We start from the raw sequence: 53,883 nt of genomic DNA, 5'->3' as shown, positions 1-53,883 counted from the left end.
AGCGCCGCCCGGAAACCGGTGGCCCACAGGATGACGTCGGCGTCCAGCGTCCGGCCGTCGGCCCATGCCACGCCGTGCGGGGTGATCCGGTCGAAGACCGGCTCCCGGCGCAGCACCCCGCGGGCCCGGGCCTCGCGTACGGCCTCGGTCGCGGCCAGGCCCGTCACGCTCACCACGCTCTGCGGCGGCAGGCCCTGGCGCACCCGGTCGTCCACCCGGGCCACCACCGAGCGCCCCCACTCCTCGTCGAACGGGGTGTCGCGGAAGACCGGGGGCCGCCGGGTCACCCAGGTGGTGCGGGCCGCGCCGCCCGGTTCGTTCAGCTCCATCAGCAACTGCACCGCCGAGGTGCCGCCGCCCACCACCACGACGTGCAGCCCGGCGAACTCCGCCGCGCCCCGGTAGCCGGCGGTGTGCAGCTGCCGCCCGAGGAAGCTCTCCTGGCCCGGGTAGTACGGCAGGAACGGCCGGTCCCAGGTGCCCGTCGCGTTCAGCAGCGCCCGCACCGACCAGGTGCCGCGGTCGGTCTCCACCCGCAGCCGCCCGCCGGTCCCCTCCCGTACCGCCGCCACGTCCACCGGGCGCAGCACCCGCAGGTCGAACTCCTCCTCGTACCGCCGGAAGTAGGCGCCGACGACCTGCGAGGACGGCAGGTCCGGGTCGCCGCCGGCCAGCTCCATCCCGGGCAGCGAGTGCACCCCGTGCGCCTTCGCGTACGTCAGCGACGGCCACCTGAACTGCCAGGCGCCGCCGGGCCGCGGGGCGTGGTCGAACACCACGAAGTCCGTGCCGGCCCGCAGGCCCGCCCGGTGCAGGAAGTACGCCGCCGACAGGCCCGCCTGGCCCGCGCCCACCACCGCGACGTCCGCGTCCGCGACCGCCGCCCCGTCCGCCCCCGGCATCCGGCCCGCCTGTACCTCGTCCATGCCGGTGCCAACCACGCCCGCCCCGCATTGCTTCCCCCCGGCCGCGCCAGGCGAGCCCTGGGCCGGCCCTGGCTTTGAGATGCCCGTCCTGTTCCCCGCCCCACACCGTGACGGCCCCGGTGCGGGGCGGGGGATCTTGCCGACGATCAGGGGTGGCCGCTCACCACAGCGTGGCGATCTTGTCGGCCAGGGCATCGGCCTGGGCCCGCCCGGCTTGTGCTGCGGCCTTCCGGCGCTGGGGATCGTACGGGTTGGGGCCGATGGCCTCGACGCTCTGTTCGTCCGGCACGATGAGACATACCTCGGCCTGTTCGGCCAAGGCTTCCGCATCCGCGGCCGCGCCGGGAATCTGCCCGTAGCCGTCAGGCATCGGCGCCAGGATGACGATCCTGTCGTGCCCGGCGGCCAGGCGTGCGTTGGCGGTGGAGACCATGCCGCCGTCCACCCAGGAACGGCCCTGGAAGTGTTCGAGAGGCCAGACGCCGGGGACCGCACCGCTCGCGGAGACAGCGTCGGTCAGCGAGACGCCCGCGTGCTCGTCGAACAGATGCAGCTCGCCCGTGTCGGCGTCGATCGCGGTGACTTTCAAGCCGGCGGGCCAGTCCGCGGTGACCAGACGAGAGGTGACGACGTGCCGTCGGGTGGCTGAGGGCACGGGCTCGGGGTCTGCTTTGGAGATGCGTCCCATCGCCGCGCCGACCTTGCGCGGGTCGTCGCCGCCCTCGGCGAGGGCCGCCCACCAGGCGGCCATGGTGGCCTCGGACGCCTTGCCCGCCACCTCGTTGTCGTCCGGGCCGAGCTGGGAGGCGAAGAGCCGCTCCAGGTCGTAGCCGCTGGCGACGGCGGTTCCGACGAACGATCCCGCCGAGGTTCCGATCACGGAGGTGGCCTTGCTCCAGTCGACTCCCTGGGAGCTGAGCCCTGCCAGGACGCCGACTTCCCAAGCGATGCCTGTCACACCGCCTCCGCCGAGGACGAGAGCGCGCGAGAGGGGCTGGGTCGGATGTGCCATGGGACGACTCCTCGCTGTACGAACCACCCGGAACCCGACCATGATCCTCTCTTCAGGAGTTCACCGCACGATGAGGGCGGCGGCGCATTGCGCATGCGACGAGCTCCATCCGGGACACCGCCTAGACCAGGGGGCCGGAGGCCCAGCGGCGCAGGCGGGCGACGCGGTCGGCGGCCTCTTCGAGGCGGGCGATCGGGAGGTCGCCGTCGGAGACGGCGCGGGCGGCGGCCGCGTGGATCGCCTCGCGGACGCCCGGGCCGCTGCCGGGCCCGAGCCGGACCAGGTCCACCCCGGCGATCCAGGCGAGGACGGCGGCACCGGGCACGCCCCAGCCGTCGACCACGGACGGCGCGTCCAGCGCTTCGCTCACCACCACCCCGGTGTAGCCCAGTTCGCCGCGCAGCACTCCGGTGACCACGTGGGCGCTCAGGGCCGCGGGGGCGGCCGCCGAGATGGCCCGTACGCCCGCGGCGGCGCCCTCCGCGAACGGCCGGAGGCTGCCGATGCCGGTGAAGGGCCCCAACGCCGCGGCCACGCCGTGCGCCTGAAGGTCCGTCACGAACGTGCGGGTGGCGTCGGGGCGGTCGCTCGGCGGTACCGCCAGGTGCAGGTTGGCGCCCGCGGCGAGCAGTTCGGCGGCGGTCGCGGCGCCGGGCGGTCCGGCGGGGCCGGGCGGTCCCGCGGGGCCCAGGTGGCCGGTGAGGGCGTCCGGCAGGGCGGCCCGTACGGCGTCCGACGCGGCCCGGGCGGCGGGGCCGTACGCGTGTACGGCGGCGCCCGGCGTGCCCCGCTCCAGGCCGCGCAGTATCCACTCCGGCAGGTGGGGGCCGGTGCCGCGCACGGAGGGCAGCACGCAGGAGTCGACCAGCACGGCGAGCCGGTGCAGCGTCTTCACGGCGGGGTCCCCCTTCGGGGCGCGGCAGGCGGCGAACTCCCGAATGGTACAGACCAATCCTCGGCCGGGGCAACGCCCCCGCGACCTGGCGCCGAGGCGGCCGCCGGGCCGGTGCGCGACCATGGAGGGCATGGCCGATAGCTTCGGAACCCGCGTCCTCGACATCCGTACCGGCGACCGTGAGACGGTCCACGACCTGACCGGCGCGTGCGCCGGCTTCCTGCGGGAGGTGGCGCAGGAGCGGGACGGGCTGCTCAACGTCTTCGTGCCGCACGCCACCGCGGGGATCGCCGTCATCGAGACCGGCGCGGGCAGCGACGACGACCTGCTCGCCCTGCTCGGCGACCTGCTGCCGGCCGACGACCGCTGGCAGCACCGGCACGGCCCGCGCGGCCACGGCCGCGACCACGTGCTGCCCGCGCTGGTGCCGCCGCACGCCACGCTCCCGGTGATCGGCGGCCGGCTGGACCTGGGCACCTGGCAGTCCGTCGTCCTGGTGGACACCAACGTCTCCAACACCGACCGCCAGGTACGCCTGAGCTTCCTCGGCTGAGCCGCCCGGCCCCCGCACCGAGCCCGCTCCCCGCAGCGTGCGGCTGCCTGTCGGCGACCCGCAAGGAGACCGCACCGGGTGACGTACGCACCGGTTTCCGCCGCGCGCGCCGGCCTCAGCCCGCGCCGCCGCCCAGCACCTGCGCCAGCTCGTACGACACCGGCTCCTCCAGCTGCGCGTACGTGCAGCTGTCCGGGCTGCGGTCCGGGCGCCAGCGGCGGAACTGCGCGGTGTGCCGGAAGCGGCCGCCCTGCATGTGGTCGTAGGCGACCTCCAGCACGCGCTCGGGGCGCAGCGGCACCCACGACAGGTCCTTGCCGCCGGTCCAGCGGCTCGGGCCGCCCGGCAGCCGGCCGGCGGCCTGCGCCTCCTGACTGGCCCACTCCTGCCACGGGTGGCCCGCGACGGACTCCATCCGCAGCGGCGCCAGCTCCTCCATCAGGGCCCGGCGCCGCGCCATCGGGAAGGACGCGCAGACCCCGACGTGCTGGAGCTGCCCGCCGGCGTCGTACAGGCCCAGCAGCAGCGAGCCGACCACCGGGCCGCTCTTGTGCGGCCGCAGCCCGGCGACCACGCAGTCCGCGGTCCGCTCGTGCTTGACCTTGACCATCGCCCGCACCCCGGGCCGGTACGGCAGGTCGTACGGTTTGGCGACCACGCCGTCCAGGCCGGCGCCCTCGAACTGCTCGAACCACTCCTGCGCGCGGACCAGCTCACCGGTGGCGGGCGTGACGTGCACGGGCGCGTCCGCCTTTCGCAGGGCGTCGAGCAGCGCCTCCCGCCGCTCCCGCTGGGGCGTGTCCATCAGCGACGTGCCGCCCAGCGCCAGCAGGTCGAAGGCGACGAAGCTCGCCGGTGTGGCCTCCGCCAGGTGGCGCACCCGGGAGTCGGCCGGGTGGATGCGCTCCAGCAGCGCGTCGAAGTCCAGCCGGCCGCCCGCGGCGACGACGATCTCCCCGTCCAGCACGCAGCGCGCGGGCAGGTGGGTGCGCAGCGCCCGGACCAGCTCGGGGAAGTAGCGGGTCAGCGGCTTGCCGGAGCGGCTGCCGAGCTCCACCTCGTCGCCGTCGCGGAAGACGATCGCCCGGAAGCCGTCCCACTTCGGCTCGTACAGCATCCCGGGGGGCACGGCCGCGGCCGTCTTCGCCAGCATCGGCCGCACCGGCGGCAGCACGGGAAGGTCCATGCCCGGATTGTCCGCCGCCCGGCAGCCGGGCGCCCGCCGAGCGGGCGGCCGGCATGCGGCCTAGCGTGAAGGGCATGGCACAAGCGCTGGAGCTCACGGTCGGCGAGCGCACGGTCCGCGTGACCAACCCGGACAAGGTGTACTTCCCCGCGCGCGGGTTCACCAAAGCCGACGTCGTCCGCTACTACCTGAGCGTGGGCGACGGCATCCTGCGCGTGCTGCGGGACCGGCCCACCACGCTGGAGCGGTACCCCGACGGCGTCGACGGCGAGTCCTTCTTCCAGAAGCGCGCCCCGAAGAACCTCCCCGAGTGGATCCCGACCGGCCGCATCTCCTTCCCCAGCGGCCGCCACGCCGACGAGATCTGCCCCACCGAGCCCGCCGCCGTGGCCTGGGCGGCGAACCTCGGCTGCCTCACCTTCCACCCCTGGCCGGTGCGCCGCACGGACACCGAGCACCCCGACGAGCTGCGCATCGACCTCGACCCGCAGCCCGGCACCGACTACGCCGACGCGGTGCGCGCCGCCCACCTGCTGCGCGAGGTGCTCGACGGCCTGGGCCTGACCGGCTGGCCGAAGACCTCCGGCGGCCGGGGCCTGCACGTGTTCGTGCCGATCGCCCCCGAGTGGACCTTCGTCCAGGTCCGCCGCTCGGCGATCGCGGTCGCCCGTGAGCTGGAGCGGCGCGACCCGCGGCACATCACCACCGCCTGGTGGAAGGAGGAGCGCGGCGCGAAGATCTTCGTCGACTACAACCAGACCGCCCGCGACCGCACCATCGCCAGCGCCTACTCGGTCCGCCCGCGCCCGCAGGCGCCCGTCTCCGCGCCGCTGCGCTGGGACGAGCTGGACAGCGCGGTGCCCGACGACTTCGACCTCGCCACGATGCCCGGCCGGTACGCCGAGGTCGGCGACCTGCACGCGGACATGGACGAGCACGCCTTCCGGCTCGACGAGGCCCTGGAGCTGGCCGCGCGCGACGAGGCCGAACACGGCCTGGGCGACCTGCCCTACCCGCCGGACCACCCGAAGATGGCCGGGGAGCCGAAGCGGGTCCAGCCCAGCCGGGCGAAGAAGCAGGCCGGGTAGCGCGCCCGCCGCCCGTGCGCCGGGCCGCGGTGGCGCCTCAGTCGAAGGTCTCGACGTACTCCTCCGGCGGGCCCAGCTCCGGGCGGTCGCGCAGCTCGATCCGCGGCCCGAAGCGCTCCAGTTCCAGCACGGTGACGGTGTTGCCGCCCGCGGCCAGCAGCGGCGCGGGGACGTACAGCGTCTGCTGCGGGCCGATCTCCCAGTAGCGGCCCAGCAGGGTGCCGTTGACCCAGGCGAAGCCCTTGCCGAACCCGGGGAGGGCCAGGAAGGTGTCGGCGGGCTCCGGCAGGTCGAACGACGCGTCGGCGAAGCCCGCGCCACCCCCGGGCGGCGCGGCGTCCGGCGCGCTGCGCACGTCCGACGCCGGCCACTCGTCCAGCGGGAGCGGGTACATCTCCCAGCCGTGCACGTACCGCCGCTCGATCCGCACCCCGCCGAGGATGCCCTTGCCCTGGCCCAGCAGCGGGCCGTAGTTGATCCGGCCCTGGTTCTCCACCAGCAGGTCCAGCCGCACCCGCCGGCCGGCGCCCTCGACCGCCAGCGAACCGGTCTCCTGGCCCAGCACGCCGCAGGGCGCGCCGTCGACGAAGACCTGCGCCCGGTCGTGCAGCCCGCTGACCGTCAACTCCTGGGTGCCGTGCGGCAGTCGCGGCCACGCCCGGTACAGCACCAGGCCGGAGGGCTGCTCCAGTTCCTCGAAGCTCATCGGGTACGGCGACCGGACGGCCGCCGACAGCGCGGTGAGCCCGTCGAGCAGGCCCGCGCCGCGCCGGACGGGCACGGTGCGCGGGGCGAGCAGCCGGGGCTCCGGCGGCAGCGGGCGCTCCTCCGCTCCGGCTCCGTCCGCCGCGGCATCGGTCCCGGATGCGCCTGCCACCCGGGCGAGTTGCTCGCGCAGGGCGAAGAACTTCGGGCCGAGCGCGCCGTGTTCGGCGATCGGCGCGTCGGAGTCGTAGCTGGTGGCGGTGGGCAGGAAGCGGGTGCCGTCGTGGTTGGCACCCGCCCACAGGCCGAAGTTGGTGCCGCCGTGCGCCATGTAGAGGCTCACCGAGCCGCCCTCGTCGAGGATCTCGCCGAGCGTGGCGGCGGCGCCGGCGGCCGAGCGCACATGGTGCGGGTCTCCCCAGTGGTCGAACCAGCCGTTCCAGAACTCGGCGCACACGAACGGCTCGTCCGTACGGCGCTCGCGCAGCAGCCGCGCCGCCTGGCCGGGCCGCGAGCCGAGCGTCGCGGCGGCGAGCACGCCCGGCACACAACCGCCGTCCTGCATCAGCTCGGTGGGCCCGTCCGCGGTGTACAGCAGTTCGCTGATGCCGCGCGCCACCAGCGCGTCGCGCATCCACTCCAGGTAGTCGGTGTCGTCGCCGTAGCTGCCGTACTCGTTCTCCACCTGCACCGCGACGACCGGCCCGTCGTACGCCGCCTGGGCCGCCGCGATCCTGGGCACCAGCACGTCGAACCAGCGCGCCACCTCCTCCAGGAACAGCCGCTGCGAGGTGCGCGGCCGTATCCCGGGCAGCCCGGTCAGCCAGGACGGCAGCCCGCCGTTGTCCCACTCGGCGCAGATGTACGGGCCCGGGCGGACGACCACGTCCAGGCCGGCGTCCTGGGCGAGGGCGAGGAAGCGCTCCAGGTCGCGCGGGCCGTCGAAGCGGGGGGCGGTGCGGCGCGGCTGGTGGAAGTTCCACGGCACGTAGGTGTCCACGGTGTTGAGGCCCAGCGCCGCCAACCGGGCCAGCCGGTCCGCCCATTGCGCCGGGTGCACCCGGAAGTAGTGCAGCGAGCCGGAGAGCATCCGGTGCGGCTCGCCGTCCCGCAGGAGCGTGCCCCGCCGGTGGGTGAGGATCGGCGCGGGCGGCCCGGCCGATCCGTCCGCGGCGGGTACGGCGCTTTCGTCCGCGGGCCGCCGCGGGTCCACTGCCAGGCCGGCTGCCACGCCCACCGCCATGCCACGAAATGATACCGATACCGTCCGGTCCGCCGCCGGGTCCGTCATGCCTGCTCCCTGGTGACGTGCTCACGGGTGGAGCAGTCTCGGGTGGAACTGTCGCACAGGATGTTATCGATGCCAAGACGGGTCCCGGGGCCGTACGGGCGCGGTGGCGCGGCCCGCGCACCCGGGAGCGGGCCGTTATCATCGGGCCAGGAGCGGAAGGGGCCCATGGACAAGCAGAGCGGGCGCGGGACCGCACGGCCGCCGGGGATGACGGATGTCGCGCGGGTCGCCGGGGTGTCCGCGCAGACGGTCTCCCGCGCCCTGGCCGGGCATCCGAACGTGCAGGCGGCGACCCGCGCGAAGGTGCTCGCGGCGGTGGAGCAGCTGGGCTACCGGCGCAACAACGCCGCCCGGATGCTCTCCTCCGGCCGCAGCCGCACCATCGGCGTGGTCACCCTCCAGACGAGCTTCTACTCGCGCACCGCGCTCACCTCGGGCATCGAGCACGCCGCCCAGAGCGCCGGCTACGCGGTGAGCACCGCCACCACCGCCTCGCTGGACACCTCCGCGATCGAGGGTGCGCTCCAGCGGCTGGCCGACCAGCACGTGGAGGGCGTGATCCTCGCGGTGCCGCTGATCCATGTCTCGCGGCAGATCGAGCAGTTGACCGGCGCGGTGCCCACCATCACCATCGACGGCTCGCGCACCTCGGCCACCGAGGTGGTCGCCGTCGACCAGTCGCTGGCCGCCCGGCTGGCCACCCGCCATCTGCTCGACCTCGGCCACGAGACCGTCTGGCACGTCGCCGGGCCGCAGCAGTGGCTCGACGCGGCGAGCCGCGCGGCCGGCTGGCGGGCCGAACTGGAGGCCGCCGGGCGTACGGTGCCGCCGGAGCTGGCCGGCGACTGGTCGCCCGCCTCCGGCTACCGCAACGGCCTGGTCCTGGGGCGGATTCCGGACGTCACCGCGGTGTTCGTGGCGAGCGACGAGATGGCGTTCGGCGTGATCAGGGCGCTGCACGAACTCGGGCGCAGGGTGCCGGAGGACATCTCGGTGGTCGGGGTCGACGACATCGCGCTGGCCGAGTACTGCTCGCCGTCGCTGACCACGGTCGCGCAACCCTTCGCGCGGATGGGGGAGTTGGCGGTGGCGCACCTGGTGCGGGCGATCGCCGAGCCCGGCGCGGCGCCCGAACCCGCGTCCGTGGAACCGGCGCTGGTGGTGCGCGCGAGCACCGCTGCGGCCCGGCCGCGCTGACCTGCCGGGGAGCCCCGGGGCTCCCCGGGGTGATCGCTCCCCGCCGGAAGCGGCCACCCCGGGGGCCTTGGGTGCCTCGGGTGTCCCGGGGCGCCCCCGGGCCGGGTCAGACCATCCGCAGCGGCCTGTGCAGCCCGGACAGCGCCAGCAGGTCGACCGGTACGACCTCCTGGGTGCGGTCGTCGACCACCGAGACCCGCACCGCCGGGCTCGGGTTGGCGTCCGTGGTCGCCCGGTCGTCCAGCGCGAACAGCACGTTGACCGGGCGGGCGCCCCCGGCGGCGGCGTGCACCCCGGCGTACCGCAGCACCCGCCAGCCGCCCTCGTCCCAGGAGTCCAGCAGCCCGGACCGTACGATCGGCGAGGACGCCTGCCAGGCGAGCGAGCGCTCCAGCAACTCCACCGACGCCTCGAGGGGCACCCGCCCGCCCGGGCCGGACGGCAGCGGGGTGCCGAACACCCGAACCCGCAGCCGCCGCAGCGGCATCCACACCCGGTCCAGGTCCCGGGACAGCGCCAGCAGCGCCGCCGCGGCCGCCGCGAGCACCAGCACCGACCAGCCCGGGTCCCGGGCCAGCCGCGACCACCAGGCGGTGCCCGCGAAGGCCGCGGCCACCCCGGCGGCCAGCACCGCGCCCGCCCGCAGGAACGCGCGCGCCCCGATCGGGCCCTCGTCGCGGGCGCTGCACCCGCATGAGGACTGCGGCGCGGTCGCCTTCGCGTAGCCGAGATAGCCGGTGAAGCCCGCCCCGAGCAGCGCGGTCGCCGCGCCGGGCAGCACCGTGCCCGGGACGGCCAGCAGGCCCGCGGCGGCGGCGAGTTCGGCGGCGCCGACCGCGCGCAGCGCGAACGCCGCCCGGTGGCCGTTGCCGAGCACCCGCACCAGCACGGTGTTCGCCGCGACCTGCGCGGTGCGCCGGCCGAACAGCTTGGCCGCCCCGGTCGCCGCGAGCAGTACACCGCACACCAGGGGAGCGAGGTCGAGGATCATCGCGCCGCCCCTCAATGCCCGACCGTGACGCGGGCGATGTCCACCGAGTCGTCCGCGGGCCGCCACGCGCCGAGCACCTGCGCGGTCTGCCCGATCCGCACCCGGGTCAGGTCCGGCGTGAGCGACCCGCCGAGGTAGGACGCGGTGGTCGTCTCGGGCACGATCCGGCCCACCACGGCGTGGTTGCCGTCGCCGTGGGTGAGGTGCAGGCGGTCCTTGGCGATGCCGCGCACCGTGCAGAACAGGTTGACGATGTTCACCCACACCGCGTCAGCGGCGATGGTGCCGTCGGGCATGTCCACACCCCGCGCGTACAGCCCGTCGCCGACCTCGATCGCCTCGGCGGTGGTGGTGCGCAGCTTCCAGACGCTGGTGGCGTTGGTGAGCTGGATCAGGTGCCGCTCGCCGGTCGAGCCGGCCACTTCCAGCACGGAGCCGTTGATGGCGGTGATCCGGCCCTCGGCGAAGGTCGATCTGGTGATCGCCGGGTCGAGTGACGGGCCGGGTGCGGCGAACGCGGCGTCGGCGTCGAGCCCGCCGAGCGCCGAGGCGCCCACGATGGTGGCCCCGCCGAGTGCGGCGGTGGTCAGGAAGCGCCTGCGGTCGAAGCCGGAACGGCCCCTGGGGTCCTGGTGGTTGCTCATGTCGGTGCTCCTCCTTCCGGGCCGGGTCACTCGTAGATGTAGACCGGCAGCATGCCGGAGCTGAGGCTGCCGATCGCGGAGAAGGCCGCGGGGGTCAGGTCGATCACGCGGTTGGTGCGGCAGCTGCCGTTGCAGCAGGTGGCCTCGCCGCAGAAGCTCTGGGTGCGCGGGCCGCAGTCGGCGACGGTGACGCACACCTGCGCGCCGGAGCACTGGTGCTTGACGTTCATCACCGAGCCGCAGCCGCGCCGCGGGATGCCCTCGCCGCACACGTCGGGCCGGGTGATCGCGTAGCAGGCGGCGGTGGTGTTGGGCCAGGCGGCCATGTGGGAGCTGGACTGGCAGGTGCCGCAGGCGCCGGTGCCGGCGCTGCCGCAGGGGCCCCAGGAGCTGCCGCAGCAGAACCAGGTGCTCTCGCCTGCCCAGAGGCTGGTCGATCCGCAAGCCATGTCGGGTTCCTTTCGACTTCGGGTGGGGTGGGGGAGGGGAAGAAATGTCGCGTGCATGACAACTACCTGTACGGCGGTGTCCCGGCGTACGGCCGGAACCGGGTGCGGCGTGCTGGGTGCGGTGTGCCCTGTGCGACGTGCGGTCTGCGACGTGCCCGTGGTGCCTCGTGGAGCCGCGCGCGGCGCCGCGAACAGGCGGCGGCCCGGGAACGGGCGGGCGCCTGCGGCCGTGCCGGGTGGGGACGGTGGGGCGGCAGTGCGGTGGGGCACGGCCATGATGCGCGTTTCTACGCGCGTCCGCCAGAGGGCGGACGCGCGTAGATGACTCCACCGCCCGGCGCGGTGGCCGGAATCGTCATAGCCGTGTCCTTGCCGCCATTCCCCGCCCGCGCCCACGATGGCCGGGTGACCAGCAGCCGGACCGTCTTCGCCGTCTACCCGGACTTCCAGATCCTCGACCTGACCGGGCCGCACGAGGCGTTCACGAACGCCGGCCGGCTGGCGGCCGCCCGCGCCGACGGGCCGCGGGGCCGCGCGCCCGGGCGGAGCGTGATCGAGGTGGTCGCGCCCGGGCCCGATCCGGTCACGTCCAGCAGCGGGCTCGTGGTGACGCCGACCCGGGCCGCCGCCCAGGACGACCGCCCGGTGGACACGCTGGTCGCCGTCGGCGGCCCGGGCGTCCACCGGGTCTGCGGGGACCGGGAGTTCGTCGGATGGTTCGCGGCGACCGCGCGCCGCGCCCGCCGGGTCGCGTCGGTGTGCACCGGCGCGTTCCTGCTCGCCGAGACCGGGCTGCTCGACGGGCGGCGCGCCGTCACGCACTGGACGAAGTGCGCCGCCCTCGCCGAGCGCTACCCGGCCGTCACCGTGGACCCCGACCCGATCTTCGTCCGCGACGGCGAGGTGTGGACCTCCGCCGGGGTCACCGCGGGCATCGACCTCGCGCTGGCCATGGTCGAGGCGGACCACGGCCCCGAGGCGGCCCGCACCATCGCGCGCCACCTGGTGATGTTCGTGCAGCGCCCCGGCGGCCAGGCCCAGTTCAGCACCCAGCTCGCCGCGCAGCGCCCGGAGCGCTCCACGCTGCGGGAGGTCCTCGACTGGATCGCCGACCACCTCGGCGAGGACCTCGCGGTGCCGGTGCTCGCCGCCCGCGCCGGGATGAGCGAGCGCCACTTCACCCGCGTCTTCCGCGCCGAGACCGGCCGTACCCCGGCGGCGTACGTCGAGCAGGCCCGGATCGAGGCCGCGCGGCGGCTGCTGGAGTCGACCGGCACCACGATCGACGCGGTCGCCCGCAGCTGCGGGTTCGGCACGGTCGAGACGCTGCACCGCAGCTTCAAGCGCCGGGTCCAGGTCACCCCGGGCGAGTACCGGCGGCACTTCGCGGCACCCGCGCCCGTATCCGCGGACCGGCCGGCCGACGGGCCCGCGCCCGTATCCCGGGCCCTGCCGGCGGACGCGGTCGTACCGCCGTTCTGACAGCGGGCGGCCCGGGCGGAGGACCGCACCGGACGCGCCCGAAAATGATCATTACCGAAAGGTATCGCCCGTGCGTATCGTCGTCCCCGTCTTCGACGGCTTCACCTCGCTCGACGCCGTCGGCCCCTACGAGGTGCTGCGGATGCTGCCCGGCGCCGAGCTGGTCTTCGCCGCGCGGTCCGCCGCGCCGGTCACCGACGACGCCGGCTGGCTGACCGTCGTCCCCACCGCGACCTTCGACGACATCGTGTCCGCCGATGTGCTGCTGGTGCCGGGAGGGCCCGGCGCGCGGCGGAACCTGGACAACGCGGCGCTGCTGGACTGGATGCGCCGCGTGCACGCCACCACCACCTGGACCACGTCCGTGTGCACCGGCTCGCTGCTGCTGGGCGCCGCCGGGCTGCTGGACGGACTCGCCGCCACCACCCACTGGAGCGAGGTCGCGCGGCTGGAGTCCTTCGGCGCCGCCTACACCGAGCAGCGCGTGGTGGAGCAGCCCGGCGGCATCATCACCGCCGCGGGCGTCTCCGCCGGCATCGACATGGCGCTGCGGCTGGCCGAGCTCATCGAGGGCCCGGTGGCCGCCCAGGCGTTCCAACTCGCCATCGAGTACGACCCGCAGCCGCCGTTCGACGCCGGGTCCCCGGCCAAGGCGCCCCAGGAGGCGAAGGACTACCTGGCGGCGCGCTGAGCCGACGGCCCGTGGGAGGGCGCCTGGTGCCGCTGCGCCTGGGACGGCACCGCGGGGATGTCCGGGGCGGGTGAGGGCACCGGTGCGGCGGTGTCCTCACCCGCCCCGCCATTCCCTCCGCCGCTCTCCCCTCCGCCGCTCTCCCCTCCGCCGCCCTCGGCGGCGGTGTCCGGCTCCCCGGTGCGCGGCGGCTGCTCCGCCGCCTGCTCCACCGACTCCACCAGCGGCAGCACCCGTTCGGCGACGCGCTCCCGCAGCGCGATCTCGGTGCGCGTCCTGACCACGCCCGGCAGCCGTATGAGCTGTTGGATGACGTCCTCCAGGTGCGCGTTGTCGCGGGCCACGACCCGGGCGAGCAGGTCGCCGCCGCCGGTGATCGAGAACGCCTCGATGACCTCGGGCACCGCCGCCAACTCCGCGCCGGCCCCGTCGAGCTGGCCCTGCGTCACCTCGATCCGCACGAACGCCAGCACCGGGTGGCCGAGCGCGGCGGGGGAGACGCGCGGGCCCGCGGTGGTGATCACACCGTCGCGCTCCATGCGGTCCAGCCGCGCCTGGAGGGTGCCGCGGGCGACGCCGAGGATGCGGGCGTACTCGCGGACGCTGGTGCGCGGCTGCTTCAGGAGCAGCCGCAGGATACGGGCGTCCAGGGCGTCGACGGGCATGGGCCGGTGGTCCCCTCACGGCTGTGTTCTTGGCATATTCACCGTACCGACGGGCGTGCGGCCGACGATCATTTCGAGCCACCGCCTGGCCGGACGGAAAAGTCCGTCCCGGCGGGAACCGGCGGTCTGTTGACGGAATCTTTATATTTACGGGCAGGAAGCGGCCGGTACGCATAGGCTCCGCCCACGTGCGGGCGTGATCACGCGTGCCCGCGGACGGCGACGACGGTGACCGAGGGTGGGGGGAGTTCGCGGTGTCTTGGGACAGGCAGAACGAGGCCGGGGGCGGCGGGACGCAGGACGCGCGGCCGCCCGGTGACGCGGGCGGTTCAGGGGGCGCGGCGACCCCGGGCTCCCCGCAGACAGGCGGCTACGGCGCCCCGGGCGGGGCCGGCTACGGCACACCCCCGCCGGTCCCGCCCGTGCCGCCGGCGCCCCCCACAGCGCCCCCCGCGGCGCCCCCGGGACCGCCCACCGCGGGCGGCTACGGCGGCTACGGCGCGTACGGCGCCCCCGCCGGCGGCTTCGGCCCGCCCGGCAGCGGCGCCGGCTTCCCCCTGCCGCCACCCGCCCCGCCCGCAGCGCCCCGCCCGCCCGCCGACGCGCTGCGGGCCGTCGCGGTCGGCCTGCTCAACCTCAGCGGCCTCGGCCTCGGTTACGCCGCCATGCGCCGCTGGCTGGGCCTCGCGGTCTGCCTGATCGCCACCGCCGTCCTGCTGGTGGTCGCGCTCCCCGCCAAGCCGGACGGCGTCGCCGGCGGCGTCCGCTACGGATACCTGGCCTTCCTCCTGCTGGCCGCCGCGCACGGCGCGTGGCGCGGCCTGCGCACCCGCCTGTCCTGGCCGCCGCTGGCCCCGGTCGCCGTCGTCATCGGCCTGGTGCTGCTGGCCGTACCGGCCGGCGGCGTCGTCCTCTACGACCACGCGCGCGACGACGCCACGCAGAAGATGCTGCTGGACCGCCTCGCCGCCGCCGACGGCAAGGTGACCGCCGCCAAGGGCAAGGACTTCGCCACCGCCCAGCCCAACTACACCTCGGCCCTGGACTCCTACCGCGACCTGAAGAAGCACCACTCCGGCTCCAAGGCCGCGAAGCTCGTGCCGGACCGGATGCGGACCTTCTACCGGACCGTCGCAGCCCCCTACGACCAGCAGCAGTACTGCGACGCCATACCGCCGCTGAAGTACCTGCGCAGCGTGCCCGGCACGTTCGGCAAGGACGGCCTCGGCTCGCTCGCCACCTGGCCCGACGACCGCCTGGCGACGTCGCTGTACGAATGCGGCGTGCTCGACCTGGAGAACACCTCGAAGACCACCGCGTCCGGCGGCGACGAGGACGACCTCGCCGACCTGCTCACCACCTTCCCGCAGTCGGCGCAGGCCGCGAAGGTCGAGCCGGCCGTCAGCGGCACGATCGACAAGGCCGTCAAGGCGATCGGCGGCAGCGACCCCTGCGGCGCGACCAGCCGCGTCACCGGCCTCGGCTCCTTCGCCACCACCCTCGCCGACAAGGCGCAGGGCAGCTCCAAGGACGCCCTGACCAAGGACTCCTCGCGCGCCGACAGCCATGTGGAGTCCGGCACCTACGCCTGCGGCGTGCACCAGTACAAGTCCGGCGACTTCGACTCCGCGCTCACCACGATGAACGACTTCACCGACAAGTACCCGCACGACACGCACCACGCGCTGGCCAAGAAGTTCGCCATCGCCGCCGAGATCGCCAAGGAGGAGTCCGCCGCGGGCAAGCACGTGCCCACGATGGCCTCCGGCGGCAGCATCAAACTGATCGTCAGCAACGACAGCCCCGACCCGGTCGAGATCCTCTACACCGGCAAGGTCACCGGCAGCTTCACCCTGCCGGCGTGCAGCAGCTGCTCGGACTACTCCAGCGAGATCAGCGCGCAGGGCAGCGCCTGCCAGGCCAGCGGCAAGCACTACCCGCAGAAGACCATCTACCTGCCGACCGGCACCATCTACTTCCTGCACAAACCGTCGGGTGACTCCTCCGCGACCTCCCACGCGGACTCCGAGACGCTGCGTTCGGGCAGTTACTACACCGACTGCGCCTACACCGTGTCGTCCTACGGCGGTTTCTGACCGTCCGGCCGCGCGAACCGGACCCCCGGCCGCGACCGCGCGCGTCGCGCCGGGGGTCCGCCATGCCCCCACCGGGTGACCCGGGGGCGACGTGGACCGCCACAGGTACTACTCTCAGCCGCCGTAAAGACGTCAGTCGGAAGAGGTACGGCAAGTGGCCGGACATGCGTACATCGGGTCGTTCACGTCGGCGGGCGGGCGCGGGCTCACCGCCGCCGAGGTCGACCCGGGCACGGGCGCGCTGACCGCGCTCGGCCACACCGCGGAAGTGGCGAACCCGTCCTTCCTGGCCCTGTCCGCCGACGGCGGCACCCTCTACACGGTCGGCGAGAGCGAACCGGAGGGCACCGCGGCCGCCTTCTCGCTCGCCGACCCGGCCGCCCCCAAGCTGCTCGGCGCGCCCGTCCCGGTGCGCGGCGGCTCCCCGACGCACCTGGCGCTGCACCGCGGCCACCTGGCCACCGCCAACTACGCGGCGCCCGGCAGCGTCAGCGTGCTCGCCGTCGAGGAGGGCGGCGCGCTCGGCGCGGTGCGCTGCGTCCTGGAGCACGAGGGCGACGGCCCGAACCGGCAGCGCCAGGAGGCCCCGCACGCCCACGCGGTGGTGCCCGACCCCAGCGGCCGCTGGCTGCTCACCGTCGACCTGGGCACCGACTCGGTCCGGGTGTGCGAACTGGAGCCGTCCGCCGGCGAGCTGGAGGTGGAACGCGAACTCGGCCTGCGCTCCGGCATCGGCCCGCGCCACCTGACCTTCCACCCCCGCGGCGGCCACGCCTACGTGCTGAACGAACTGGACTCCGTCGTCACCGTCTGCCGTTTCGACGCGGACAAGGGCAGCCTGCGGCCGCTCGCCGAGACGCGGGTGCTGCCCGAGGGCGCCACGGGCGACAACTACCCCTCGGAGCTGGTGGTCTCGCCCGACGGCCGCTTCGCCTGGGCCGCCAACCGCGGCCACGACAGCATCGCGGTGCTCCGCCTGGACGACAGCGGCGAGCAGCTCGAACTCCTCGACACCGTGGACTGCGGCGGCTCCTGGCCGCGCCACCTCACCCTCGACCCGTCCGGCACCCGCCTGTACGCCGCCAACGAGCGCTCCGGCGACGTGACCTGGTTCGACGTCGACGAGGCCACTGGGATGCCCGCGCGGTCCGGTGCGCTCCAGCTGCCCGCGGTGTCCTGCGTGCTGTTCGCCTGAGTCGCGCGCCCGTCCGCCCGTCGGCCGCCCGTCAGGCCGCCGGCTCGCCCCTCGGGCCGCGGCACCGTACGTCCTGCGCACGGCGCGGGCGCCCCCTCGGCAACCCGGGGAGGCGCCCGCGCCGTTCGCGTCCTGGCGGCCCTGTGACGGGCCGCTACTGCTGCTGCGCGCCGCCCGGCTGGGCGGGCTGGAGCGCGATGCCCAGCGCCGTGGCGTACTGCGTCACCACGAGCTTGCCGACGGCCGGGTACGGCCCCAGCGCGTCGGCGCCCGAGCAGCCCGCCTCCTCCGCCGCGGTGTGCAGCAGCTGCGGGGCGATCTCCGGGCCGATCAGGCACGGCGCCAGCGCCAGCGTGGAGGAGCCCGACGCCCGCAGCTGCTCGGCGGTGGTCGCGATCGCGCCGTCCACGTCCAGCGCCGCGGCCAGCACCGGCACCGCGAGCCGCGCGGCCAGCAGCAGCCCGGTCACGCCGGCCGCCTGCGCCGCCTCCTCGCCGCCCACCGTGGCCAGGATGATGCCGTCGGCCGCCGTGGCGACCGTGAACAGCCGGGCGCGGTCGGCGCGCGCGAGCCCCGCCTCCGACAGCCGCACGTGCAGCGCCTCGGCGAGCAGCGGGTGCGGGCCGAGCACGTCGGTCAGCTCCACCTGGGCCTTGCTGTCGACCACGGCCTGCCTGATCCGGCGCAGCGCCGCCGCCTCGGGGCCGGCCAGCAGGGGCACCACGACCGCCGAGGTGTCCTCTCCGGGCCGTTCGACCGCCAGCTGGTCGAGAACGCCGCGCAGCGACGGGAAGTCGCCCAGTTCGCCGTCCTCGCCGTCCACGAAGGCGATCCGGGGGTCGAGCCCGGACAGCTCCGAGCGGGCGATGCTCACGACCTCCTCGGCCAGGCTGAGCGCCGCTGCGGTCGGGGTGCCCGGCACGGCGAGGACCAGCGCCGGGGAACCCTCGGGCGCGCTGAGCGCCTCCGGGCGGCGGTGTCGTCCCGGCTGGCGCGGACGCGGCATTCGAACGGGGAGGCCGGAGGCGGGCCCTGTGGCATTGCTCATGGCGACGCATGCTAACGCGTTGCGCCGCCTCCTTGTTCGCCCGGGTGCGAAGGAGGTCGGACCTGTCCGGAAGTGTCCGTTTCGACGGCGGGGTGTGACGGGCGGTACGCCTGGGGTGCCCCGAACGGCGGCTGCCCCGCGGTCGGGGGCCCTACGGTTCCGGTCGTGCCCGCGGCGGCGTCCGCGGGCGGTCCGCCACCGTGACCGAGAGCAGGCCCGGGTCGGCGGGCAGCGGCAGCGGGCCCTGCCGCAGGGCGTCCGCGATCAGCAGCGCGCCGTCCAGCGGGTCGCCCGCGGCCGGCACCAGGGCGGCACCGGGCAGCAGTCCGGCCGCCTGCTGCCGCAGCGGGCCGAGCAGCGGCTCGCCCATCCGGAACAGCCCGCCGGCCAGCGCCACGTCGACCGGGCCGGGGCCGGGCCGTACGGCGGCGGCCGCCTCGAGGATGTGCGCCGCGGCCTGCCGCAGGATGCCCTCGGCCACCGGGTCGCTGCCGCAGTGCCGGGCCACGTCGGGCGCGAAGGAGGCGAGCACGGCGGCGCGGTCGGGCCGCGGGTAGAGCTGCCCCGGCAGCGTGTCCAGCGGCCCGAAGCGCTCCCGGGCCGCGGCCAGCAGCGCCGTGGAGCCGCCGGCGCGCCCGTCGTGGGCGCGCATGGCCGCGTCCAGGCCCGCGCGGCCGATCCAGGCGCCGCCGCCGGCGTCGCCCAGCAGATGGCCCCAGCCGTCCGCGCGCCGCCAGCCGCCGCCGTCCGCGCCGGTGCCCAGCGCGATCATCCCGGTGCCCGCGGCCACCACCACGCCGGGGCGCAGCCCGAGCGCGCCCGCGTACGCCGTCACCGCGTCGCCGGCCAGCGCGAGGTGCCGTACTCCGAAGGCGTCGGCGAGCGCGGCCGGCAGGTGGGCGCGCAGGTCGTCGCCGAGCGTGGCCATCCCGGCCGCGCCGACACAGGCCGCCGCGATCCGCTCGGCCCCGGCGGACGCCATCAGCTCCGCGGCCAGCGGCCGTACCCGCGTCAGCAGGCTCGCCGCGTCGATGCCGTGCGGGCCGGTGACCGCGGGGCGGTCGGCCGCGGCCACGGCTGCGGCCGCCGGCGCACCGGCGGGCGCGAGCCCGACGCGTACGCCCGAGCCGCCGGAGTCGATCCCCAGCACCCACGGGCCGGCGCCGTCCGCGCCCGGCTGCCCGAAGGAATCCCGCACGTGTCAGCCGAGCCCGCGCGAGTCCTGCTTGAGCGCGGTGTCCACGGTGAGCGCGGACGCCACGACCATGCTCAGCAGCGGGTCGGCCAGCTGCCGGTGGATCTGGAGGACGTAGTTGTCGGCGGTGGTGAACATCGTCTTCGCCAGGCCCTCCCACGTCTTGGTGATCCGGCCGATCTCGGTGTCGGTGTGGTCCACGATGGCGAAGTTCCAGGCCCGCCAGTTCTCGGCCTTGATCGCGCCTATCTGCTGGCCGTTGTACATGAAGCCGAACTTGATCTTGCCGAAGGCGTTCTGCTGGACGATCTCGCCCAGCGGCTCGCCGTTCGCCCGGTGCACCTGCACCTTGGACTTGATCAGCTTCGCCGGGCGGGTGAGCACCAGCTGCGGCACGCCCTGCGCGTCGCGCACCTCCAGCTTGTGGGTGAGGAACTGGTCCACGCTGGAGACGAAGCGCAGCACCTTCTTCGCGGTGCTCTGGCCGACCTCCACCACCGAGCCGAGGGTCCGGCCGTTCTGGTCGAAGACGGTGTACTCGTTGACCAGCTCGATCAGCTTCGCCTTCTGGTTCACCACCAGGACCGGCTCGGTGAACAGGGTGCCACCGCCGTAGCCGGGCGAGGCGACGCCCGCCTGGCCCTGCACCTGGTGCTGGATGCGCGCGGGGTCGGGCGAGCGGCTGACGTCCAGCTCCCAGGCGCTGCCGCCCTCCTGTGAGGGCTTCTGCTGGCCCGGGACCTGGCCGGGGTTGGTGTGCTCGGTCCACTGGGCGCCGTCCCAGTACCGCAGCAGATTCGGAGTGCCCTGCGGGTCGGCGTACCAGCCGGCCGGGGTGTTGGAATGCGTCGTCACCCGGGCAGACTACCCCGCGGCCCGGCTCAGGGCAGTTGCCAGTCCACAGGCTGACTGCCCTGCTGCACGAGCAGGTCGTTGGCCCGGCTGAAGGGGCGCGAACCGAAGAAGCCGCGGTCCGCCGACATCGGCGAGGGGTGCGCGGACTCGATCGCGGGCAGCGGGCCGAGCAGGGGGCGCGCGTTGCGGGCGTCGCGGCCCCACAGGATCGACACCAGCGGGCGGCCGCGGGCGGCCAGCGCCCGGATCGCCTGCTCGGTCACCTGCTCCCAGCCCTTGTCGCGGTGGGCGGCCGGGCGGCGCGGGGCCGTGGTCAGCGCCCTGTTGAGCAGCAGTACGCCCTGCCGCGTCCAGGGGGTCAGGTCGCCGTTGGAGGGCCGGGGCGCGCCGAGGTCGCTGTGCAGCTCGCGGAAGATGTTCTCCAGGCTGCCCGGCAGCGGCCGCACGTCCGGCGCGACGGAGAAGCTCAGCCCGACCGCGTGCCCCGGCGTCGGGTACGGGTCCTGGCCGACGATGAGCACCTTCACCTCGTCGAAGGGCTGCTGGAAGGCGCGCAGCACGTTGGCCCCCGAGGGCAGGTACGTACGGCCCGCGGCGATCTCGGCGCGGAGGAAGTCCCCCATCGCCGCGATCCGGTCCGCCACGGGCTCGAGCGCCTTCGCCCAGCCCGCCTCGACAATCTCGTCCAACGGTCGCGCAGTCACAGTCCGTCACTCTACTGGCTCAACCCCCCTGCCCCGCACCCGAGTCCACGATCCACGCCCCGGGCGGCAGCGCGCGCGGGGCCCGAACTCCGTGGTCCGGGCGGCGGCGATCGGCAGCCGCGGCGGGCGGCCGGGTCAGGCGGGTTTGAGGGGGGTGGCGGCGTCGGGGAGGCCGGCCGGCTCGCGCGGGTCCTGCGCGCAGGGCGGCACCCCCAACTGCCAGTCCAGCCGGTAGCGCTGGAACAGCTCCGACCGCAGCCGCGCCACCGGCATCGGCGCGCCCGGCAGCAGCAGCGCCACGGTCGCGCCCATCAGCAGCGCGCGCAGCAGCCGGTACTCCTCCCGCGCGGTCTCCGAACCCCACCGCACCACGGCCTCCTCCAGCAGTGCCGCCAGCCGCTGCTGCTCCGGGCACTGGATGAAGCCCTCGTCGGCCAGGATCTGGGACATGTGGATGCGCATCAGCTTGGTGTGCGTGACGGTCAGCCCGAGGATCGCGTCGATCGCGCGGGCCAGCACCTCGTCGCCGTCGGTCGGCTCGGGTTCGGCCGCCAGCGCCGCGGCCAGCTCCCGGTTCATCAGCCGGTGCACCGCGGACTGCACCAGCGCCCGTTTCCCCGAGTAGTAGTACGACACCAGGCCGCGTGCGGAACCGGCGCGTTTGGTGATGTCGGCCAGTGTCGTGGCCTCGTAGCCGCGTTCCTCGACCAGCTCGACGGTCGCCTGCAACAGGCGTTCGCGCGAACGCTGTCGCATCGCTTCATTGACCGATGCGCTGCGAGGGGACATGATGAACTCCTGCGTTGACTGGCTCTGAGCCAATATACTCAACGCGGCTCGCCGGGCCAGATAGTGGCGGGTGTACGGGGATCGGGCGTCCGCTCCGACGACACGGGGGATCGTCGGAGCGGACGCCCGGTTGTGCCGTTCTACGGTCCGTTGCCGCCCGCTTCCTGGCGCCCGGCCCCGGCGTCCTGACGCGCGCCGGACGAGGCCGGCGGGTCCAGCAGGGCCAGCAGCGCGTCGGGCCGGTCCGCGACCGGCAGCGGGTCCACCAGCAGGAACCGGCAGCCCAGCGCCGTCGCGCCGCCGTCGGCCTGCGCGCTGTCGCCGACCATCACCGTCTCGCGGGCCGCCTCGCCGCCGGCGCCGAGCGCGTCGAGCGCCACCTGGAACAGCCGCGGGTCGGGCTTCTGCACCTCGTGCTCATAGCTGAGCACGAAGGCGTCGACGAGGTCCGCCACGCCGTGCACCCGGAAGACCGGCCGCAGGTCCCACCCGATGTTGCTCACCACCGCCACCGGCACCCCGCGCTCACGCAGTGCGGCCAGTACCCGCGCGGTGTCCGGGTACGGCTGCCACGCCGCGGGACTGCGGTGCCGCTCGTACAGCGTGTCGTGGATGTCCCAGGGCAGGCCCGCCGACCGGGACAGGGCCGTGTACGCCGCCTGGTGCCGCTCCGCGGTGAGGTCCCGGGTCTGCCACAGCTCGGTCAGCTCCGCCGGCAGCGCCTCCGGTGGCGCCCCGCCCGGCTGCGCCCCCGCCCGCTCCAACTCCCGTGCGTACGTGGTGACTTCGTTGTCCGTCGCCTCGACGCCCTCGGCCGCGAGCGCGCCCCGGAGCCAGCGCTCGCAGGGCTCGATCCGGAACAGGGTGCCCGAGAAATCGAACATGACCGCCTTGATGGTGCCTCCCCGGTAGTGGTCGCTGGGTCCAGCATTCCAGACGCGTTCCGCGGCGGTTCGGATGCTCGGCGGGTGGGGCGGCGCGGGCCGACCCGGGATAGCCGCGGACGGTCGCGGCCGGTTCAGGTCAGGGCGTGCAGGCCCGGGCCGAAGGTGATGATCAGCGGCACCGCGGGGACCAGCAGGGCCAGGACCGTCAGGCGCAGCCGCTGCGCGACCGGCAGCCGCGGGGCCGGCGCCAGCAGGCGGTTGACCCGGCCCGGCAGCTCGGCCAGCGGCTGCGGGGAGGGGCCGAAGACACCGCGGGGTTCGTTGAGCTCCACCAGCGCCAGGGCCGTGGTGAGCCGGCCGAAACGGCGCGAGGCGGTGTCGTCGGCGGCCAGTTCGACCAGGTGGTGCACCTGGTCGCGGAAGGCGGCGAAGACCGGGACCTGGGGGAAGCCGCCCGCGAGCGCGCCCGCGCAGTGCAGCAGCAGGTCGTGGCGGGCGCGGGCGTGGCCCTGCTCGTGGGCGAGGACGGCGTCGAGCTGGCGGCCCTTGAGCCGGCCCAGCGCGGCGGTGGTGATCACCAGTTGCGGCCGCGCGCCCGACAGCCACCACGCGTCGCAGCGGTGGTCCTCCAGTACGACCAGCCGCTCGCCGGGCGGCACCGTCTCCCCGGGCAGCCGCGGCGAGCGCACCTGGAGTTCGGCCCGGCGGGAGCGGCGCCGGCCGCGTGCGGCACGCACCTCGCGGGTGAGCATCGCGGCGGTCCACACGCCGCCGAGGGCGAGCGCGACCGCGAGGGTGCCCGCCCAACGTCCGTACCCGGCCAGCCCGTAGGCGTCCTCGACGCCGTGCGGCGCGAACGCGAAGACATGGCCGCGCACCGCCGCCCAGGCGGCGGACGCGGTCAGCGCCATCGCGGACACGCAGCACAGCAGCACCGCGGCGACGACGCACTGCCACACCCACAGGGCGAGTACCGGCTCGCGCTCGGGCCATTCGGCACGGGCGAGCAGACGCGGCGCCATCGCCGCCGCAAGTGCGCCGAGAACCAGCAGCACACACGGGACCGTCATGCCGATCACCCTAGGAGCCGCCCCGCGCACTGTGACGCGGCAAGGACGCCGATGTGACGTACAACTCATTGCGCCCTGCCGCCTTTGGCCACGGCACCACGCCGCCGGCCCACAGCGGGACTGCCGCACTACAGCAGGAGCAGCATCACGAGCATGCCGAGGGCCATGGACACCCGGCAGGCGGCCGCGACTTCGGCGGAGTGTCGCAGCGGGACGGGTCCGCTCGCGCCGCCGCCGGGGCCTGGTGCGCCTGATGTGCCGGGTACGCCGGGTATGAGGGTGCCGGTGGCCGGCAGGGGCGGGAAGGCGAGGCGGACGCCGGCGCGCAGGACGTAGGCCGCGAAGTAGGCGAGGAGCAGGCCGGTCGCCGCCGGGGTGCCCGCGCCGCCCATCGCCATGGCGTGGCCGTCGCCCGGGGGTGCCTGGGCCATGGCCACGGCCATGTAGACCATCGCGGCCGAGCAGACCACGTGGTGCACCCGGTGGCCGGTGGCATGGGTGCCCGGGAGCAGGGCGCGCAGCGCGGCGGCCGCGTAGACGACCGCGAAGACCGGGGCGACCCAGCGGTGCGGGTCGAGGACGGAGGCGGGCACCGCCATCACCGCCATGCCGGCGCCCATCACGGCCTCGCCCCGGTCCTTCGCCCGCGCGAGGCAGGACGCGGCCGACGCGGCGCTCAGCGCGACGAGGAGCCATGCGACCAGCAGCGGTTCGCCCATCGGTGCTCGGCCCCCCGTTCTTCTCTTCGCCCTGCCGCCCCGTTCGTCCGTCCGTTCGGGTCCTACCCGGCCCCGCGGGCGCGCAGACGAGCGCGCGGGAGTGCCCGGGGGAGTGCGCGCCGCCCCACGCGCGCCCCCAGCCCCCAGACCCCAGACCCCGGCCCCCGCGCGGCCGGTGTGATGTCGTTCCGATGCCTGCGCGGGCCTCGGCCGCGGCGCCCGCCTTCGATAATCTGACCGGCATGGACACCGCATCCCTCAGCTTCCGTCCCGCGACCGCGGCCGACGTGCCCGCCCTTGTGGACCTGGTCGAGTCCGCCTACCGGGGCGACGCGAGCCGCGCCGGGTGGACCACCGAGGCGGACCTCCTCGAGGGGCAGCGCACCGACCCGCAGGGCGTGCTGGACGTGGTGGAGAAGCCCGACAGCATGATGCTGGCGGTGGAGCGCGACGGCGGGCTCGTGGCCTGCTGCCAGCTCGAACACCGCGGGCTGCACGCCTACTTCGGGATGTTCGCGGTCCGCCCGAAGCTCCAGGGCGCGGGCCTGGGCAAGCTGATCATCGCCGAGGCCGAACGGGTGGCCGTCCAGGAGTGGGGCGTGTCCGAGATGCACATGACCGTGATCAGCGCCCGCGAGGAGCTGATCGCCTGGTACGTGCGCCGCGGCTACGCCCGCACCGGCGAGATGTCGCCCTTCCCCTACGGCCAGGAGCGGTTCGGCCTGCCGACCCGCGACGACCTGGAGTTCGAGCTGCTGACCAAGCGGCTCGGCTGACGGGCGCGGGCGCGATCTCGGCCGCGACGGCCGCCGCGGCCGGTACGACCGGCACGGTTTCCGCGCCCGCCGCTTCGACCTGCACCGCGCCCGCGGCTCACAGCCGGCCGGACTCCGTGACGCGCCGCAGGAACTCCCGGGTGCGCTGCTCGCGCGGGGCACCGAACACCTCGGCCGCGGTGCCGCGCTCCAGGACCACCCCGCCGTCCAGGAAGCACACCTGGTCGGCGACCTCGCGGGCGAACGCCATCTCGTGGGTGGCGATCACCATCGTCATGCCCTGCTCCTTGAGGTCGCGGACCACCGACAGGACCTCGCCGACCAGTTCCGGGTCGAGCGCGGCGGTGATCTCGTCCAGGAGCAGCAGCCGCGGCCGGGTGGCGACCGCGCGCAGCAGCGCGACCCGCTGCTGCTGGCCGCCGCTGAGCCGGTCGGGGTACTCCCGGGCGCGGTCGGCCAGGCCCAGCCGCTCCAGCAGTTCCTTGGCGCGGGCCTCGGCCTGCGCCCGGGGCTCCTTGTGCACACGGCGCGGCGCGAGCGTGATGTTGTCCAGCACCGTCATGTGCGGGAAGAGGTTGTACGCCTGGAAGACGACGCCGATCCGGCGCCGTACGTCGTCCACGTCGGCGCGCGGGTCGGTGATCTCCTCGCCGTCGAGGAAGATCGCCCCGTCGTCCACCTCCTCCAGCAGGTTCGCGCACCGCAGCAGCGTGGACTTGCCCGAGCCGGAGGCGCCGATGAGCGCGGTGACGGTGTGCGCGGGCACCTCCAGGGCGATGTCGCGCAGCACCACGCTGCCGCCGTAGGTCTTGCGTACGGCCTCCAGCCGCAGCACCGGCGCGGCGTCCTCGGGGGCAGCGGACGGCTTCGCCGCCGCGGCGCCCTCCGCCGCCTCCAGCGGGTCCGTCGCGCTCATACCGCGCCTCCCTGCGACTGCCGCCGGTTCATCCGCGCGGCCACCCAGTCGGTGAAGCGCGTCATGGGGATGGTGATCACCACGAAGATCAGGCCCGCGATGACGTAGGGCGTGTAGTTGAAGTCGCGGCTGGCGATGATCTGCGCCGCGTAGACCGCGTCCACCGCGCCGCCGATCGAGACCAGGCCGGTGTCCTTCTGGAGGGAGACCAGGTCGTTGAGGAGCGGCGGCACCACCCGGCGTACGGCCTGCGGCAGCACGACGTGCCGCATCGCCTGCGCGTTGCTCAGGCCCAGCGAGCGGGCGGCGGCGCGCTGGCTGGGGTGCACGCTCTCGATGCCGGCGCGGAACACCTCGGCCACGTAGGCGGTGTAGGTCAGGCAGAGTGCGAAGGCGCCCAGCAGCACCGGGTTGTTGGTCACCCCGGTCAGCCGCAGCGCCGGGATGCCGAAGACGCACAGCAGGATGCAGATGATCAGCGGCAGCCCGCGGAAGAAGTCGACATAGGCCGTCGCCAGGGCGCGGACGGGGAAGAACACCGGGCCGCGCAGGGTGCGCAGCAGGGCCATCAGAAGCCCGGCGACCAGGACGACCGCCCCGCACACCACCAGCAGCCGCAGGTTCAGCCACAGGCCGTGCAGCACCGGGTGCAGCGAGATCCGCGCGTAGTGGGCGTCGAAGAACGTCTGCCGGGTGCGGTCCCAGCCGGGCGAGTTGACGATCAGCGCGTACAGCACGGCCGCCGTCGCCGCCGTGCTGGCGGCGGCGACGGCGAAGGCGCGGCGGGTGCGGCGGCGCCGATAGCGCTCGCGGGCCAGCCGCCGCGCGGAGGGCCGGTACGGGTCCGCGCCCGCCTTGGCCGGGCCGCCCTCCCGGTCGTCCGCCCGCTGGTCCTGGACGGTCACTTGAGCACCGGGGCGTCCACCGCGTCCGACAGCCACTTCTTCTCCAGGGCGGCCAGCGTGCCGTTCGAACGGAGCGTGGTGACCGCCTGCGAGACGCAGGAGGTGAGCTTGCTGCCCTTGTCCAGCACCAGGCCGAATTGCTCGGCGGCGGCGCCCTTGGTGCCGGTGGTGGCGAACTGCCCGACGACGGTGGCCGTGGGGATCTCGGAGCCGGTGATGTAGAACGCGGTCGGCAGGTCGACCACGATGCCGTCGACCTGGCCGTTCTTCAGGGCGGCCACGGCGAGGTCGTTGCGCTGGAAGACGGCGGGCTGCTTGGTCGGCTTCACGACGTCGTCGATGACGTCGAGGCTGGTGGTGCCGACCTGGGCGCCCAGCTTCGCGTTCTTCAGGTCGGCCAGGGAGTGCGCCCCGGCGATCTTCGACCCCTTGGGTGCCACGACGGCCTGCCGCACGTCGTAGTAGCCGGGGGAGAAGTCCACCGTCTTGCGGCGCTCGTCGGTGATGGAGACCTGGTTGATGTCCACGTCGAAGGACTTGGCACCGGGGGAGAAGGCGCTGTTGAACGGCACCTTCTGCCACACCACCTGGTCGGCGCCGTAGCCGAGTTGCTTGGCCACCGCGTAGGCGACGGCCGACTCGTAGCCCTTGCCGTTGGACGGCTTGTCGTCCACGAACCAGGGGGCGTACGCCGGGTTGTCGGTGCCGACGGTGAACTTGCCGCCGGTGTGGGTGGCGAGCGAGGCGGGGCGGCACGCGGCGGCGCCCGAGGTGCTTGCCGAGGGTGCGGCGCTCGCCGAGGAGTTGTCGTCGTCCTGCGGGGCGCAGGCGGCCAGGGCCAGGGCGAGCAGGGCGGCCGCGGCGAGGGCCGCGCCGTGCCGGGACGGAGAGATCGCGGGGCGCATGGCGGGACCTTGGCACCCGGGCGGCCGGTCTGTCCACGCGATTGGGCACTCCGTCCGGATGCCGGACCATTGTGTCCGCGATGTTTCAACAGGGGGGCGCGTCCAGGCGCGGTCGGTGGCCGCACCGCGGCGCGCGGTGACCGCGGCCCGCGACGCCCGGCGCGGGCCGGGCGTCGCGGGGCCTGCGCGCAGATCCGGGCGCTCAGATCCGGTCCGCTTCTTCTTCTTTCAGGTCGCGGCCGAGCGCGGGCGGCAGGTCGGTGGCGGCGCCGTCCAGCCGCAGCGCGCGCACCAGGGCCCAGTCCTGCGGGGTGTTGACGCTCCAGGCCATGACGGCGATCCCGGCGTCGTGGCAGCGGCCGACGACCTCCAGGGTGAGCCGGGTGAGGTCGAGGCTGACCAGGCGGGCACCGACCGCCTGGGCGCGCGGCACGAGGTCCGGGCCGAGCTCACTGGCGACCAGTACGGTGGCGGCCCCGGGCAGCAGGGCGTGGATCTCGGCGAGCGCCTCGTCGTGGAAGGACAGCACGCTGACCCGGCCGGTCTCCTCGCGTTCGCGCAGCACCGAGGCAAGCACCCGCGCGGCGGCGACGTCCTTGATCTCGGCCTGGACCGGGCACCTCACCGCGTCGAGGACCTCCTCGAAAACGGGCACCTGCTCGCCGAGCCCCGCGTCCAGGCGGCGGATCTCGGCGAGGGGGAGGTCGCGGATCGGCCCGGCGCCGTCGGTGGTGCGGTCCACGGTCGCGTCGTGCATGACCACCAGGGCGCCGTCCTTGCTCAGGTGCAGGTCCAGTTCGATCTGGTCCACGCCTTCGCGCTCCGCGCGGCGGAAGGACCGCAGGGTGTTCTCCGGCTCGACGGCCATGACCCCGCGGTGGCCCACAGTCAGGAAGCTCATGACGGCACCCTAGTGCGCGGGTGCGGCCGGGCGGTGACCGTGTGGTGGCCGAGGGGTTCTTCGGCTGCACACCTGGGCGCGCGCCGCAACTTTTAGCGACGCATCCTGGCATCGAACCGTAAAATCAACGGCTTTCGGCGGCTTGGGCAGGACGTTTTCAAGGGGGTGGCCTTGAAGGCGGGGCCCGGGCGTGACTACGCTGTTCGCACGACAGTTTCTTTCGTGGAGGAGGGGTCATGGGCGAAGTTCTTTCGTCGAAGGTGGCAACCGGAGGCGGGATATCCGGCGACGGCGTGCTCGGGCACCCTCAGTGGCCGGTGCTGAAGCAGGCCGTCGAGGCGATCCGGCCGTGGCAGAAGAAGGACGGCTCGATCGACTTCGACGCCGAGGACGCGCCCTCCCGCGACGACGCCGCCCGGACCCTGGGCCGCGTCGTGGACGCCCTCGAACAGCTCGCCCCCCTGCTGCCGCACGACGCGGCCTACCACCGCGCGCTCGCCACCGACCTGCGCCGCTGGGCCGACGGCGGCTTCGCGGTACCGGACTTCCTCGACTCCCTGCTGGCCTTCCAGCCCGCCGCCGACCGGCGCGACGGCCTCCAGCACCTGGTCGTCTTCCCGATGTACACCCAGAACGGCAACCCGGACCGCAACCTGGAGGCCGTGGTCTTCCGCGTGGTGTGGCCGGAGTGGCTCGCCGAGCTGGAGCGCACCCGGTACGACAATCCGCTGTTCGTGCCGATCACCTTCGAGGACTTCACCCCCGGCTACGACACCAACTCCGCGGTGCTCTTCCCCGAGACCGTCGCGGTCCGCAGCGTCCCCGAGCGCTGGACCTGGGGCGCGATCTTCTGCGACCGCGAGGCCGCCCGCTTCCGCGCGGTGACCTCCGCCGCCGTGGACACCCTCGGCCTGGAGCTGCCCGAGGAGGCCGCCCGCCTGGTCGAGGACCAGCAGCTCGCCCAGCAGACCTACGTGCTGTGGGACATGATCCACGACCGCACCCACAGCCACGGCGACCTGCCGTTCGACCCGTTCATGATCAAGCAGCGCGCCCCGTTCTGGATGTACGGCCTGGAGGAACTGCGCTGCGACCTGACCTCCTTCAAGGAGGCGGTCAAGCTCCAGGCCGAGGGCCACCCGATGGGCCTGGGCGTGCAGTACGCGATCCTCTTCGACCGGCTCTTCCGCTTCCCGGTCACCGGCGAGCGGGTCCGCAACTACGACGGCCTCGGCGGCCAGCTGCTCTTCGCCTACCTGCACAAGCACGACGCCGTACGCTGGACGGACAACACCCTGCACATCGACTGGGAGCGCGCCCCCCAGGTCACCAACCAGCTGTGCGGCGAGATCGAGGCCCTCTACCGCGACGGCATCGACCGGCCCAAGCTCGTGCACTGGCTGGCCGCCTACGACCTGGTCGCGACCTACCTGTCCCCGCACCCCGGTTCCGTCTGGGCCAAGGGCGCCGGTGCCCTGGACCTGTCGCTCCCGCCGCGCAAGCTGGTGGACGACGTGCTGCCGGACGAGTTTCCGCTCAGCATGTTCTACGAGGCCCTTGCCAAGAAGCTCCGTGAGGTGATCGCCTCGACCAAGGGGATCACCGGCGACAGCGCGCTGCGAGGTGCCGCGTGACCGGTGCCGGCGAGGAGGCGGAGATGACGACCGAGACATACGCGGGAGGGCTCGACGGCGCGGTGATCGCGGTCGCGGGCGCGGGCGGTCCGGCCGGCCGGGCGGTGCTCCAGCGGCTGGCCCGGGCCGGCAGCCATGTGATCGCCGCCGACGCGGACCCCGAGCGGCTCGCGCAGGCGGTCGACGCCGCGCGCTACGACGCGGGCGGCGCGGACATCACCGGCGAGGTGGTGGACCTGCTGGACCTGGACGGCACGCGGGAGTGGGCCGGGCGGATCGAGAAGGCCCACGGCCGGGTCGACGGCCTGGTGCACCTGGTCGGCGGGTGGCGCGGCTCCGCGACCTTCACCGAGACCGACCTCGCCGACTGGGACCTGCTGCACGACCTGCTGGTGCGCACCGTGCAGCGCACCACGCTCGCCTTCCACGACGGCCTGCTGCGCAGCCCCGGCGGGCGCTACGTCCTGATCAGCGCGGCCGGCGCGAGCGCGCCCACCGCCGGCAACGCCGCCTACGCGGCGGCCAAGGCGGCGGCCGAGGCATGGACGCTGGCGATGGGCGACTCCTTCCGCAAGCTCGGCGGCGAGAATCCCACTGCGGCGGCCACTGTCCTGGTGATCAAGGCGCTGGTGCACGATGAGATGCGGGCCCAGCGCCCGAACGCCAAATTCGCCGGCTTCACCGACGTACGCGACCTCGCCGACGCGATCGCGGACGTCTGGCACGCAAGCCCCCAGCAAGTGAACGGGACCCGACAGTGGCTGACGCCCCGACCGTGACCGACCCTCTCGACCCCGCCGCCGCCCCCGGCGGCCGCACCGACGCCGTACGGCGGCACGACCCGGACATCCGGGGCTTCGCCAGCGACAACTACGCCGGGGTGCACCCCGAGGTGCTGGCCGCCCTCGCCCTGGCCAACGGCGGGCACCAGGTGTCCTACGGCGCCGACGCGTACACCGACCACCTCCAGGAGCTCTTCCGCGGCCACTTCGGCCCCACCGCGGAGGTCTTCCCGGTCTTCAACGGCACCGGCGCCAATGTCACCGCCCTCCAGGCGGTCACCGAGCGCTGGGGCGCGGTGGTCTGCGCGGAGTCCGCACACATCAACGTGGACGAGTGCGGGGCGCCCGAGCGCGTCGGCGGGCTGAAGCTGCTCACCGTGCCGACGCAGGACGGCAAGCTCACCCCCGAGCTGATCGACCGGCAGGCGTACGGCTTCGAGGACGAGCACCGCGCGCAGCCGCAGGTGGCGTCGATCACCCAGAGCACCGAGCTGGGCACCTGCTACACGCCCGAGGAGATCAGGGCGATCTGCGACCACGCCCACGCGCTGGGCATGGCCGTGCACATCGACGGCGCCCGGATCGCCAACGCCGCCGCGAGCCTGGGCCGGCCGCTGGCCGCCTTCACCACCGAGGCGGGCGCGGACATCCTGTCCGTCGGCGGCACCAAGAACGGCCTGCTGCTCGGCGAGTGCGTGGTCGTGCTCAACCCCGAGCGGGTCCGCGCGCTCAAGCACCTGCGCAAGCTGTCCATGCAGCTCGCCTCCAAGATGCGCTTCGTGTCGGTGCAGTTCGAGGCGCTGTTCGCAGGCGACCTGTGGCTGCGCAGCGCCTCCCACGCCAACGCGATGGCCCGCCGGCTGGAGCGCGCGGTGAGCGGCATCGACGGCGTGACGGTCACCCAGCGGGTGCAGGCCAACGCGGTGTTCGCGCTGCTGCCCCGCGAGGTCAGCGAGCGGCTCCAGAAGCGCTACCGCTTCTACTTCTGGGACGAGGCGACCGGCGAGGTGCGCTGGATGTGCTCCTTCGACACCACCGAGGCGGACGTGGACGGCTTCGCCGCTGCCATCGCCGAGGAGATGCAGGCCGGCTGAGGCGGCCCGCGACCCCGCGACCACCGCGCGACGGCCGGCCGCATGGATATGCTGTCGCATGCAAACTCATTGACCGACGGGTCGGTGGCTCCCTAGGCTCCCCACCATGGAGCCCGTACCGGAGACCGCCGACCCGTCGGCGTATCTGCGCGCCGACGACGTCATCGACCACGGCCACCCGCAGGTCCTGCGCACCGCCGCACTGCTGCGCGCCGGCGCGCCCGGACCGTATGAATATGCGGAAGCGGCGTACACCTACGTACGCGACGAGGTGCCGCACACCTTCGACAGCGGCGACGACCGGGTGAGCCTGCGCGCCTCGGAGGTGCTGGCCACCCGCAACGGCATCTGCTACGCCAAGTCCCACGCCCTGGTGGCGCTGCTGCGCGCCGAGGGCATCCCCGCCGGGCTGTGCTACCAGCGGCTCGCGGACGACGGCGGCGGCACCGTCCTGCACGGGCTGATCGCGCTGCTGCTGCCCGGCACCGGCCGCTGGGCGCGGCAGGACCCGCGCGGCAACAAGCCGGGGGTCGACGCCCGCTTCCGCCTCGACCGGGAGCAACTGGCCTTCCCCGTACGGCCTGCGTACGGCGAGCGGGACTACCCGGCGGTGTACGCCGCCCCGCCCGCGCCGGTGCTCGCCGCACTGCGCGGCGCCGGCAGCCGTACGGAACTGGCCGCGCGGCTGCCGACCGGGCTGCCGTGACCCGGCGGCGGCACTCAGGCGGTCGTGGCCCGCTTCAGCAGCAGGTACATCTCGCAGCCCAGGCAGTAGGCGAAGGCCGCGTTGAGGAAGGCGGCGGCGAGCGCGCACCCGGTCGCCGCCAGCCCCAGCCACTGCGGCCCGACCAGGTAGCCGACCGTGCCCAGCGCCGCGAAGAACAGCCCGACGGCCTGCGCGAAGCGCGGCGGCGCCGCGTCCTCCGTCCCGGCCGGCGGCCCGAGCCGCGGCCGGACGAGGGCGCGGAACACCCAGCCGTACGGCGACCTGGCCACCCCGGCGGCCGCGCCGACCGCGAAGACCACCGCCTGCGCGGCCAGCAGCCAGCCGCTGCCGGTCACCAGCACCACCGCCAGCACCACCGTGGTCACCGCGGCGCCGAAGCGGGGCCCGCGCACATCGATCTCCATGGCTGGAATCATCACCCACCTGCGACACGCCGGAGCCGCGGGAATCATTGCGGTCCTGTGAACGCTTGCCGGGTAGGGCTTGCCGTGGGCGGCGGGCCCATAGGCACATGGAGCGGAGAGTGCCCGCGGCGCGCAGCGGACGGGCCGGTGGCGGAAGGGGAGTGGGCGGCATGGTCGGAGCGATCGTCTGCCTCGCCGTGCTCGTCGTCGCCGGCGGCTACGGACTGGTGCACCGGCGCAGGGACGGGAGGATCAGGGTGCGGGCCAAGGACGGCGGGCAGCGGCTGACGGCGGGCGACCTCGGGGAGCCGCTGGGCGAGCGGGCCACGCTGGTGCAGTTCTCCAGCGCCTTCTGCGCGCCCTGCCGCGCCACCCGCCGCATACTCGGCGAGGTCGCGGGCATGGTGGAAGGGGTGCGGCACGTGGAGATCGACGCCGAGGCGCACCTCGAACTCGTGCGGCGGCTGGACGTGTTGAAGACGCCGACGGTCCTCGTGCTCGACGCGGACGGCGCGGTGGTGCGCCGCGCCGCCGGGCAGCCGCGCCGGGCCGACGTGATCGCCGCGCTGGGCGCGGCGGTCTGAGCGGACGGCCGCCGGCGCTTTCCGGCCACCGGGTGTGGCGGGGCGCGGGTCGGGCACGTCACAGTTCGCGGGCCTTGCGGAGGGACCCGCACCTCTGTGTACTGACGAGTAATATATTCGCAGGGGCAGTTGCCGCGCCCTGGCAGAACGCGGCCACCGCGCGCGCCCAGGCCCTAATCTGGGCAGTTCACGAAGACGTGCAGGACGGAAGCAGTAGGAGAGCAGGCGTGAGCTTGAGGATCGTAGTCGCAGTGAAGTATGTGCCCGACGCCACGGGCGACCGTCACTTCGCCGAGGACCTGACCACCGACCGCGACGCGGTCGACGGCCTGCTGTCTGAGCTGGACGAGTACGCCGTGGAGCAGGCGCTCCAGATCGCCGAGGCCGCCGACGACGCGGAGGTCACCGCGGTCACCGTCGGCCCCGAGGACGCGCGCGGCGCGGTGCTCAAGGCCCTCCAGATGGGCGCGGCGAAGGGCGTGCACATCGAGGACGACGCGCTGCACGGCACCGACGTCATCGGCACCTCCCTGGTGCTGGCCAAGGCCATCGAGCACATCGGGTACGACCTGGTCGTCACCGGCATGGCCTCCACCGACGGCACCGCGGGCGTGGTGCCCGCGCTGCTGGCCGAGCGGCTGGGCATCCCGCAGGTGACGCTGCTGTCCGAGGTCGCGGTCGCCGACGGGAAGGTCACCGGCCGCCGCGACGGCGACGTGGCCAGCGAGGAGCTGGAGGCGGCGCTGCCGGCCCTGGTGTCGGTCACCGACCAGTCCGGCGAGGCCCGTTACCCGTCCTTCAAGGGCATCATGGGCGCGAAGAAGAAGCCGCTGGAGACGCTCGACCTGTCCGACCTGGGCGTGGACGAGGCCGAGGTGGGGCTCGGCGGCTCCTGGACCGCCGTGCAGGACGCCACCGCGCGCCCGGCGCGCACCGCCGGCACGATCGTCAAGGACGAGGGCGAGGGCGGCAAGCAGCTCGCCGAGTTCCTGGCCGCGCAGAAGTTCATCTGAGCCCGCGCCGCCCCGATCCGCCGGCCGCCGCCCCTTCCCGAACCGCAGGAGAACGATTCCCATGGCTGAAGTCCTCGTCTATGTCGACCACGTGGACGGTGCCGTCCGCAAGCCGACCCTCGAACTGCTCACCATCGCCCGCCGGCTGGGCGAGCCCGTCGCGGTCCACCTCGGCCCCGGCGCCGAGGCTGCCGCGGCCGTCCTCGGCGAGCACGGCGCCACCCGCGTCCTGACCGCCGACGCGCCGGAGTTCGCCGACTACCTCGTCGTCCCGAAGGTCGACGCGCTCCAGGCCGCCGCCGAGGCCGTCGGCCCGGCCGCGATCCTGGTGCCGTCCTCCGCGGAGGGCAAGGAGATCGCCGCCCGCCTGGCGCTGCGGCTCGGCTCGGGCCTGATCACCGACGCCGTCGACGTCGAGGCCGGCGCCGACGGCCCGGTCGCCACCCAGTCGGTGTTCGCCGCCGCCTTCACCACCAAGTCCGTGGTGAGCAAGGGCACCCCGGTCATCACCGTCAAGCCGAACGCCGCCCCGGTCGAGCCCGCGGCCGCCGCCGGCACCGTGGAGCCGCTGACCGTCGCCTTCGGTGAGCTGGCCACCGGCACCAAGGTCGTCTCGCGCACCCCGCGCAAGTCCTCCGGCCGCCCGGAGCTGACCGAGGCCGCGATCGTCGTCTCCGGCGGCCGCGGGGTCAACGGGGCGGAGAACTTCGCCGTGATCGAGGCGCTCGCCGACTCGCTCGGTGCCGCGGTCGGCGCCTCGCGCGCCGCGGTGGACGCCGGCTGGTACCCGCACAGCAACCAGGTCGGCCAGACCGGCAAGTCGGTCTCCCCGCAGCTGTACATCGCCAACGGGATCTCCGGCGCGATCCAGCACCGCGCCGGCATGCAGACCTCGAAGACGATCGTCGCGGTCAACAAGGACGCCGAGGCGCCGATCTTCGACCTCGTCGACTACGGCGTGGTCGGCGACCTGTTCAACGTCGTCCCGCAGCTGACCGAAGAGGTCAAGGCCCGCAAGGGCTGAGCCGCACCAGCGCCGCCCCGGCCCCGGCCCCCGTACGCCTCACGCGTGCGGGGGCCGGCGGCGCTGTTGACCGCCCCGCCCGCCCCCGCTAGCTTGCGCTTCAACGGTTTGTTGAAGTTTCTTGAAATCCGGGGAGGGCGCAGATGCCGGCCGAAACGACACTCGCGGACGCCGTACGCACGCGGATCGGTGCCGCGCTGGCCGCCACCGACGCCGAACTGGCCCGCCGCTACCCCGGCGAGCGCGCCACCCGCCAGCCCGTGCACACCGTCTACGTGCCCGCCGACGCCTACGACGTCGGCACCGTACGCTCCTGGGGCGACCAGGCGCTGGCCGCGCTCGACACCCACGCGCCCGACGCCGCCGCGTTCGGCGCCGTACTCGGCCTGACCGGCGAACTCGCCGCCGACGTCCACGAACGGGTCCGCGCCAAGCTGCGCCGCGAGCCCGTGGAGGACCTGCGGATCGACTTCGAGGACGGCTACGGGGTGCGCCCGGACGCCGAGGAGGACGCCGCGGCCGTCACCGCCGCCCGCACCCTCGCCGCCGCGGCCGCCGACGGCACCGCCCCGCCCTACGCCGGCATCCGCATGAAGTGCATGGAGGCCGCCGTACGCGACCGCGGCATCCGCACCCTCGACCTGTTCCTCACCACCCTGCTCGACGCCGGCCCGCTCCCCGACGGGCTCGTCCTCACCCTGCCCAAGGTCACCTTCCCCGAGCAGGTCGCCGCGATGGCCGAGCTGTGCGGGGAGTTCGAGCGGGCGGCCGGACTGCCCGAGGGGCGGCTCGGCTTCGAGATCCAGATCGAGACCACCCAGGCAGTCCTGGGGCCCGACGGCACCGCCACCGTGCCCCGCCTCATCGACGCCGCCGCCGGCCGCGTGACGTCACTGCACTACGGCACCTTCGACTACAGCGCGGCCTGCGGGGTCAGCGCCGCCCACCAGGCCCCCGACCACCCCGCCGCCGACCACGCCAAGGCCGTCATGCAGGTCGCCGCCGCGGGCACCGGCGTACGCCTGTCCGACGGCTCCACCAATGTGCTCCCGGTCGGCTCCACCGCCGACGTGCACGCCGCCTGGCGGCTCCACTACGGCCTGGTGCGCCGCTCCCTGGCCCGCGCCTACTACCAGGGCTGGGACATGCACCCCGCCCACCTCCCGACCCGCTACGCGGCCGCCTACGCCTTCTACCGCGAGAGCCTGCCCGCCGTCGCCGCCCGCCTCGCCGCCTACGCCTCCCGCGCCGCCGCCCCCGCCCCGGCCGTCCTCGACGAGCCCGCCACCGCCCGCGCCCTGGCCGCCCACCTCCTGCGCGGCCTCCACGCCGGAGCCCTCACCCCGGCCGAACTCCCCCTCCCCGTCCCGACCTTGACCACCCTGGCCACCCCGGGCACGCCCGCCTGACCCGGCCCCTCACGGCCGAGTCCCGCCGGCGCTGTGCCCGTCGAACAGGCGACGGAGGAAGGCCAGCGACTCCGCCGGGGCGAGCGCGGTGTCCCGCAGGACGTCATAGGCGAGTCGGAGCGGCTCCACGTCCTCGGGGTCTTCGAGCAGGCGGCTGCCGCAACTGCTCCGGGCGTAGGCGACGGTGCGCCCGTCTGCGGGTCACGGGCTTCGCGGCGCAGCACCGCTTCGGTACGCCCGCGCGCCTTGACGCCCCGCGTCGTACGGTTGCCCCGCGGTCCGGGCGATCCGCGGGGTGGGGCGATGCGCGGTCGGGGTGATCCGCGGTACGAAAATGCGCGGCGGGCGGGGCGCGACGCTTGCAGACTGGGTCCATGGAGCGCTTGGTGGAGGTCGGGGAGCGGCTGGCGCGGGTGGGCGGGGTGGTCGGGGTGTGCCTGGGCGGGAGCCGGGCGGTGGGGGCGCATGGCCCTGGCTCCGACTACGACCTCGGGCTGTACTACCGGCAGCCGCTGGACACCGCGGAGCTGCGGTCGCTGGCGGCTGAACTGACCGGTGCGCCCGTGGAGGTGACCGAGCCGGGCGGGTGGGGGCCGTGGGTGGACGGCGGCGCCTGGCTGACCGTCGACGGGCACCGCGTCGACTGGATCTACCGCGACCTGGACCGGGTGCACCGGATCTGGCGGGAGTGCCAGCAGGGGCACTTCGAGATCGGCACCCAACCCGGCCACCCGCTGGGCGTGTACTCCCACGCCTACGTCGGCGAGGTGGCCGTCGGGCGCGTACTGGCCGACCCCGGCGGCGAGATCCGGGCCCTAAAGGAGCAGGTGCGCCACTACCCGCAGCCGCTGCGCGAAGCCCTCGTCGCCAACGCCCGCTGGGAGGCGCCGTTCATCCTGGCCGGCGCGCGCAAAGGGGCGGCCCGCGGCGACGCCTTCTACGTCGCCGGATGCCTCTTCCGCGCCGTCGGGCTCCTGGTGCACGCGCTCCACGCCCACGCCGGCAGCTGGGTGCTCAACGAGAAGGGCGCGGTGCGGGCGGCCGGTCAACTCGCCGGCGCCCCCGCGGACTTCGCGGCCCGCGCGCAGCGGCTGTTCGCCGCGCTCGGCACCGGCCCGGATGCACTTGCAGCCGCCCTCGACGACGCCGACCGGCTGACCGGCGACGTATGCGCCGCGCTCGCCCGGTGAACCGGGCCCGACCCGGACAGGGCCCGGCCGGGCCCCGCTTACCGCGGGGGCGGGAACTCGGCGGAGCCGCGGGCGATCAGCCGTACGGGCAGCTCGGTGCGGCTGGTGCCCTCGGAGATGATGCCGTCCAGCCGGCGGAAGAGCTGCTGCGCGGCCACCCGGCCGATGCCCGGGGCGTCCTGGGCGACCACGGTGATCGCCGGGTCGAGGACGTCGGCCAGTTCGAAGTCGTCGAAGCCGACCAGCGCGATCCGCTCCAGCCGCCCCGCCAGCACCCGCACCGCGGTGACCGTGACCCGGTTGTTCCCCGCGAACAGCGCCGTCACCGGCTCGGCACCGCCCAGCATCGCGTCGAGCGCCGCCTCGACCCGCTCGGGCGTCGTCGGGCCCATCGCGTACCACTCCGGGCGGATCGGCAGCCCGGCCGCCGCCATCGCCTCGCGGTACCCGCGCAGGCGCTCGCCCGCGGTGTGGATGCCCGGCTGGTCGCCGATGAAGCCGATCCTGCGGTGGCCGTGCGCGATCAGGTGCGCCACGCCCTCCCGGGTGCCGCCCGCGTTGTCGGTGAGCACCACGTCCGCGTCCAGCCGCCCGGCCGGCCGGTCGACGAAGACCGTCGCGACCCCGGCGGCGATCTCCGGCAGCAGGTAGCGGTGGTCGTCCCCGGCGGGCACCACGACCAGGCCGTCCACCCGGCGCGCGCAGAACGCGAGCACCAGCTCCTGCTCCCGGCGCGGGTCCTCCGCGCTGGACCCGGTGAACAGCAGCGCGCCGTGCGACCGCGCCACGTCCTCCACGGCCCGGCTCAGCGCGGCGTAGAAGGGGTCCGCCAGGTCCTCCAGCACCAGTCCGACGCTCGCCGTACGCCGGGTCCGCAGCAGCCGCGCGCTGTCGTTGCGCCGGAAGCCGAGCGCGTCGATGGCGGCCTGCACCCGGGCGGCGGTGTCGGGCGTGACACCGGGCTCCTCGTTCACCACCCGCGACACCGTCTTGAGGCCGACGCCCGCCCGCGCGGCGACATCCTTCATCGTGGGCCGGGGTGCACGTCCAGGTGTTTGGGTCACGGTCGTAGTATTCCCTGCGACAAGAGATGGACAACGTTGTCACGATCAGGCGAGACTACCCTCGTCCGCACCCTTGCCGACAGGGAGCCCGCAACCAGCACCGAATGAACGCAAAGCGATCGAATGCTCACGCTGTGTATCGGCTCCGCCGTGGCGGAACGCATACGCCGCGTACGGCGTCCGACTGACACGTACGACGTACGTACGCACGTCCCCGCACCACGCACGACGTACCCCGCGCGCACCACGCGCCACGCACGACGCACGCACCCGCACGACATGCACGACGCACGACACGCACCCCGCACACGCACGACATGCACGACACGCACGCCGCACACCCACGACGCGCACGACGCACGACACGCACGCACACCCCCACCGCGGGCACCACGCACGCACAACGCACAAGGAGACGCCGCAGCGATGCACCCTGACAGCGCGACCGGTCCGCTCGTGGCCGCACTGGACATCGGCGGCACCAAGATCGCCGGAGCCCTCATCGACGCCGAGGGGCGGTTGCTGGCGCGCGCCCTGCGCCCCACGCCCGGCGGCCCGGACGGCGAACTGGTGATGAGCGCGGTCAGAGCGGTGCTCTCCGAACTCCGGACCGCCGCGCAGTGGGGCGGGGTCGTGGCGGTCGGCATCGGCAGCGCCGGGCCGGTGGACGCGGCACAGGGCACCGTCAGCCCGGTCAACGTGCCCGGCTGGCGCGAGTTCCCCCTCGTGCCGCGGGTCTCGGAGGCCGTCGGCGGCCTGCCCGTCGTCCTGACCGGGGACGGGGTCGCGATGACCGCGGCCGAGCACTGGCAGGGCGCCGCGCGCGGCTACGACAACGCGCTGTGCATGGTGGTGTCCACCGGCGTCGGCGGCGGGCTGGTGCTCGGCGGCGCGCTGCTGCCCGGGCCGACCGGCAACGCCGGGCACATCGGGCACATCAGCGTGGATCTCGACGGCGACCGCTGCCCGTGCGGGTCGCGCGGCTGCGTGGAGCGGATCGCCAGCGGGCCGAACATCGCGCGGCGCGCGCTGGACGAGGGGTGGCGGCCGCTGCCCGGCGCGGCGCCGACGGCCGCGTCCGTCGCGGAGTCCGCGCGCCGCGGGGACGCCGTCGCGCTGGCGTCGTTCGACCGGGCCGCCCAGGCGCTCGCCGCCGGGATCGCGGCGACCGCCACGCTCGTGGAGATCCACGTCGCCGTCATCGGCGGTGGCGTCTCCGCGGCCGGGCCGCTGCTCTTCGACCCGCTGCGCGAGCACCTGGCGCGGTACGCCACGCTCTCCTTCGCCGCGGGCGTCGAGGTGGTGCCCGCCAAGCTCGGTACGGACGCCGGGCTGGTCGGTGCGGCGGCCGCGGCCGCGCAGGCGCTGCGCCTCTTCCCGACCACGGCGTAGGGCTCCGCCCGGGGCGCCCCGCCGGCCCGCGCGCATCGGCGCGGGTGCGGGGGCGCCCCGTCACACCGCGATGCCGAGTTCCGCGAGCAGACGGCGTACGCGCCGCTCGATCTCGTCGCGGATCGGCCGTACCGCGGCCACGCCCTGCCCGGCGGGGTCCGGGAGCGCCCAGTCCAGGTAGCGCTTGCCGGGGAAGACCGGGCAGGCGTCCCCGCACCCCATCGTGACCACGACGTCGGACGTCTCGACGGCCTGTGCGGTCAGGACCTTGGGCACCTCGGCGGAGAGATCGGCGCCGACCTCGGCCATGGCGGCCACCACCGCGGGATCGACCTCGTCGGCGGGCAGCGAACCCGCCGACCGGACCCGCACCCGCTCTCCTGCCAGAAGCGTGAGGTAGGCGGCGGCCATCTGGGAGCGGCCCGCGTTGTGCACGCAGACGAAGAGGACCGAGGGCGGGGCGTGTTCAGGCATGGGCGGGTTCCTCCGGAGCCGCGGCCGCGGCGGGGACGGCGAAGTGGCGGCGGGCGTGGTGGGCGACGTGGACGAGGCCGATGAGCGCGGGGACCTCGACGAGCGGGCCGACCACTCCGGCCAGGGCCTGGCCCGAGGCGGCGCCGAAGGTGGCGACGGCGACCGCGATGGCGAGTTCGAAGTTGTTGCCCGCCGCGGTGAAGGCCAGCGTCGTGGCGCGGGCGTGGCCGAGTCCGACGGCGCGGCCCAGGGCCATGGAACCGGTCCACATGAGGGCGAAGTATGCCAGCAGGGGCAGGGCGACGCGGACGACGTCCCAGGGGTGCGAGGTGATCGCGCGGCCCTGGAGCGCGAAGAGCACGACGACGGTGAACAGCAGCCCGTACAGGGCGAACGGGCCGATGCGGGGGACGACCGCGGCTTCGTACCAGGTGCGGCCGCGCGCCCGTTCGCCGAGCCGGCGGGTGAGGTAGCCGGCGGCGAGCGGAACGCCGAGGAAGACCAGCACGCTGCGGGTGAGGGTCCACACCGAGACGTCAAGGCCGGTCTGCCGCAGGCCGAGCCACCCCGGGAACACGGTGAGGTAGAACCAGCCCAGCAGGGAGAACGCGAGGACCTGGAAGACGGAGTTCAGCGCGACCAGGACCGCCGCGGCCTCGCGGTCGCCGCACGCGAGGTCGTTCCAGATGACGACCATCGCGATGCAGCGGGCCAGGCCCACGATGATCAGGCCGGTGCGGTAGGCGGGCAGGTCCGGCAGGAGGAGCCAGGCCAGCGCGAACATCAGGGCCGGGCCGGCGACCCAGTTCAGCAGCAGCGACGGCACCAGCAGGCGTCGGTCGCGGGTGACCGCGCCGATCCGGTCGTAGCGGACCTTGGCCAGCACCGGGTACATCATCACCAGCAGCCCGAGCGCGATCGGCGCGGACACCCCGGCGACGGTGGCGCCGGACAGCTTGCTGCCCAGGCCCGGCACCGCACGGCCCAGGCCGATTCCGGCGGCCATCGCGGCCGCGATCCAGGCGGCCAGGTAGCGGTCGAGGAACGACAGCCCCTTCGCCACGCCCCCGCGGGCCGAAGGGGCGCTCACCGGGCGCTTTCCGGGCCCGCGGGCAGCGGTTCGCCCGCGGGGCGGGTGAGGAGGGCGGCGAGGCGGTCGGTGGTGGCGGGCAGGGGGCGGTAGTAGACCCAGGTGCCGCGGCGTTCGCTGTCGATGAGGCCGGCCTGCTTCAGCAGCTTGAGGTGGTGCGAGATCGTCGGCTGCGACAGGTCGAACGCCGGGGTCAGGTCGCACACGCAGACCTCGCCGCCCGCCCGCGAGGCGATCATCGACAGCAGCCGCAACCGGACCGGGTCGCCCAGGGCCTTGAAGACCGCCGCCAGCTCGGCCGCCTGCTCCTCTTCCAGCGGCGCGGTCAGCAGCCCGGGGCAGCATCCGGTGCCGCCGTCGTCGTCCTGGCCCAGCACCACCAGCTCTTGCTTCGACATACTTCTATATTGACGACCTTCGATCCACGGCGCAAGCTTGTATCGACAGATATCAATGCACGCTGATGGGAGTCCCGCCATGTCCCGCGCCCAACTCGCCTTGCGCGTCAGCGACCTGGAGGCGTCGATCGCCTTCTACACGAAGCTCTTCGGCGCCGAACCGGCCAAGCGGCGCCCGGGCTACGCCAACTTCGCCCTCACCGAGCCCCCGCTCAAGCTCGTCCTGATCGAGGGGGAGCCCGGCCACGACACCCGCCTGGACCACCTCGGCGTCGAGGTGGAGTCCACCGAGCAGGTCGACGCCGCCACCACCCGCCTGAGGACCGCCGGCCTGGCCACCTTCGAGGAGGGCGACACGTCCTGTTGCTACGCCCTCCAGGACAAGGTCTGGGTGCACGGTCCGGGCCGGGAGCCCTGGGAGGTCTACGTCGTCAAGGCCGACGTCGACACCCTCGGCGCGCGCGGCGACGGCCCGCGTGCCGCCACCGGGGGCGGCTGCTGCGCGGGGACCTGACCGGCGGCGGGGGCCGCCGCCGCGCGGGCTCGGACGTTCAGGCCGCCGCGGCGGAGGACCGCCAGCACTCCGGGCAGCCACTCCGGCTACCGAACAAGCTTTTCCTTGGCCTCCGGCCGCGGGCCGGCCTGTTGAGCCGTTCCCGGAGCCGCGTCCGCATGCCATCCTCCCTGGTCAACGTGGTCGCGCGTCGCTGCGAGGACGCCGAGGCACCCTGCCCGCCGCCGGTGGTGGCGGAGCGGATCTCCTTTCTCGCCGGTGGGACGAGAAAGGAGATCCGGTGGTGTCGCCGGCAGTGCGGGACAGTGGGGGTCAGGGGGCGAGGATGACCGTCTTGCCGGGCAGTCGCCCGGCGGCGGCGTCCTGGTGGACGGCGGCGAGCTCGGTCACCGGACGGCGGGCGGCCACGTGGACCCGGAGCTTGCCGGCGTCCACCTTGGCGGCCAGCTCGGCCAGCTGGGCGCCGTCGGGGCGGACCCACAAGTTCGCGTTGCGCACGCCGCGAGCGGGGTCCTCGGGAATCGCGCCACCGCTGCTGGCGGCGACGCCGCCGTCGGCGACGTAGTCCGTCAGCCGCGCGAGGTCTTCCGGGGAGTGCCGCACGTGGTTCACCACGACCTGGAAGGGTCCGCCCACGGCGGCCGGACCGGCGGCGAGGTCGAGGGGCTCGACGACGCGCTCCGCGCCGTAGCCGAAGAGGCGGTCGGCGTGCTGCGGGCCGTCCACCGCGGTCACGTGCGCTCCCGCGTCGACGGCGAGCTGCACCACGATGCTGCCCACCGCGCCTGCGGCCCCGTTGACCAGGACCTTCTGACCGGGCTTCAGCTCGGCCAGTTCGAACACCGTCTGCCAGGCCGCGAGGCCGGTCAGCGGCAGCGCCGCGGCGTCGGCCAGGGCGAGGGTCTTCGGCGCCGGTGCGATGGAGTCGGCCGGGACTACGGCGTACTCGGCGGCGCCGCCGGCGGTGTCCAGGGGCAGCATGGCCACGACATGGTCGCCGACCGCCAGGCCCGTCACGCCCGCGCCGAGTTCGGTGATGGTGCCCGCGAGGTCGATCCCGGTCACGTAGGGGAGGGGGGTCGGCATGAGCTCGGCCAGGTGGCCGGCGCGGATGTGGTCGTCGACCGGGTTGAACGAGGTGGCCGCGACCCGGACCAGCACCTGCCCGGCGCCGGGAACGGGCCGGTCCACGTCTTCGAAGCGCAGGACCTCGGTGCCGCCGAACTCGTGGAAACGCATGGCCTTCATGAGGGTTTTCTCCTGGGTGTGTTGATGCCGTCGCCGCGGATGGGGCGATGGGGCGATGGGGCGATCGGGCGATCGGGCGTGAGGGTGGAGCACGTCGGCCGGGGTGTCGAGGTGTTCAGGTCAGTTGCAGCGACCGGGTCGAGTTGCCCATCACCATGCGGTCGATGGTGCTGATCGCGCTGCTGGGGTCGTCGGCTGCGCCGAGGGAGCACAGCAGCGGGACGAAGTGGTCGGCGGTGGGATGGGCGATGTCGGCGCCGGGCGCCTTGCCGCGGTAGTCGATGAGGGCGTCGGCGTCGCCCCGGGAGAGGGCGTCGACGGCCCACGCGTCGAAGGCAGTCGTGGCGGCGGCGAGTTCCGGCCGGCGGAAGACGGCGAAGCTGTGGGTCATGAAGCCCGAGCCGAGCACGAGGATGCCTTCTTCGCGCAGGGGCCGCAGCCGCGCGCCGAGGCCGAGCAGGTCGTCGGCGTCGAGGCTGGGCATGGATAGCTGCACGACGGGGACGTCGGCCGCGGGGTACATGGCCATGAGCGGGATGAAGGCGCCGTGGTCGAGGCCGCGGCCGGTGAACTGGTGCACCGGCGTGGGGCCCATCAGGCCCGCCAGGCGCCTTGCCAGGTCGGTGGCGTCCGGGGTCGCGTAGGGGAGGGTCTTGTAGCGGGGGTGGAAGCCGCCGAAGTCGTAGTGCAGCGGGGTGCCGGCCGCAGCCCCGGAGATCGCGACCGGCGCCTGTTCCCAGTGGGCCGAGACGACGACGATGGCCCGCGGTTTGGGCAGCGACCGGCCCCAGTCGAAGAGGGCATCGAGCCACTGCGGATCGTCGAGGGTGAACGGGGCCCCGTGGCTGACGAAGAGGCTGGGCAGGGGTCCGTCCGACGGCTCCCACATCCTCTGCTCGCGTGCCTGGGGCAGGACCCGGGCGAGCAGGTCGTCGTACGCCGCGGCGGGTCCGTGTGATGCGAGAGGCGAGGTCAGATTGGTTGCCGGCGGCACAATGATCAGCTCCTTGACTTGCCTGGGCAAGTTATTTTTCTTGCCGAGGCAAGTGGGAAGATACTCCGAAAGGAGTTGCCCAGGCAAGTGATGTCACTTGACCGGGCAAGTGATCACGGGGTTGCCGAGGCATGTGACGTGGGTTGCCTGGGCAAGTACGATGGGGTTCATGGACACGCCGTCACCCTGGCTCGACGACGAACAGCAGGCCCTGTGGCAGGCGCTGCTGACAGTCGTGATCGCCCTCCCCGCGACCCTCGACCGCCAGTTGCAGCGAGACGCGGGTGTCTCCAACTTCGAGTACGGGGTGCTGGCCCGGCTGTCCATGGCGGATGAGGACACGATGCGGCTCAGTGAGCTGGCGCGGGACTGCGACAGCACCCAGCCGCGCCTGTCGAAGGTCATGGACCGCTTCGAGACCCGTGACTGGGTCACCCGCCGCCCCGACCACGGCGACGGCCGGTACACCCTCGCCACCCTCACCGACGCCGGCCGGCAGAAACTCGCCGAGAGCGCGCCGGAACACGTCGCCCAGGTCAAACGGCTCGTGTTCGACCCACTCACCGCCGCCCAGCGGCGCCACCTCACCACCGCGCTCACCCGCATCGCCGCCACGCTGCGTCAGGAACTCGACAGGGGGTGAGCGCCGCCTCGGACGGAAACCTCTCACCAGGCGCGAACCTCCTCCTCCCCCTGGCCGGGTCCGCCGGCCGCAGCACGCGGTCCGAGCGGGCCGGGAGCCGGAGCAGGGCGCCCACCAGGCTCGAAGAACCGCAGACCAGGGCCCCGCCAACGAACCCGGAAATGCCGTCGAACGCGGCCTCGCCATGACCGAAAACGCCAAGGTCGGGAGGGTCGAAGAACGAGCTGGGGTGGCTCGATGCCGTCGGTGAGGTTGCGTCATGCCGTGCGCGGGTCGTGCTCGACGAGGAGAACCGGGTGCTGCTCTGCCGGTTCGTCATTCCGCGGTTGGCCGGAACCGTGTTGCGGGCGGCGCCCGGCGGGGGAACCGAGGCGGGGGAGACCCCGCGGGCCGCGCTGCGCCGGAACTGCGGGAGGAGGCCGGGCTCGTGCTGGGGGACGATCCGCCGCACGTGTGGCACCAGGAGGTCGTGGCGCCGGGGCACGCCGAGGGCTACGACGGCGTCGTGAACGACCACTTCCTCGTCCGTACGGCCGACTTCCGCCCCCGCGGGGCCCTGAGCGACGCCCAGCTCGCCGCGGAGCACATCAGCGGCCTGAAGTGGTGGCACCCGTCGCCGCGTACGCGGGCCCCGACCCGTTCTCCCCACGGGACCTCGCGACCCCCCTCACGGCACTGATCGCCCAAGGGGTACCCGCAAAACCGCTGCGCCTCGGCCTGTGGCCGGCGGCCTCTGAGCTTGACTCTGTCGGTGATCTTGGGCTTTCCCCGTGCCGCGGTGTGGTCAGCGGGCATGCTCGGAGAGGACTTCGCTGGCTGATACTCGCGCGACGGGCGGGCGGCTCTCTCGCCCGCCCAGTTGGCCACCGTCTGTGTGCTCCAGTTCCTGCTGAACTTAGACGCCGTTTCCTTTGGTGCCCTTGCGGTTATCGTGCCTGATGTTGCTCCATCGGAGCCGGGACGGGGGATCGTGGACGAGACGTTCGACGTCGCTGGGGAGGCCCTGTGTTGCGCGGCGGCCATCCGGCTGGGCGGAGCTGCACAGGTACTGACGGAGCGAGCCGGCCTGGTCGACCGCTATAGCCGGATCATGTCCGGGGTGGCGAACATCACGGCGTTTCTTGACGGTCGAGATCTCAACGACGAGCTGCTCGGCTCTGCGTTTGCCGAGAGCTGGTCTCTGGATGCCAGGTACCCGGCAGAATTTGCGGGGCATGACTTCGTTAGAGGCTGGAGCGTTGTGGTGTTTGTCGTAGTGGTGCTGACGAAGCCAAAGCAGCAAGACATCGTGGCAGCGCAGGGGCTTGGCTCGGCGTCGGAGGCGGTTGCAGCCTGGCCGTCCGCCATCCGCATCGGGGCATTCGACAGCCTTGCCCGCTTCGAGTTGGCCTGCCAGCAGGAGGCAGAAGACCAGCTTCGGAGGAATGGGCTGCCAGCTCTGTGGAAACTGGCGGAAGCCCAGTCGAAGCATTACTTCCACGCGGCAGAACAGCTCGTTAGGTAGTCGCGACCTCAGCAGCTGAGTCTTCGGTAGCCGATGAGGGTTGCGGCTATGCCGACAAAGGCGAGGAATTGCTCGGCCTTGCGCTCGTACCGCCGGTGCAGGCGCCGGCACCCCGCCAGCCAGGACACGGTTCTCTCCACCACCCACCGATGCCGCCCCAGTCGCTGTGAGGACTCGACACCCCTGCGGGCGATGGGGTGGCGGATTCCACGCTCGCCCAGCCATCGACGCAGGTGATCGTAGTCGTAACCTTTGTCAGCGTGCAGTTTCACCGGCCGGCGGCGTCGGGGGCCGCGGCGGGAGCGGAAGGGCGGGATGCCGCGCACGAGTGGCTCCAGGCCCTGGCTGTCGTGCATGTTCGCGCCGGAGATTCCTTAGGGACAGTGAGCCTTTTCCAACCTGGCAGCTGAGCACGTCAGTTGGGCTGGCAGACAGGTGAAGCCCCTGGTAGATGGGTTTTCGACCAAGAAATCCGTCTCCACCAGGGGCTTCGTGTGCTTGTCTACCCGTCGGGCGTCGACGTGTCCAGCTCTGCCCTTCGCTTCTTGTCCGCCAGGCTCCGCCAGCACCGCCGGGAGCTCGGCACTCGGTGGAGGCGTCTGAGCCCGGGGCGGCAAGCTCTGCTCACCCTCGCCTACCTTCGCAACGGCCATCCGTACGCCCAGCTGGCAGCCGGTTTCGGCATCGGGACCACGACGGCCTACCGGTACGTTGCCGAAGCCGTCGAGCTCCTGGCCACGCTCGCCCCGACTCTCGCGGAAGCGGCCCGGACGGCATCGACGAAGGCGTTCGTGCTGCTCGGCACCCTGTTGCCGATCGATCGCATCGCCGCGGACCGCCCCTTCTACTCCGGCAAGCACAAGAAGCACGGGATGAATGTGCAGGTCCTGGCCGATCCGTCCGGCCGGCTGCTGTGGGCGTCACCGGCTCTGCCCGGAGCCGTCCACGATGTCCGGGCCGCCCGTGAACACGGCATCATCGCCGCTCTTGCAAAGGCCGGCGTCACCTGCTGGGCCGACCAGGGCTACCGAGGTGCCGCGGGTACGGTCCGCGTCCCGTACTGGGGCCGATGGGAGAAGCTTTCCGCAGGCCAGAAGGCCGTCAACCGGTCCCACGCGAAGATCCGAGCCCTGGTCGAGCGGGCCGTCGCCACACTCAAGTCCTGGCGACTCCTCCGCAAGATCCGTTGCTCGACCAACCGCGTTACCGGCCTCGTCCAAGCCGTCCTCTGCCTGCATCTGGCCAGCTCAGACTAAGGATGGAAAACGCTCACTGGCGTGGAAGAGGTAGTGCGCGATACCGACCATCCTGCCGTTCAGCCGGGCGGCGATCCCGCGTATCTGCTGGTCGTCGAGCAGGCGTCGCCAGGTCTGTTCGCAGCTGTCATTGATGCGTTCGACGTCGAAGTACGTGTCCTTGCCACGGGCCAGAACCTCCCGGCAGGCGCGGTCAGACTCGGTCAGGAAGCTGATCTCCACCATGACCCCATCCTGCCCGGCGACTTGGTCGACGATGGGGCGCGTATCGGAAGAGCGGACGTCGCTGTGGTGGTGCGACAGTTGCGCGGTACTGCGTCCGGACGTTGCGCGTAGGTATGCGGTAGGAGCTGGTGAAGGCGCTATGCGCCGCCATCACCCTCATGACCCGCCGGTCCTCCCGACACAGCGGACAACCGGCCCCCCGCGAAGCCCAGCGGGACTGATCCTCTTGGCGCCGGTGGTCACCGGTCTCACCGAGAGCCCGCCAGGCATCGCGCCGGCCCCGTTCTAGCATCACCACGACCGCCGCGTCCGCCTCCACCGAACCCGCAACGGCTGATCGAATGCACATGCGCCGTGGGGAGCGTTGATGCCCCGCAGAACGCAGCTAGTGCTGTAGCAGGCAACGTTTGGCCTGTTGTGATGTGACGCGCAGTCCCGGTGCTGTGCCGGGGGGTGCGTGGCCGTCACTCTGTTCAGGTGGCAGAACGAGTACGTGTACGCGAGATCGATGATGACGAGGGCCGGCGGCTGCTTCGGATCATCCGCCGGGGAACCGGGTCGGTGCTGACCTGGCGGCGGGCCCAGATGGTCCTGCTGTCCGCCCAGGGCATGCCGGTGGCGAAGATTGCCGAGGTGACGTTCACCAGCGCGGATCGGGTCCGGGATGTGATCCACAACTTCAACACCGACGGCTTCGACTCCCTGTATCCGAAGTACTCCGGCGGTCGGCCCAGGACGTTCACACTGCCTGAGCGGCGCGAGATCAAGAAGATCGCGAAGTCCAAGCCAAACACGACCTGCCCTTTCCCTTTTCGACCTGGAGCCTGACGAAGCTGGCGGACTTCCTGGTCGCCGAGGGGGTGGTCGACGACATCAGCCACGAGAGCCTGCGCATCGCGCTCCGCGAGGAAGGCGTCTCCTTTCAGAACACTCTACGCGATCGCCGACGGCGAGGTCATACCCGAGGAGAACGAGCCCGAAGTCGTCCTCTGCATGGACGAGTTCGGGCCAACCGCTACGGCGGAGTACGGCACCTGTTCGCCGCCCTGGACCTGGCCAAGGACAAGCTCTACGGCCATATCAAGCCGGTCGAGAAGCGCACCCAGTTCCTGGAGTTCTGCCGCTACCTGCGAACCCTCTACCCGCCGACAGTGCGAATCGAGATCGTCTGGGACAACTTCTCCCCGCACCTGACCACGAAGAGGTGCCAGCGGGTCAACACCTGGGCCGCGGCGAACAACGTCGAGATCGCCTACACCCCGACCAACAGCTCCTGGCTGAACCGCATAGAAGCCCAGTTCACCGCCCTGCGCTACTTCACCCTTGATGGCACCGACCACGCCAGCCACACGGAGCAGGGCAGCATGATCCGCCGCTACATCATCTGGCGAAATCGCCACGCCGACGACCGGCGCCTACGCTCCGTCGTCGACAGGGCCAACGTCGCCTAACGGCACGGCACTAGCTGCACCTTGGACGGGGCACGAGCAGCCGCCATTACGGCACGTTCCACCCGAGCACGACTGGCAGCTCGTGCTCGTAACCCAGCGTGTTGATCGTCCCTGGATGCGGGTGCCCGAACTGCCGCGCGGACGACGAGTCGAGCCCGAGCCAGCGCGCGGTGAGTACGCGTGACAGGTGGCCGTGCGCAACGACGGCCACGTCACCCTTGTCCGCCAGCGGCCTGAGCCGGCCGAGGAAGGCGTCAACCCGCACCGTCACGTGCCCGAGGTCCTCGCCGGCGTCGACGCCATCGCGCCACAGATCCCAGCCCGGCTTGAGTTCCTGGATCTGCTCGGCGGTCAGCCCCTCGTAGCGGCCGTAGTCCCACTCGATCAGGTCGGTGTCGGGCTCCGCACCGCTCAGCCCCGCCAGTTCGGCGGTCCGCACGGCGCGAGTCAGCGGGCTGCTGAAGACGGCGGCGAACTCCCGTTCGGCCAACCGAGGTGCAAGCGCACGTGCCGCGTCCTCCCCCGCCTCGGTCAGCGGCAGGTCGGTTCGGCCAGCATGTCGGCCGGTCCGGCTCCATGCGGTCTCGCCGTGCCTGATCAGCACCACTTCGCCCATGGCTGAGGACCATATCTCATATCGAACACAGGGTGAACGTTGCCTGATACGGCACTACTGAACTTGAACTCGTGATGTCGGGCGGCCTTCGGCGGGCGTTAGATGTGAGCCCGGACTTGTTTCACAGGGTGCCCGAGTGCATCGGCGAGTGCGGTCAGTTCCTCGTCACTGAACCAGGCGTGTTCGGGGTTCCACATCGCGATCTCAAAGCGGGCGAAGCCGCACGGCCATTCGTACTCCAGCGCATCCAACGTGGTCGCGGTACCGCAGCAGGGCACTTGGACGGCGAGGGTGACGAACCCGTCTTCGTCATGGGCATCCATGAGGTCGCCCCACCACTCGGTGTCGACCTCGGCGCCGCAGTGCCCGCAGCCGATCCGCTCCAAATTCTGCCCACAGTCAACGAAGGCGGGCGTGTCGTGCCAGGTGACGTTGATGTCACTTTCAATGGCGTCGGGCGCCCCGGGTGCCAGGCTCTCCACGATCGCGGCGGCACGAGCTCCTGCGGCGGGGTCGGGCTGCCAGTACGGGTCAGTGGGAATGACCGACAGCACGTCGTCGCTCATCGGCTCGCTCGATTCGTCAGGTGGAAGCCCGCTTTGGGGTCGAGTGAATCTATCGTGCGCGTTCGAGATCCGGGTCTGCCAACTGGGCAGCCATCAAGGACCGGGCCAGTGCCGGCGAGGCATCCATCGATCACCTGGGGCTGGTACTGCAGCATCTTGAGCCTGCGTTTGACGGCCCGGGTGACATGACCCAGGTCCAAGGCGGTCAGGTTACCGAGGTCCCGCTTGACCAGAGACCAGATACCTTCCTGCGGGTTCAGGTCGGGTGCGTAGGTAGGCAACTGGAAGACGGTGAGCCAGTCGGCGTTGGCGGCGATGAACTCGCGTAGCGGGTTGGTCAGGCGCAGCGCAGCCATGCGCGAGCGGTCCACGCTCCAACTCCCGCTCAAGCTTGGCGATCTGGCCTTCGGAGAGCCTGGGACGACCTGGCGATCCCTTCGAGACGACGCCAGCCACACCGTCCTCGCGCCACTGCCGACGCCAACGCCTCACCGACCGCTGCGACACCCGCAACGCGGCAGCCACGGCTCTGTTCGTCTCGCCAGCCTCGCAGCGGGACACAGCATCCAGGCGGACCCGCTCCCTCGCCGACCTCTCCGCGTCGGTCAGCCCGCCGCCCTGCGCATACCTCATCCAACCAGGTCTACAGCGCCTACGGCCCGCACCTCAGCCGAACGGCCCGACATCACCCAATCAAGTTCAGTAGCGTCGGGTGGCAGTACGCCTGCCTTGCCGGCGCTGCCGTCCAAGGAGAGCTGTCTGCTCGGACTTGAGGCGTGCGAAGTTCTCGCGGGCGTAGGCGCGTATCGCGGTTGCCGGGAACGCGCGTGGCGGGTGCTCGATGGTCAGGTCCCCGCATTCCCATTTCGCGGCGGACAGTTCGTGCCAGGCTGCGTGCGCGTAGACCTCCAAAAGGAGGGGGGACATTTCGGCTTCGTCCATCAGGTCCGCTTTGGCGTTGACGAGGTCGCGGATGGCGCGGTGAGTGGGCAGGAAGACGGTGTTGATCCACAGCCGCCATTCGACCTGCTCGTCCTGGTGGGACAGCGGCTCGCGTCCTTCGGGGCGGGGGTGCTTCTCGCTGAAGGCTTGATACAGACGGCTGTTGACCTCAACCAATGCGAGAAGCGGCCCGTAGAACTCGGAGAGCTGGCGGTTCACCCGCGCCAGCCGTTCCTGCCGCTGCGTCAACCGCAGGCTGTTGAAGTAGGTGACGAGGTACCCGGCGAAACCTGCCGTGATGGTGACAACTACTGCGCCCATGGATGGCAACGCTAACGTCTGACAGACGCCTGGGACATGGCGTTGCAAGGCGTTCGGCGGCTCACCGGGCGGCCGGTGAACGGGCCTCCCCGCAGCGGGAGTTCGCCGGCTACCCGTGGATGCCGGGGTTGGCGGCCATGACGTCCTCGGCGGTCCCCCACAGGCGGGGCAGGAAGTGCAGGGTCCGCTGGGCGCCGGCCAGGAGGTCCGCGGTGGAGGTGATGCCGAGGTCGGCGACGGCCGCGCGGAAGGCGGGGGAGAGGGCGCGGTGCAGGCCGGGGGCGTCCGCCGCCAGGATCGTGTGGCAGCGGGCGAACGTCGCGATGATCCAGAAGACGGCTTCGCGGTGGTCGCCGCGGTCGATGAGGTCCCGGCTGCCGTCGATGGCGATCGGGCGGGCGGCCGCGGTGATGTCGCTGCTGAAGAAGAACGGGGTGCGGGCCGCGGCGGCGGTGGCGTCGAACGTCTCGGCGAGCGCGGCCAGATGGTGCCGGACGCGGTCGGCGGTCAGCTGCCGGCAGCCGAGGAGGTCCAGCAAATCGGGGTAGCGGCCCGGGAGTCCGTGGTCGGCGAGGGCCACGCGTGCGG

General features: G+C 73.4%; 55 protein-coding genes and 5 pseudogenes (2 of these 60 running past the window's edge). 24 read left to right on the top strand and 36 right to left on the bottom strand.

Annotated features, from left to right (window positions below; translation table 11 throughout):
• The 3 genes from AC3EVP_RS28405 to AC3EVP_RS28395 form a co-directional block, all read right to left on the bottom strand.
• Positions 1–926 carry the 5' portion of an NAD(P)-binding domain-containing protein gene (locus AC3EVP_RS28405; RefSeq protein ID WP_435134659.1) on the bottom strand. Its footprint begins 214 nt before the window's first position, so the window shows 926 of its 1,140 coding nt (coding positions 1–926); the start codon lies at positions 924–926; its stop codon lies beyond the left edge, outside the window.
• Between the two features lie 160 nt (positions 927–1,086).
• Complete coding sequence (locus AC3EVP_RS28400; protein ID WP_435134656.1) at positions 1,087–1,938, bottom strand: patatin-like phospholipase family protein; 852 nt, start codon at positions 1,936–1,938, stop codon at positions 1,087–1,089.
• 121 nt (positions 1,939–2,059) lie between these two features.
• On the bottom strand, positions 2,060–2,833 hold the full coding sequence (locus tag AC3EVP_RS28395) for a glycoside hydrolase family 3 N-terminal domain-containing protein (protein WP_435134653.1): 774 nt from the start codon (positions 2,831–2,833) through the stop codon (positions 2,060–2,062).
• 130 nt (positions 2,834–2,963) lie between these two features.
• Between AC3EVP_RS28395 and AC3EVP_RS28390 the strand changes: the two genes are divergently transcribed.
• Positions 2,964–3,386 carry a secondary thiamine-phosphate synthase enzyme YjbQ gene (locus AC3EVP_RS28390; RefSeq protein WP_435134650.1) on the top strand — a complete coding sequence of 141 codons (423 nt, stop codon included), beginning with the start codon at positions 2,964–2,966 and terminating at the stop codon, positions 3,384–3,386.
• 115 nt (positions 3,387–3,501) lie between these two features.
• Here AC3EVP_RS28390 and AC3EVP_RS28385 read toward each other — a convergent pair whose 3' ends face one another.
• Positions 3,502–4,572, bottom strand: coding sequence for an ATP-dependent DNA ligase (locus AC3EVP_RS28385; protein ID WP_435134647.1), 1,071 nt, complete (start codon positions 4,570–4,572; stop codon positions 3,502–3,504).
• 74 nt (positions 4,573–4,646) lie between these two features.
• On the opposite strand from AC3EVP_RS28385, the gene ligD reads away from it, so the two are divergent.
• Complete coding sequence (gene ligD / locus AC3EVP_RS28380) at positions 4,647–5,660, top strand: non-homologous end-joining DNA ligase (protein WP_435134644.1); 1,014 nt, start codon at positions 4,647–4,649, stop codon at positions 5,658–5,660.
• 37 nt (positions 5,661–5,697) lie between these two features.
• On the opposite strand, the gene AC3EVP_RS28375 is transcribed toward ligD, so the two are convergent.
• A complete protein-coding gene (locus AC3EVP_RS28375; RefSeq protein ID WP_435134641.1) occupies positions 5,698–7,608 on the bottom strand; it encodes a glycoside hydrolase family 35 protein in 1,911 nt (636 codons plus the stop codon).
• 213 nt (positions 7,609–7,821) lie between these two features.
• Between AC3EVP_RS28375 and AC3EVP_RS28370 the strand changes: the two genes are divergently transcribed.
• Positions 7,822–8,853, top strand: a complete 1,032-nt coding sequence (locus AC3EVP_RS28370) for a LacI family DNA-binding transcriptional regulator (protein WP_435134638.1) — start codon at positions 7,822–7,824, stop codon at positions 8,851–8,853.
• A 106-nt stretch (positions 8,854–8,959) separates the two neighbouring features.
• On the opposite strand, the gene AC3EVP_RS28365 is transcribed toward AC3EVP_RS28370, so the two are convergent.
• Genes AC3EVP_RS28365 through AC3EVP_RS28355 form a run of 3 tightly spaced genes read right to left on the bottom strand, consistent with a single transcriptional unit; the run spans position 8,960 to position 10,937 of the window.
• Positions 8,960–9,844 (bottom strand): MauE/DoxX family redox-associated membrane protein, encoded by an 885-nt coding sequence (locus tag AC3EVP_RS28365; RefSeq protein ID WP_435134635.1) that lies wholly within the window; start codon positions 9,842–9,844, stop codon positions 8,960–8,962.
• Positions 9,845–9,855: 11 nt separating this feature from the next.
• Complete coding sequence (locus AC3EVP_RS28360) at positions 9,856–10,488, bottom strand: cell wall protein (protein WP_335980107.1); 633 nt, start codon at positions 10,486–10,488, stop codon at positions 9,856–9,858.
• Positions 10,489–10,514: 26 nt separating this feature from the next.
• Positions 10,515–10,937, bottom strand: a complete 423-nt coding sequence (locus AC3EVP_RS28355) for an RlpA-like double-psi beta-barrel domain-containing protein (RefSeq protein WP_335980105.1) — start codon at positions 10,935–10,937, stop codon at positions 10,515–10,517.
• A 405-nt stretch (positions 10,938–11,342) separates the two neighbouring features.
• Between AC3EVP_RS28355 and AC3EVP_RS28350 the strand changes: the two genes are divergently transcribed.
• Positions 11,343–12,419 (top strand): GlxA family transcriptional regulator, encoded by a 1,077-nt coding sequence (locus AC3EVP_RS28350; RefSeq protein WP_435134631.1) that lies wholly within the window; start codon positions 11,343–11,345, stop codon positions 12,417–12,419.
• A 70-nt stretch (positions 12,420–12,489) separates the two neighbouring features.
• Positions 12,490–13,110: a DJ-1/PfpI family protein gene (locus AC3EVP_RS28345; protein ID WP_435134628.1), complete on the top strand. Its 621-nt coding sequence runs from the start codon at positions 12,490–12,492 to the stop codon at positions 13,108–13,110.
• Positions 13,111–13,298: 188 nt separating this feature from the next.
• Here the strand turns inward: AC3EVP_RS28345 and AC3EVP_RS28340 are convergent.
• Positions 13,299–13,775: pseudogene (locus AC3EVP_RS28340) on the bottom strand (Lrp/AsnC family transcriptional regulator); the annotation flags it as partial.
• Between the two features lie 254 nt (positions 13,776–14,029).
• Here AC3EVP_RS28340 and AC3EVP_RS28335 point away from each other — a divergent pair.
• Positions 14,030–15,871: a hypothetical protein gene (locus AC3EVP_RS28335; protein ID WP_435134625.1), complete on the top strand. Its 1,842-nt coding sequence runs from the start codon at positions 14,030–14,032 to the stop codon at positions 15,869–15,871.
• A gap of 154 nt (positions 15,872–16,025) precedes the next feature.
• Positions 16,026–17,066 (top strand): lactonase family protein, encoded by a 1,041-nt coding sequence (locus tag AC3EVP_RS28330; protein ID WP_335980096.1) that lies wholly within the window; start codon positions 16,026–16,028, stop codon positions 17,064–17,066.
• A gap of 154 nt (positions 17,067–17,220) precedes the next feature.
• On the opposite strand, the gene AC3EVP_RS28325 is transcribed toward AC3EVP_RS28330, so the two are convergent.
• The 8 genes from AC3EVP_RS28325 to AC3EVP_RS28290 form a co-directional block, all read right to left on the bottom strand.
• Entirely contained in the window at positions 17,221–18,114 is an 894-nt protein-coding gene (locus AC3EVP_RS28325) for a sirohydrochlorin chelatase (RefSeq protein ID WP_335980094.1), read from the bottom strand.
• 151 nt (positions 18,115–18,265) lie between these two features.
• A complete protein-coding gene (locus AC3EVP_RS28320; RefSeq protein WP_435134622.1) occupies positions 18,266–19,312 on the bottom strand; it encodes an N-acetylglucosamine kinase in 1,047 nt (348 codons plus the stop codon).
• 3 nt (positions 19,313–19,315) lie between these two features.
• Complete coding sequence (locus AC3EVP_RS28315; RefSeq protein ID WP_335980089.1) at positions 19,316–20,164, bottom strand: LURP-one-related family protein; 849 nt, start codon at positions 20,162–20,164, stop codon at positions 19,316–19,318.
• A gap of 26 nt (positions 20,165–20,190) precedes the next feature.
• Positions 20,191–20,868: a uracil-DNA glycosylase gene (locus AC3EVP_RS28310; protein WP_335980087.1), complete on the bottom strand. Its 678-nt coding sequence runs from the start codon at positions 20,866–20,868 to the stop codon at positions 20,191–20,193.
• 135 nt (positions 20,869–21,003) lie between these two features.
• Positions 21,004–21,657 carry a TetR/AcrR family transcriptional regulator gene (locus AC3EVP_RS28305; protein ID WP_435134618.1) on the bottom strand — a complete coding sequence of 218 codons (654 nt, stop codon included), beginning with the start codon at positions 21,655–21,657 and terminating at the stop codon, positions 21,004–21,006.
• Positions 21,658–21,797: 140 nt separating this feature from the next.
• A complete protein-coding gene (locus AC3EVP_RS28300; protein ID WP_335980082.1) occupies positions 21,798–22,541 on the bottom strand; it encodes an HAD family hydrolase in 744 nt (247 codons plus the stop codon).
• A 134-nt stretch (positions 22,542–22,675) separates the two neighbouring features.
• Positions 22,676–23,614 carry a M56 family metallopeptidase gene (locus tag AC3EVP_RS28295; RefSeq protein ID WP_435134615.1) on the bottom strand — a complete coding sequence of 313 codons (939 nt, stop codon included), beginning with the start codon at positions 23,612–23,614 and terminating at the stop codon, positions 22,676–22,678.
• A gap of 128 nt (positions 23,615–23,742) precedes the next feature.
• The gene (locus AC3EVP_RS28290) at positions 23,743–24,333 is read right to left on the bottom strand and encodes a DUF5134 domain-containing protein (protein WP_435134612.1); all 591 of its coding nucleotides are present in this window, start codon (positions 24,331–24,333) and stop codon (positions 23,743–23,745) included.
• Between the two features lie 242 nt (positions 24,334–24,575).
• Here AC3EVP_RS28290 and AC3EVP_RS28285 point away from each other — a divergent pair, with 242 nt between their 5' ends.
• Positions 24,576–25,109 (top strand): GNAT family N-acetyltransferase, encoded by a 534-nt coding sequence (locus tag AC3EVP_RS28285; protein WP_435134609.1) that lies wholly within the window; start codon positions 24,576–24,578, stop codon positions 25,107–25,109.
• Between the two features lie 97 nt (positions 25,110–25,206).
• Here the strand turns inward: AC3EVP_RS28285 and AC3EVP_RS28280 are convergent, their stop codons facing one another.
• From AC3EVP_RS28280 to AC3EVP_RS28265, 4 genes are all read right to left on the bottom strand, one after another.
• The gene (locus tag AC3EVP_RS28280; RefSeq protein WP_435134607.1) at positions 25,207–26,025 is read right to left on the bottom strand and encodes an amino acid ABC transporter ATP-binding protein; all 819 of its coding nucleotides are present in this window, start codon (positions 26,023–26,025) and stop codon (positions 25,207–25,209) included.
• Positions 26,022–26,930 carry an amino acid ABC transporter permease gene (locus AC3EVP_RS28275; RefSeq protein ID WP_335980071.1) on the bottom strand — a complete coding sequence of 303 codons (909 nt, stop codon included), beginning with the start codon at positions 26,928–26,930 and terminating at the stop codon, positions 26,022–26,024. The genes AC3EVP_RS28280 and AC3EVP_RS28275 overlap by 4 nt, the downstream gene beginning before the upstream one ends.
• Entirely contained in the window at positions 26,927–27,835 is a 909-nt protein-coding gene (locus AC3EVP_RS28270; protein ID WP_335980069.1) for an ABC transporter substrate-binding protein, read from the bottom strand. Before AC3EVP_RS28270 ends, AC3EVP_RS28275 begins: the two co-directional genes overlap by 4 nt.
• Before the next feature lie 202 nt (positions 27,836–28,037).
• Complete coding sequence (locus tag AC3EVP_RS28265) at positions 28,038–28,736, bottom strand: glycerophosphodiester phosphodiesterase (RefSeq protein WP_435134604.1); 699 nt, start codon at positions 28,734–28,736, stop codon at positions 28,038–28,040.
• Between the two features lie 236 nt (positions 28,737–28,972).
• Here AC3EVP_RS28265 and AC3EVP_RS28260 point away from each other — a divergent pair, with 236 nt between their 5' ends.
• From AC3EVP_RS28260 to AC3EVP_RS28245, 4 genes are all read left to right on the top strand, one after another.
• Entirely contained in the window at positions 28,973–30,370 is a 1,398-nt protein-coding gene (locus AC3EVP_RS28260; protein ID WP_335980065.1) for a DUF6421 family protein, read from the top strand.
• A 23-nt stretch (positions 30,371–30,393) separates the two neighbouring features.
• Positions 30,394–31,149: an SDR family NAD(P)-dependent oxidoreductase gene (locus AC3EVP_RS28255; protein WP_335980143.1), complete on the top strand. Its 756-nt coding sequence runs from the start codon at positions 30,394–30,396 to the stop codon at positions 31,147–31,149.
• Positions 31,128–32,246 carry a threonine aldolase family protein gene (locus tag AC3EVP_RS28250; protein WP_435134599.1) on the top strand — a complete coding sequence of 373 codons (1,119 nt, stop codon included), beginning with the start codon at positions 31,128–31,130 and terminating at the stop codon, positions 32,244–32,246. Before AC3EVP_RS28255 ends, AC3EVP_RS28250 begins: the two co-directional genes overlap by 22 nt.
• A gap of 106 nt (positions 32,247–32,352) precedes the next feature.
• Positions 32,353–32,952, top strand: coding sequence for a transglutaminase-like domain-containing protein (locus AC3EVP_RS28245; RefSeq protein ID WP_435134596.1), 600 nt, complete (start codon positions 32,353–32,355; stop codon positions 32,950–32,952).
• A gap of 14 nt (positions 32,953–32,966) precedes the next feature.
• Here the strand turns inward: AC3EVP_RS28245 and AC3EVP_RS28240 are convergent, their stop codons facing one another.
• Positions 32,967–33,377: a DUF4395 domain-containing protein gene (locus AC3EVP_RS28240; RefSeq protein ID WP_435134593.1), complete on the bottom strand. Its 411-nt coding sequence runs from the start codon at positions 33,375–33,377 to the stop codon at positions 32,967–32,969.
• Between the two features lie 170 nt (positions 33,378–33,547).
• On the opposite strand from AC3EVP_RS28240, the gene AC3EVP_RS28235 reads away from it, so the two are divergent.
• The 4 genes from AC3EVP_RS28235 (at position 33,548) to AC3EVP_RS28220 (ending at position 37,407) form a co-directional block, all read left to right on the top strand.
• Positions 33,548–33,961 (top strand): thioredoxin family protein, encoded by a 414-nt coding sequence (locus AC3EVP_RS28235; RefSeq protein WP_335980056.1) that lies wholly within the window; start codon positions 33,548–33,550, stop codon positions 33,959–33,961.
• 227 nt (positions 33,962–34,188) lie between these two features.
• The gene (locus tag AC3EVP_RS28230; RefSeq protein ID WP_335980054.1) at positions 34,189–34,974 is read left to right on the top strand and encodes an electron transfer flavoprotein subunit beta/FixA family protein; all 786 of its coding nucleotides are present in this window, start codon (positions 34,189–34,191) and stop codon (positions 34,972–34,974) included.
• Between the two features lie 61 nt (positions 34,975–35,035).
• Positions 35,036–35,998 carry an electron transfer flavoprotein subunit alpha/FixB family protein gene (locus AC3EVP_RS28225; protein WP_435134589.1) on the top strand — a complete coding sequence of 321 codons (963 nt, stop codon included), beginning with the start codon at positions 35,036–35,038 and terminating at the stop codon, positions 35,996–35,998.
• A gap of 143 nt (positions 35,999–36,141) precedes the next feature.
• Complete coding sequence (locus AC3EVP_RS28220) at positions 36,142–37,407, top strand: DUF6986 family protein (RefSeq protein WP_435134586.1); 1,266 nt, start codon at positions 36,142–36,144, stop codon at positions 37,405–37,407.
• Positions 37,408–37,416: 9 nt separating this feature from the next.
• Here the strand turns inward: AC3EVP_RS28220 and AC3EVP_RS28215 are convergent.
• Positions 37,417–37,590: pseudogene (locus AC3EVP_RS28215) on the bottom strand (Scr1 family TA system antitoxin-like transcriptional regulator); the annotation flags it as partial.
• Between the two features lie 191 nt (positions 37,591–37,781).
• Between AC3EVP_RS28215 and AC3EVP_RS28210 the strand changes: the two are divergent.
• Complete coding sequence (locus AC3EVP_RS28210) at positions 37,782–38,597, top strand: nucleotidyltransferase domain-containing protein (RefSeq protein WP_335980048.1); 816 nt, start codon at positions 37,782–37,784, stop codon at positions 38,595–38,597.
• 38 nt (positions 38,598–38,635) lie between these two features.
• Here the strand turns inward: AC3EVP_RS28210 and AC3EVP_RS28205 are convergent, their stop codons facing one another.
• Positions 38,636–39,625 carry a LacI family DNA-binding transcriptional regulator gene (locus AC3EVP_RS28205; RefSeq protein WP_335980047.1) on the bottom strand — a complete coding sequence of 330 codons (990 nt, stop codon included), beginning with the start codon at positions 39,623–39,625 and terminating at the stop codon, positions 38,636–38,638.
• Positions 39,626–40,087: 462 nt separating this feature from the next.
• Here AC3EVP_RS28205 and AC3EVP_RS28200 point away from each other — a divergent pair, with 462 nt between their 5' ends.
• Positions 40,088–41,053, top strand: coding sequence for an ROK family protein (locus AC3EVP_RS28200; RefSeq protein WP_335980045.1), 966 nt, complete (start codon positions 40,088–40,090; stop codon positions 41,051–41,053).
• Positions 41,054–41,113: 60 nt separating this feature from the next.
• Here the strand turns inward: AC3EVP_RS28200 and AC3EVP_RS28195 are convergent, their stop codons facing one another.
• The 3 genes from AC3EVP_RS28195 to AC3EVP_RS28185 are packed head-to-tail and all read right to left on the bottom strand — an operon-like array spanning position 41,114 to position 43,015.
• Positions 41,114–41,527 carry an arsenate reductase ArsC gene (locus AC3EVP_RS28195; protein WP_435134581.1) on the bottom strand — a complete coding sequence of 138 codons (414 nt, stop codon included), beginning with the start codon at positions 41,525–41,527 and terminating at the stop codon, positions 41,114–41,116.
• Positions 41,520–42,617, bottom strand: a complete 1,098-nt coding sequence (arsB, locus tag AC3EVP_RS28190) for an ACR3 family arsenite efflux transporter (protein ID WP_435134578.1) — start codon at positions 42,615–42,617, stop codon at positions 41,520–41,522. Before arsB ends, AC3EVP_RS28195 begins: the two co-directional genes overlap by 8 nt.
• The gene (locus tag AC3EVP_RS28185; protein ID WP_435134575.1) at positions 42,614–43,015 is read right to left on the bottom strand and encodes an ArsR/SmtB family transcription factor; all 402 of its coding nucleotides are present in this window, start codon (positions 43,013–43,015) and stop codon (positions 42,614–42,616) included. Before AC3EVP_RS28185 ends, arsB begins: the two co-directional genes overlap by 4 nt.
• Positions 43,016–43,094: 79 nt before the next feature.
• Between AC3EVP_RS28185 and AC3EVP_RS28180 the strand changes: the two genes are divergently transcribed.
• Entirely contained in the window at positions 43,095–43,529 is a 435-nt protein-coding gene (locus AC3EVP_RS28180) for an ArsI/CadI family heavy metal resistance metalloenzyme (RefSeq protein ID WP_435134573.1), read from the top strand.
• Positions 43,530–43,841: 312 nt separating this feature from the next.
• On the opposite strand, the gene AC3EVP_RS28175 is transcribed toward AC3EVP_RS28180, so the two are convergent.
• A complete protein-coding gene (locus AC3EVP_RS28175; RefSeq protein WP_435134570.1) occupies positions 43,842–44,777 on the bottom strand; it encodes an NADP-dependent oxidoreductase in 936 nt (311 codons plus the stop codon).
• 115 nt (positions 44,778–44,892) lie between these two features.
• Complete coding sequence (locus AC3EVP_RS28170; RefSeq protein WP_435134567.1) at positions 44,893–45,801, bottom strand: dioxygenase family protein; 909 nt, start codon at positions 45,799–45,801, stop codon at positions 44,893–44,895.
• 139 nt (positions 45,802–45,940) lie between these two features.
• Here AC3EVP_RS28170 and AC3EVP_RS28165 point away from each other — a divergent pair, with 139 nt between their 5' ends.
• From AC3EVP_RS28165 to AC3EVP_RS28155, 3 genes are all read left to right on the top strand, one after another.
• The gene (locus AC3EVP_RS28165) at positions 45,941–46,414 is read left to right on the top strand and encodes a MarR family winged helix-turn-helix transcriptional regulator (RefSeq protein WP_335980033.1); all 474 of its coding nucleotides are present in this window, start codon (positions 45,941–45,943) and stop codon (positions 46,412–46,414) included.
• A gap of 427 nt (positions 46,415–46,841) precedes the next feature.
• The gene (locus AC3EVP_RS28160; protein ID WP_435134671.1) at positions 46,842–47,093 is read left to right on the top strand and encodes a hypothetical protein; all 252 of its coding nucleotides are present in this window, start codon (positions 46,842–46,844) and stop codon (positions 47,091–47,093) included.
• Positions 47,094–47,384: 291 nt separating this feature from the next.
• A complete protein-coding gene (locus tag AC3EVP_RS28155) occupies positions 47,385–47,918 on the top strand; it encodes a hypothetical protein (RefSeq protein ID WP_435134561.1) in 534 nt (177 codons plus the stop codon).
• Between the two features lie 8 nt (positions 47,919–47,926).
• On the opposite strand, the pseudogene AC3EVP_RS28150 reads toward AC3EVP_RS28155, so the two are convergent.
• Positions 47,927–48,289, bottom strand: a pseudogene (locus AC3EVP_RS28150) (IS5 family transposase); the annotation flags it as partial.
• A gap of 123 nt (positions 48,290–48,412) precedes the next feature.
• On the opposite strand from AC3EVP_RS28150, the gene AC3EVP_RS28145 reads away from it, so the two are divergent.
• Positions 48,413–49,174, top strand: coding sequence for an IS5 family transposase (locus AC3EVP_RS28145; RefSeq protein WP_435134558.1), 762 nt, complete (start codon positions 48,413–48,415; stop codon positions 49,172–49,174).
• On the opposite strand, the gene AC3EVP_RS28140 is transcribed toward AC3EVP_RS28145, so the two are convergent.
• Entirely contained in the window at positions 49,166–49,399 is a 234-nt protein-coding gene (locus AC3EVP_RS28140; RefSeq protein ID WP_435134555.1) for a hypothetical protein, read from the bottom strand. The genes AC3EVP_RS28145 and AC3EVP_RS28140 overlap by 9 nt on opposite strands.
• 477 nt (positions 49,400–49,876) lie before the next feature.
• On the opposite strand from AC3EVP_RS28140, the pseudogene AC3EVP_RS28135 reads away from it, so the two are divergent.
• Positions 49,877–50,850, top strand: a pseudogene (locus tag AC3EVP_RS28135) (helix-turn-helix domain-containing protein).
• Between the two features lie 46 nt (positions 50,851–50,896).
• Here the strand turns inward: AC3EVP_RS28135 and AC3EVP_RS28130 are convergent.
• The 5 genes and pseudogenes from AC3EVP_RS28130 to AC3EVP_RS28110 form a co-directional block, all read right to left on the bottom strand.
• Positions 50,897–51,466: a histidine phosphatase family protein gene (locus AC3EVP_RS28130; RefSeq protein ID WP_435134552.1), complete on the bottom strand. Its 570-nt coding sequence runs from the start codon at positions 51,464–51,466 to the stop codon at positions 50,897–50,899.
• A gap of 98 nt (positions 51,467–51,564) precedes the next feature.
• Positions 51,565–52,032 carry a hypothetical protein gene (locus AC3EVP_RS28125; RefSeq protein ID WP_435134549.1) on the bottom strand — a complete coding sequence of 156 codons (468 nt, stop codon included), beginning with the start codon at positions 52,030–52,032 and terminating at the stop codon, positions 51,565–51,567.
• A pseudogene (locus tag AC3EVP_RS28120) lies at positions 52,029–52,665 on the bottom strand (helix-turn-helix domain-containing protein). Before AC3EVP_RS28120 ends, AC3EVP_RS28125 begins: the two are co-directional and overlap by 4 nt.
• Positions 52,666–52,731: 66 nt before the next feature.
• On the bottom strand, positions 52,732–53,295 hold the full coding sequence (locus tag AC3EVP_RS28115) for a hypothetical protein (RefSeq protein ID WP_435134546.1): 564 nt from the start codon (positions 53,293–53,295) through the stop codon (positions 52,732–52,734).
• A 109-nt stretch (positions 53,296–53,404) separates the two neighbouring features.
• Positions 53,405–53,883, bottom strand: partial view of a hypothetical protein gene (locus AC3EVP_RS28110; protein ID WP_435134543.1) — the final stretch only. The gene runs 559 nt beyond the window's last position; only the last 479 of its 1,038 coding nucleotides appear in the window; its start codon lies beyond the right edge, outside the window; it ends in the stop codon at positions 53,405–53,407.

This window comes from Actinacidiphila sp. bgisy144 (genome assembly GCF_057708105.1).
This window is presented reverse-complemented; position numbering and strand designations above follow the sequence as displayed.

Coding starts and splice junctions, on each gene's coding strand:
- AC3EVP_RS28400 (WP_435134656.1), bottom strand. CDS start 1,938: ATGGCACATCCGACCCAGCCCCTCTCGCGCGCTCTCGTCCTCGGCGGA.
- AC3EVP_RS28390 (WP_435134650.1), top strand. CDS start 2,964: ATGGCCGATAGCTTCGGAACCCGCGTCCTCGACATCCGTACCGGCGAC.
- AC3EVP_RS28385 (WP_435134647.1), bottom strand. CDS start 4,572: ATGGACCTTCCCGTGCTGCCGCCGGTGCGGCCGATGCTGGCGAAGACG.
- ligD (WP_435134644.1), top strand. CDS start 4,647: ATGGCACAAGCGCTGGAGCTCACGGTCGGCGAGCGCACGGTCCGCGTG.
- AC3EVP_RS28375 (WP_435134641.1), bottom strand. CDS start 7,608: ATGGCGGTGGGCGTGGCAGCCGGCCTGGCAGTGGACCCGCGGCGGCCC.
- AC3EVP_RS28370 (WP_435134638.1), top strand. CDS start 7,822: ATGGACAAGCAGAGCGGGCGCGGGACCGCACGGCCGCCGGGGATGACG.
- AC3EVP_RS28365 (WP_435134635.1), bottom strand. CDS start 9,844: ATGATCCTCGACCTCGCTCCCCTGGTGTGCGGTGTACTGCTCGCGGCG.
- AC3EVP_RS28360 (WP_335980107.1), bottom strand. CDS start 10,488: ATGAGCAACCACCAGGACCCCAGGGGCCGTTCCGGCTTCGACCGCAGG.
- AC3EVP_RS28355 (WP_335980105.1), bottom strand. CDS start 10,937: ATGGCTTGCGGATCGACCAGCCTCTGGGCAGGCGAGAGCACCTGGTTC.
- AC3EVP_RS28325 (WP_335980094.1), bottom strand. CDS start 18,114: ATGAGCAATGCCACAGGGCCCGCCTCCGGCCTCCCCGTTCGAATGCCG.
- AC3EVP_RS28305 (WP_435134618.1), bottom strand. CDS start 21,657: ATGTCCCCTCGCAGCGCATCGGTCAATGAAGCGATGCGACAGCGTTCG.
- AC3EVP_RS28300 (WP_335980082.1), bottom strand. CDS start 22,541: ATGTTCGATTTCTCGGGCACCCTGTTCCGGATCGAGCCCTGCGAGCGC.
- AC3EVP_RS28295 (WP_435134615.1), bottom strand. CDS start 23,614: ATGACGGTCCCGTGTGTGCTGCTGGTTCTCGGCGCACTTGCGGCGGCG.
- AC3EVP_RS28290 (WP_435134612.1), bottom strand. CDS start 24,333: ATGGGCGAACCGCTGCTGGTCGCATGGCTCCTCGTCGCGCTGAGCGCC.
- AC3EVP_RS28285 (WP_435134609.1), top strand. CDS start 24,576: ATGGACACCGCATCCCTCAGCTTCCGTCCCGCGACCGCGGCCGACGTG.
- AC3EVP_RS28280 (WP_435134607.1), bottom strand. CDS start 26,025: ATGAGCGCGACGGACCCGCTGGAGGCGGCGGAGGGCGCCGCGGCGGCG.
- AC3EVP_RS28270 (WP_335980069.1), bottom strand. CDS start 27,835: ATGCGCCCCGCGATCTCTCCGTCCCGGCACGGCGCGGCCCTCGCCGCG.
- AC3EVP_RS28265 (WP_435134604.1), bottom strand. CDS start 28,736: ATGAGCTTCCTGACTGTGGGCCACCGCGGGGTCATGGCCGTCGAGCCG.
- AC3EVP_RS28260 (WP_335980065.1), top strand. CDS start 28,973: ATGGGCGAAGTTCTTTCGTCGAAGGTGGCAACCGGAGGCGGGATATCC.
- AC3EVP_RS28255 (WP_335980143.1), top strand. CDS start 30,394: ATGACGACCGAGACATACGCGGGAGGGCTCGACGGCGCGGTGATCGCG.
- AC3EVP_RS28245 (WP_435134596.1), top strand. CDS start 32,353: ATGGAGCCCGTACCGGAGACCGCCGACCCGTCGGCGTATCTGCGCGCC.
- AC3EVP_RS28240 (WP_435134593.1), bottom strand. CDS start 33,377: ATGGAGATCGATGTGCGCGGGCCCCGCTTCGGCGCCGCGGTGACCACG.
- AC3EVP_RS28235 (WP_335980056.1), top strand. CDS start 33,548: ATGGTCGGAGCGATCGTCTGCCTCGCCGTGCTCGTCGTCGCCGGCGGC.
- AC3EVP_RS28225 (WP_435134589.1), top strand. CDS start 35,036: ATGGCTGAAGTCCTCGTCTATGTCGACCACGTGGACGGTGCCGTCCGC.
- AC3EVP_RS28220 (WP_435134586.1), top strand. CDS start 36,142: ATGCCGGCCGAAACGACACTCGCGGACGCCGTACGCACGCGGATCGGT.
- AC3EVP_RS28210 (WP_335980048.1), top strand. CDS start 37,782: ATGGAGCGCTTGGTGGAGGTCGGGGAGCGGCTGGCGCGGGTGGGCGGG.
- AC3EVP_RS28205 (WP_335980047.1), bottom strand. CDS start 39,625: ATGAAGGATGTCGCCGCGCGGGCGGGCGTCGGCCTCAAGACGGTGTCG.
- AC3EVP_RS28200 (WP_335980045.1), top strand. CDS start 40,088: ATGCACCCTGACAGCGCGACCGGTCCGCTCGTGGCCGCACTGGACATC.
- AC3EVP_RS28195 (WP_435134581.1), bottom strand. CDS start 41,527: ATGCCTGAACACGCCCCGCCCTCGGTCCTCTTCGTCTGCGTGCACAAC.
- AC3EVP_RS28185 (WP_435134575.1), bottom strand. CDS start 43,015: ATGTCGAAGCAAGAGCTGGTGGTGCTGGGCCAGGACGACGACGGCGGC.
- AC3EVP_RS28180 (WP_435134573.1), top strand. CDS start 43,095: ATGTCCCGCGCCCAACTCGCCTTGCGCGTCAGCGACCTGGAGGCGTCG.
- AC3EVP_RS28175 (WP_435134570.1), bottom strand. CDS start 44,777: ATGAAGGCCATGCGTTTCCACGAGTTCGGCGGCACCGAGGTCCTGCGC.
- AC3EVP_RS28165 (WP_335980033.1), top strand. CDS start 45,941: ATGGACACGCCGTCACCCTGGCTCGACGACGAACAGCAGGCCCTGTGG.
- AC3EVP_RS28140 (WP_435134555.1), bottom strand. CDS start 49,399: ATGGTGGAGATCAGCTTCCTGACCGAGTCTGACCGCGCCTGCCGGGAG.
- AC3EVP_RS28130 (WP_435134552.1), bottom strand. CDS start 51,466: ATGGGCGAAGTGGTGCTGATCAGGCACGGCGAGACCGCATGGAGCCGG.
- AC3EVP_RS28125 (WP_435134549.1), bottom strand. CDS start 52,032: ATGAGCGACGACGTGCTGTCGGTCATTCCCACTGACCCGTACTGGCAG.
- AC3EVP_RS28115 (WP_435134546.1), bottom strand. CDS start 53,295: ATGGGCGCAGTAGTTGTCACCATCACGGCAGGTTTCGCCGGGTACCTC.